Here is a 56363-nt window from a genome sequence, read left to right as displayed (position 1 = left end):
CGCCCACGCCGAGCACGTGGCGCCCGGTGAGCAGACGGTGCACGTAGCCGGCGAGCGTGGTCACGTTCGCGACGGCCGCCACGTGCGGCTCGGCGTCGAGCACCGCCTGGTGCAGATGCGCGATCGACCAGCGGAGCGGGATGTTGACGCCGAGGGCCGCGGAGAGCTCGGCGGCGGCGGGCCCGGTGTTGGTGTTGCGCCAGGTGCGGAACGGCACGAGCAGCTCGCCCGCCGCGTCGAAGGTGAGGTAGCCGTGCATCATCGCCGAGACGCCGACCGCCCCGAACGAGGTCGGGGCCTCGCCGAGCGCGGCGACAAGGTCGGCGTACGCGGCCTGCAGTCCGCTGCGCACCTCGTCGAGCGAGTAGGTCCAGAGCCCGTTCTCGAGCCGGTTCTCCCAGGCGTGCGACCCGGTCGCGACGGTCGCCCCGTCGGCGTCGACGAGGCACGCCTTGATGCGGGTCGACCCGAGCTCGATCCCCAGATACGTCTGCGCGCTCATAGGCGTCGCGGCCTCCTCGCCGGTCGGGGCAGATGCTGGATGTTCACGTTAACGAACTCGGCCATGCTATCTCAACTCCGACCCCGTCTTCAGAAATGCAGGAGACCTCGCCGAGTCACCCCGTCGATCCGGGCCACGCGGCGGCGCCCACCGGATTTCTCCTGCATTTCTGAGGGCGGTCGGGTCAGCGCGGGGCGGCGGTGGAGGCGCGGACCACGAGGCGCGGCGGGATGACGGCGGATGCGGCGGCGGCGGGCGCGGCGGCCGCGGCACCCTCCGGGGCGAGCCGGGCGAGCAGCTCCTCGACCGCCCGGCGGCCCACGAGCTCGAAGTCCTGGTGCACCGTGGTCAGCGCCGGGCGCACGTAGGCGGCCTCGGGAACGTCGTCGAACCCGACCACCGAGACCTCCTCGGGCACGCGGCGCCCCGCATCCGTGAGCGCTGCGATGAGGCCGATCGCCATCTGGTCGTTCGCCGCCACGACCGCCGTCGTGTCGGCCTCGAGAAGTGCGGCCGCCGCGAATCCGGATGCCGCGCTCCAGTCGCCGGCGAGCTCCGCGCCCGGCGTCGCACCCGCGTCCGCCATCGCCCCCGCGAAGCCGTCGCGCCGGGCGCTCGCCTCGAGGTAGCCGTCGGGTCCGGCGAGGTGCTGGATGCGGGTGTGCCCGAGATCCAGCAGGTGCCGGGTCGCGAGCCGCGACCCCTCGGCCTGGTCGACGCCGATCCCGCCGGGACGCTGCGGCGCCTGCAGGGTCACGAGCGGCACCCGGATGTCGAGGTCGCGGATGGCGGCGAGCACCGTCTCGTGCGGGGCGATCACGACGAGCGCCTCGACCGCCTGGTCGAGCAGGAACCCGAGGGCGGCGACGGTGGCGTCGTGCTCGACCGCGGCGGCGGTCACCAGGGGGTGGTAGCCGCGCTCCCGCGCCGCGCGCTCGACGGCGAGCACGCTGGAGGCGGGTCCGTGCTGGGCGACCTCGGGCGAGAGCACGCCGATCGCGCGGGTGCGGCTCGTGACGAGGGCGCGGGCGGCGAGGTTGCGGCGGTAGCCGAGCTCGGCGATGGCCGCGCGCACCCGCTCGCGGGTCTCGGGCCGGATCGAGGGGTAGTCGTTGAGCACACGGGACACCGTGATGTGGCTGACGCCCGCGAGCGCGGCGACGTCGTGCATGCTCGGGTTCCGCGTTCGTTCCGCCACGGAGGTCACAGTAGCGGCGCCGCGGGAGCGAAGCGGCCGCCCCGAAATGTGAAGGCTCACGGGAGCGCTCACACCGACGACCGCCTCCCGACCCAGGAAACGCAACGAATTCAAGGTGCGTTACCGAACCGTTACTGAGTGATGCTTGCGCTGAGAGGAATTGTGAAGGCTAACATTCAGCCGATGCCACCCCGCGGGGCGGGCATCGCGCCAAGAGGCACCACCACCCCAACACCCGGCATCGACGCCGGAATCAGAACGAGGAGGTTCTGTCATGAAGAAGATCCTGGCGGGCGTGGCCCTCGCGGGAGCCGTTGCTCTCGCGATGACCGGATGCGCGTCCGACGGCGGCAGCGGCGGAGGCGGCGGGGGCGACGACCTCATCACCGTCGGCTTCGCGCAGACCGGCTCCGAGTCGGGCTGGCGCTCGGCCAACACCGAGTCGCTCAAGACCGCCCTCTCCGAGGAGAACGGCTTCAAGCTGGTCTTCAACGCGGCCGACAACAAGCAGGAGGCCCAGATCGCGGCCGTCCGCAGCTTCATCAACCAGGGCGTCGACGCGATCGTCATCGCGCCGATCACGGTCGACGGCTGGGACGACGTGCTCACGGAGGCCAAGGACGCCGGCATCCCGGTCATCCTCGAGGACCGCACGGTCTCGGCGAGCGACGACCTGTACGCCAGCTGGGTCGGCCTCGACTTCGAGAAGGAGGGCGAGACCGCCGGCACCTGGGTGAAGGACAACTTCGACGGCCAGGCCCAGAACCTCGTCGTGCTCGAGGGCACCACGGGTTCGTCCGCCGCGCTCGACCGCGCGACCGGTTTCGACAAGGCGATCGAGGGCACCGACATCAACGTGCTCGACTCGCAGACCGGCGACTTCACGCGCGACGGCGGCAAGAAGGTCATGGAGGGCTTCCTGCAGAAGTACGGCAACCAGATCAACATCCTGTTCGCGCACAACGACGACATGGGCCTCGGCGCCCTCGACGCGATCACCGCGGCCGGCCTCGTGCCCGGCCAGGACATCAAGATCGTGACGATCGACGCGGTGCACGACGGCATGCAGGCTCTCGCCGACGGCAAGTTCAACTACATCGTCGAGTGCAACCCGCTGCTGGGCGAGAAGGTCGCCGACCTCGTCAAGAAGGTCGTGGCCGGGGACAGCGTCGAGAAGCGCGAGATCGTGCCCGACCAGTCCTTCGACCAGGACCAGGCGAAGGAAGCGCTGCCGACGCGTCCGTACTGAGCGGATCCGTCCACAGCGACACCACATCCGCCGGGGACCGGGGCGCACCGGTCCCCGGCGGAACTCACGAAACGAAGCGAGGAAGCTCCATGGCCGCGGACACCGAAGCCCGCCCGATCGCCCAGATGCGCGGCATCACGATCGAGTTCCCGGGCGTCAAGGCGCTCGACGGCGTCGACCTGACGCTGCGCGGGGGCGAGGTGCACACCCTGATGGGTGAGAACGGCGCCGGCAAGTCGACCCTCATCAAGGCGCTGACCGGCGTCTACCCGATCGACGCGGGCACCATCGTCGTCGAGGGCACCCCGCGCACCTTCCGCGGCACCTCGGATGCGCAGGCCGCCGGCATCTCGACGGTGTACCAGGAGGTCAACCTCTGCACGAACCTCTCGGTGGGCGAGAACGTCATGCTGGGCCACGAGGTCCGCGGCCCGTTCGGCATCGACTGGAAGTCGACCCACCGCGAGGCGGAGCGTCACCTCGAAGGGCTCGGCGTGCGCATCGACACCCGCTCGCTGCTCGCCGCACACTCCATCGCCGTGCAACAGCTCGTCGCCATCAGTCGCGCGATGGTCACCGACTCCCGCGTGCTCGTGCTCGACGAGCCCACCTCGAGCCTCGACCGCGGCGAGGTCGACCAGCTCTTCGGCGTCATCCGGGGTCTGCGCGACCGCGGCGTCGCCATCCTGTTCGTCACCCACTTCCTCGACCAGGTCTACGAGATCTCCGACCGCCTCACGGTGCTGCGCAACGGTGCGCTCGTCGGCGAGTACCCGGTCGCCGAGCTGCCCCGCGCCGAGCTCATCGCGAAGATGATCGGCCGCGAACTCGACGAGTTCGCCGCGATCTCCCGCAGCGCCGACCGCGAGATCGACCGCGGCGGCGACCCCGTCATCCGCGCCACCGGCATCGGACGCCGCGGCGTGCTCGAACCCGCCGACGTGGAGGTCTACGACGGCGAGGTGGTCGGCATCGCGGGGCTGCTCGGCTCCGGCCGCACCGAGCTCGTGCGGCTGCTGTACGGCGCCGACCGCGCGGATGCCGGACGCGTCGAGGTGCGCGGGCGCCCCGCGCGCATCACCAACCCGCGGCACGCGATCGACCGGCGCATCGCGTTCTCCTCGGAGGACCGCCGGGCCGAGGGCATCGTCGGCGACCTCACCGTCGCCGAGAACATCGTGCTCGGCATCCAGGCCAAGCGCGGCGCGCTGCGCAAGCTCCGCAAGGCGGAGCAGGACGCCATCGTCGAGGAGTACATCCAGGCGCTCGGCGTGCGGCCGGCGAACCCGAACGCCCTCATCCGCAACCTGTCCGGCGGCAACCAGCAGAAGGTGCTGCTCGCGCGCTGGCTCGCGACCGCCCCGCAGCTCATCATCCTCGACGAGCCGACGCGCGGCATCGACGTGGGCGCCAAGGCCGACATCCAGCGCAAGGTCGCGGAGCTCAGCGAGCAGGGGCTCGGCGTCGTCTTCATCTCCTCGGAGCTCGAGGAGGTGGTGCGCATCGCACAACGCATCGTGGTGATGCGGGATCGTCGTAAGATCGGCGAACTCACCTCGCACGACACCGACGTCGACGATCTCGTCGCCTTCATCGCGGAAGAGCACGACACCCAGGAGAGCCCGGAGAGCGTGGCATGAAGAAGATCCTCAGGCACCGGATGTTCTGGCCGGTGATCGCGCTGCTGGCGCTCATCGTGCTGAACACGATCGCACGCCCCAGCTTCATCAGCATCACCGTGCAGAACGGGCAGCTCTACGGGGCGCTCATCGACATCCTGCGCAACAGCGCCCCGCTCATGCTCGTGTCGCTCGGCATGATGATCGTGATCGCGACCCGCGGCATCGACCTCTCGGTCGGCGCGATCATGGCGGTCTCGGGCGCGGTGGCCCTCACGATCATCGCCGACTCCCCCTCCCCCGACGACCTCGGCACCGTGCTCGTCGCGATCCTGGTGGGAGTGCTGGTGAGCCTGCTGCTCGGCATCTGGAACGGCTTCCTGGTGGCGGTCGTCGGCGTGCAGCCGATCATCGCCACCCTGGTGCTCATGCTCGCGGGGCGCGGGGTCGCGCTGCTCATCACGGGCGGCTTCATCACCACCATCAACTCCGCCCCCTACAAGTTCATGGCGCAGGGCTACGTGATCGGACTGCCGTTCGCGTTCTTCGTCTCGATCGCCGCCATCGTGATCGTCGCCCTCATCGAGCGGCGCACGGCCCTCGGCGTGCTGACCGAGGCGGTCGGCATCAACCCCGAGGCGAGCCGGTTGGCGGGTGTGCGGGCGCGCGGCATCATCTGGGGCGCGTACGCGGCGAGCGGCGTGCTCGCCGGGTTCGCCGGCATCCTGTACACCTCGAACATCATGGCGGCGGATGCCAACGCCGCCGGCCTCTACATCGAGCTGTACGCGATCCTCGCGGTCGTGCTCGGGGGCACCTCGCTCGCGGGCGGCAAGTTCACGGTCGCCGGCACCGTGGTCGGCGTCTTCACGATCGAGACGCTGCGCTCGACGATCCTGTTCCTCGGGGTGCCCTCGGCGGTCGCCCCCCTGTTCCTCGCGATCGTCGTCGTGATCGTCGTGCTCGTCCAGTCGCAGCGCCTCCGCGGGGCCGTCGCGAAACTTGCGCAGGCCCTGCGCCCGAAGAAGCCGGAGGTCGCCCGATGACCAGCGTTCCCGTGACGACCGAGAAGGCGCCCACCGGCGTCGTGAGGCGGTTCCTCAGCCGCCGCGCCTCCTGGGTGCCCGTGTTCGCGGCGGTCGTGCTGCTCGTCGTCATCTTCGCGGCCGCGCAGGCGTATTTCGGCAACATCCTGACGCCGCGCGTCATCTCGGCGCTGCTGCTCGACAACGCGTACCTCTTCATCCTCGCGGTCGGCATGACCTTCGTGATCCTCACCGGCGGCATCGACCTCTCCGTCGGGGCGGTGATGGCCTTCACCGGCATGTTCGGGGCGAGCCTCATGCGCGACGGAATGCCGAGCGCCGCGGTCGTGCCGATCATGCTGCTGCTCGGCGCCGCGTTCGGCCTCGCCATCGGCGTGCTCGTGCAGTACTTCGACGTGCAGCCGTTCATCGCCTCGCTCGCCGCGATGTTCGCCGCGCGCGGCCTCGCGTTCATGGTGAGCCTCGACTCGATCAAGGTCGAGGACGGCGCCATCCTCTGGCTGCAGTCCACCCGACTGCAGGCCGGCGTCGGCAGCTGGTACATCACCCCGACCGGCATCATCGCGCTGCTCGTGGTGCTCGTCGGAGCGCTCGTGCTCGCCTTCACGCGATTCGGTCGCACGATCTACGCGATCGGCGGCAGCGAGCAGTCGGCGCGGCTGATGGGTCTGCCTGTCGTGCGCACCAAGCTGCTCGCCTACGTCGTGAGCGGGGTGTGCGCGGGGCTCGCGGGCGTCGTCTTCACCGCGTACACGGGGGCGTCGTATCCGCTCAACGGCATCGGCACCGAGCTCGACACGATCGCGGCGGTCGTCATCGGCGGCACCCTGCTGACGGGCGGCTCGGGCTACGTCGTCGGATCGATGATCGGCGTCTTCGTCTACGGCACCATCAAGACGGTGATCTCGTTCCTCGGCGCCGACCAGTCGTGGACCCGCATCTCGATCGGCGCCCTGCTGCTCATGTTCGTGGTGGTGCAGCGCGTCATCGTCGCCCGATCGAACCGGCGGTAGCGCCCGTGCCGCACCGAGGTGGGCCGCGCATCCCGGCATGATATGACCATGGTCGATCAGGCGCCCGTCGTCGAGGTCGTGGGAGCCACGGTGCGCTTCCCGGCCGAGCTGGCGCTCGACCGCGTCGACTTCCGGATGTTCGCGGGCGAGGTGCACTCGCTCATGGGCGAGAACGGCGCGGGCAAGTCGACCCTCATCAAGGCGCTCACCGGCGCCCTGCCGCTCGACGCCGGCGTGATCCGGCTGCACGGCGAGCAGGTGCGCTTCTCGACCCCCCACGACGCCCTCGCCGCAGGGATCTCGACGGTCTACCAGGAGATCGACCTGCTGCCGAATCTCACGGTCGCCGAGAACATCTGGCTGGGGCGCGAACCGCGGCACCTCGGAGTCATCGACTGGCGGCGGATGCGCACCGCCGCCCGCGGGGTGCTCGTCGACCTGGGACTCGACATCGACCCCGCGTCGCTGCTCGGCACCCACTCGCTCGCGGTGCAGCAGCTCGTCGCGATCGCGCGCGCCATCTCGACCGAGGTGAAGGTGCTCGTGCTCGACGAGCCGACGTCCAGCCTCGACCTCGACGAGGTGGCCGAGCTGTTCCGGGTGATCCGCGAGCTCAAGCAGCGCGGCGTCGCGATCCTGTTCGTGTCGCACTTCCTCGACCAGGTGTACGAGATCTGCGACCGGGTCACCGTGCTGCGCGGGGGGAGGCTGGTCGGCGAGTACCTCACCCGTGAGCTGCTGCGCATCGACCTGGTGCAGAAGATGCTCGGGCGCAGCTCGGGCGAGCTCGTCACCCGCCAGCGCAGCGACCCGCCGACCGCCGAGCTGACCGCGCCGTACCTGAGCGCCCGGGGGATCGAGGCGCCCGGCATCGACGGCGTCGACGTGGACCTCGTCGAGGGCGAGGTGCTCGGGGTCGCCGGGCTGCTCGGATCGGGTCGCAGCGAGCTCGCCCGCGCGATCACGGGCGTCGACGGCATCACCTCGGGCGTCATCCGGATCGCGGGCACGCCCCGGCATCCGCGTCAGCCGCGGCAGGCGATCTCGCTGGGGGTCGTGTACTCGTCCGAGAACCGGCGCACCGACGGCATCATCAGCGAACTCTCGATCCGCGAGAACATCACGCTCGCTCTGCAGGCGCAGCGCGGCATCCTCCACCGCATCCCCGCGTCGCGCGAACGCGAGCTGGCCGCCAGCTGGATCGACGCGCTCGACATCCGCCCGTCCGACCCGGAACGCGCGGCGGGCACGCTGTCGGGGGGCAACCAGCAGAAGCTGCTGCTCGCCCGGTTGCTCGCCCTCGCGCCGCGCGCGCTCGTGCTCGACGAGCCGACGCGCGGCATCGACGTGGGCGCCAAGGTCGAGATCCAGAACCTGGTGACGGAGCTCGCCGACAACGGCCTGTCGGTCATGTTCATCTCCGCCGAGCTCGAGGAGGTGCTGCGCGTCTCCAACCGGGTGCTCGTCATGCGCGGCGGCGAGCTCGTCGGCAGCCACGCCGCCGACTCGCTCACCGTCGACTCGCTGCTCGCGATGGTCGCCCGACCGGACGACGAGGGGTGAGCGGCGCGGTGAGCCAGGACGACAAGGGCGCGCGCGCCGCCAACATCTTCGACGTCGCACGCCTCGCGGGGGTCTCGCACCAGACCGTGTCGCGCGTGCTCAACGATCTTCCGAACGTGCGCCCGGCGACGCGCGCGCGGGTCGAGCAGGCCATCGCCCAGCTGCGGTACAGCCCCTCCCCCGCCGCCCGCGCCCTCGTCACCCGGCGCACCCGCACGATCGGGCTCGTCTCACCGGGCGTCTCCGACTACGGTCCGAGCTCGATCGCGATGCACTTCAACTTCGCCGCCCGCGCCGCCCGCTACAACGTCGAGGCCGTCAGCTCGCTCGACGACGACCCCGGCGCCGTCCGGCAGGTGGTCGAGTCGCTGCTGCGGCAGCGGGTCGACGCCATCGTGCTCATCGTCGTCGACGTGGGTGTGCTCGAGGTGGTGCGCGGGCTCGAGCTGTCGATCCCCGTCGTCGCGGTCGCCGCGTCGCCGCGTCCGAGCCCGCTCATCGTGTCGATCGACCAGTACCGGGGCGCGCGAGCCGCGGTGCGGCACCTCGCCGAGCTCGGGCACACGCGCATCCTGCATCTGGCGGGTCCCGCGGGCAATCCGGATGCGATCGAGCGCGAGCGGGGATGGCGCGACGAGCTCATCGCCCGGCGGCTCGACATCGTGGAGCCCCCGCGCGGCGACTGGTCGGCCGAGAGCGGTCACCGTCTCGGGCCCGACCTCGGCGTCGAACCCGGCGAGGCGGTGTTCGTCGCGAACGACCACATGGCGATCGGCCTGCTCTCCGCCTTCCGCGAGCGCGGCATCCGGGTGCCCGAGGACGTCAGCGTCGTCGGCTTCGACGACGTGCCCGAGGCCGGCTACCTCTATCCCCCGCTCACGACCGTGCGGCAGGACTTCGCGGCGCTTGGCGGTCTCATCATGCAGAAGGTCCTCATCGCGGTGGAGGACCCCGAGACGGTCACCGAGGACACCCCGCTGCCCACCCGGCTCATCCTCCGCGAGTCGACCCGCGCGGTCTGATCAGCCGGCGGCGAGCTTCTCGACGGCCGCGGCCACGCGCCGGGCGCGGGTCTCGGGGGCCTTCGCCGCCTCGATCGAGGTGACGTGCGCCTTGCGGTGGCTCGGCGCGAGCTTCTCCCATGCGGCCGCGGCGGCCGTGTTCGCGGCGAGGGCCTCCGCGAGATCGGGCGTCGGCTCGACGACGCGCGGCGCGCTGTCGACCTCCAGCTCCACGACGATCGCGTCGCCGCCCGCCAGGCCGGTCGCGGCGCGCTTGTCCGAGCTGAACGGGATGAGGAACCGGCCGCCCATCGAGGCGATCGTGGACGGGTAGCGGAAGCCGTTGACCGTGATCAGCACCGCCGGGCGCCTGCCCGCGCCGAGCTGGTCCACCAGCTCGGGCGGCACCTCGATGCCCGTGTTGTTGCCGGTCTGGTGGAGCGTCGTCTCGAACCTCATGCTGCGATCATGCCGCGGCCCGCCCCCGGCGACCAGTCAGGTGAGGGTGGCGCGCTCGGCCACGAGCAGCACCGCGAGCAGCGTGACGAATGCGATCGCGAGCATGTCGACCGCGAGCAGTGCGAGCCGCAGCCGCGACGGCGGCGTCGCGAAGCGCACGATGATCATGCACAGGTAGAGCACCGCGACCACGACCGCGGCGGTCCCGGGCACCGCGAAGGGCGGCATCCGCAGCACCGCCATCGGCACGAGCACGCCGAGGGCGATGAGGGTCAGCAGCCCGCCGAGCACGAGCCACGACAGTCCCCGTGAGCTCGTGAGCGCCGGCTGATCCCGCATCCGGGTGGGATCGAGAGGGGGCTGCGCCATGACTCCCAGCATGCGCCAGCTCGGCTGGACGGATGCCGCGAGTCACCCGTTCAGACGGTCACAACCCATGCGACGCCGAGCCCCAGCGCCAGGATCACGAGCCACGCGAGCGCGCCCGCGGCGATCGCCCGTCCCCCCGATCGCACCAGGCGCTCGAGGCGCAGTCCCGCGCCGATGCCGACGAGGGCCGCAGCGAGCAGCGCGTTGCGCACGACGTCGACCACCTCGACCACCGACTCCGGCACCGGCAGGAACGAGCGCACCAGCACCAGCAGCACGAACCCGACGATGAACAGCGGCACGACCGGCGGCAGCGTCCCCGCGCTATCCCCCGACGCGCGCACGACGCGGCGCGTGTGGAGCGAGGCGATCGCGACCATCGGCGCGAGCATGAGCACCCGGGTGAGCTTCACCACCACGGCGGCGGCGAGCGCGACCGCCCCGGCCGTCTGCGCCGTCGCCACCACCTGCCCGACGTCGTGCACGCTCGCGCCCACCCACGCGCCGAAGAAGCGCTCGCCCATGTGCCATCCGAGCGCGTCGGCCACTGTCGAAAATGCAGGAAGAACGACGATCGCGAGGGTGCCGAACAGGGTCACCAGGGCAGTCGGAGTCGCCGTCTCCTGCATTTCTCGAGTGACGGATGCGGGACGCCGCCGCGCGGCGGCCATCGCCCCGACCGCGGAGACGCCGCAGATCGAGAAGCCGGCGGCGAGCAGGATCGGCTCGTCTCCGGGCAGGCGCAGCGCCCGCGCGATGCCGTAGGTGGCGGCGAAGGCGAGCGCCACGAGCGCGACGATCGCGAGCACCCCCCACACGCCGAGCGCCGCGATGTCGGCGAGCGCGAGGTCGAGCCCCAGCAGCACGATGCCGACGCGCAGCAGCCCGCGCGCCGCGTAGGCGAGCCCCGGCTTGAGCGGCCCGTCGAGGGTCGGGCGCAGCGGGGGCAGGCACGCGAGCACGACGCCGATCACGAAGGCCGCGGTGAGCCAGGGCACCGCGGGGAGCACCAGGTGCACGAGCCATGCGAGGGCGGACCCCGTGAGCGCGAGCCCGACACCGGCGACCAGGGGTCGGATGCGGGTCATGCCACGACCTTGCGGCGCACCGTCCGGGCGACGAGCGTGACCAGCACGATCGCGACGAGCGCGGTCGCCGCGAGCGCGAGGCCGCCGTAGCCGAGCTGCGCCAGCACCAGGCCGGCGGCCGCCCCGCCGAGCGCGCCCGCCGACGACATGAGCAGGTCGGCGCGTCCCTGGATGCGCGCGCGACCGAGCACGTCGACGGACTCGCTGATGAGCGTGGAACCGGCGACGCTCGCCGCGCTCCAGCCGACGCCGATCGTGAACAACCCGACCGCCACCCACAGTTCCGACTCGGACCCGACGGCGAGCAGCAGCAGAGCGCCGAGCAGCAGCACCTGCCCGATCGCGATGGTGGCCTCCCGTCCCAGTCGGTCGGCGAGCACGCCCCACAGGGGCGAGAGCGCGTACATGCCGAGCACGTGGAGGCTGATCGTGAAGCCGACCAGTTCGAGGCTCGCGCCGTGGTGCACGAGGTGCACGGGCGTCATCGCCATGACCGACACCATCGTGGCGTGGCTGAGCGACGTCGCGATCATGCCCGTCGCGATGCCGCCCGTGTCCGCCGTGCGGGGCGCCGCCTCGGGCGACGCCGGTCGCTCCAACCCGATCCGGGTGGCGAGTCGCAGCGGGTCGGGCCGCAGCCCGAGGAGGTACACGGCCGCCGCGATGAGCTGCGCCGTGATCGTGAACAGGTAGGCGCCGGCGAGCGGGGGCAGCCCGATCGCCTGTCCCACCGCGTCCCCGGGGCCGATGAGGTTCGGTCCGAGCACCGCGCCGACGGTCGTCGACCACACCACGATCGACAGGTCGCGCCCGCGCCGCCCCGGCTCGGAGAGGTCGGTCGCCGCGAAGCGCGCCTGGAGGTTGACCGCTGTGCCGACCCCGAGCAGCACGATGCCGACGAGCAGCAGTGGCGTCAGCCCGACGATCGCCGCGACGAGCCCGACGACCGCGCCGAACGCCGCGATCGCGGCACCGGTGGCGAGCGCCGGAGCACGGCCCCGGCGGGTGGCGAGGGCCGCGAGCGGCACGGCGGCCACGGCCGCGCCGATGGTCGCCATCGTGGCGGCCATGCCCGACAGGGTCTCGGATCCGGACACCTGGGTGATGAGGAGGGCTCCGGCGGAGAGCGTCGAGCCCATGCCGATCCCGGCGAGCACCTGACCCGCGATGATGGCCGCCCGGCTGCGCCTGCGCACCCGGGCGATCTCCGACTCGGTGAGCTGCGCCGACGGCTCCGCGGCCGGGGGCTCGGTCACCCCGCCGGCTCGTCGCGGTTCAGCGCGGGGTTGCTGAGGGTGCCGATCCCCTCGATCCGGATGTCGACGGTCTGTCCGTGCACGAAGCCGCCGAGCCCCGACGGCGTGCCGGTCATGATGATGTCGCCGGGCAGCAGGGTCCAGACGTCCGAGATGTAGGCGATCAGCTCGGGGATCTTGTGGATCAGGTCGCGCGTGTTGCCGTGGCGGCGCGGCTCGCCGTCGACCCAGGTGGTGATCTCGAGACCGTCGGGGTCGAGCTCGGTCTCGATCCACGGGCCGATGGGCGCGAAGGTGTCGTAGCCCTTCGCCCGCGCCCACTGACCGTCGGCGAACATCTGGTCGCGTGCCGAGACGTCGTTGCCGATCGTGTAGCCGAACACGTAGTCGGCCCAGCGCTCGGCCGGCACCTGCTTGGCGATCCTGCCGATGACGACCACCAGCTCGCCCTCGTGGGTGATGCGCCCCTCGACGGGCGGGATGCGGATGGGGTCGCCGGGGCCGACCACCGCGGTGTTGGGCTTCAGGAAGATCAGCGGGTTCTCGGGGGCGTCGACGTTCGCCATGTCCTTGCGGTGCTCGGCGTAGTTGAGGCCGACGCAGACCACCTTCGACCGCGGGATGACGGGCGCCAGCAGCCGGGCGTCCGCGAGCGGGATGCGCTCGCCCGTGGTGTCGAAGCCCGCGAACATCGGATCGCCCGCGAGCACCACGAGCTCGTCATCGTCCACGATGCCGTAGCGCGGGTCCCCTCCGGTGCTGAAGCGCGCGACTCTCACCCTCCGAGCCTATCGCCGCCTCCGTGGCTGTCTTGTGCGCACGTGCCGCGATACTGGAGCCCGTGACCGAACTGCTCTGGACCGGCCCCGCCGACTCCGCCCGGCTGCTCGTGCTGGCGCACGGCGCCGGGGCGGCCATGGACTCCGACTGGATGAACCGGATGGCGGCGCTGCTCGGCGACCGCGGCATCCGGGTCGCGCGGTTCGAGTTCGCCTACATGGCGGCCCGCCGCGAGGGGGTGCGCCGCCCGAACCCGCGCGCCGAGGCGGTGCTCGACGAGTACCGCGCCGTGATCGAGCAGCTGCGCGGCGAGACGGATGCCGTGCCGGTGATCGGCGGCAAGTCGTTCGGCGGGCGCGTGGCCAGCATGATCGCCGACGAGCAGTACTCCGCCGGACGCATCGGGGGGCTCGTGTGCCTCGGCTACCCGTTCCACCCGATGGGCAAGCCCGAGCAGCTGCGCACCGCGCACCTCGCGGAGCTCGCGGCCCCGACGCTCATCTGCCAGGGCGAGCGCGACATCATGGGCTCTCGCGACGAGGTCGCGGGCTACACCCTCTCCCCCGCGATCACCGTCGCCTGGTCACCGGACGGCGACCACGACCTGAAGCCCCGCAAGGCTTCCGGCCACGGCTTCGCCGAGAACCTCGCCGCCGCGGCGGACGCGGTGGCGGCTCACGTCTGACCGCTACGCGTCGAGCCGGTACAGCCAGCCGTGGCGGTCCTCGACGCGGCCGTACTGGATGCCGGTGAGCTCGTCGCGCAGCGACATCGACACGCGCTCGGCGACCTCCGGCATCACGATGTCGAAGTCGTCCGCCTTGATCTCCGAGATCGGGGTGATCACGGCGGCGGTTCCGCACGCGAACGCCTCGACGATCTCGCCCGACGCGACGCCCTCGCGCCACTCGGTGATCGACACGGGGCGCTGCTCCACCGTGTAGCCGCGGTCGCGACCGAGCTGCAGCACCGAGTCGAGCGTGATGCCCTCGAGGATCGAGTCCGAGTCCGGGGTGATGAGGCGGTTGTCGCGGGTCACGAGCACGACGTTCATGCCGCCGAGCTCCTCCAGGTACTCGCCCTGCTGCGCGTCGAGGAACAGCACCTGCGCGCAGCCGTGCTCGTACGCCTCCTGCTGGGCGACGAGCGAGGCCGCGTAGTTGCCGCCGGTCTTCGCCTGCCCCATGCCGCCGTGGCCGGCACGCGTGTAGTGGGTGGAGAGCCAGATCGACACGGGCGTCACGCCGCCGTGGAAGTACGCACCCGCCGGCGAGGCGATGAGGTAGTAGTTGACCTTCTTCGCCGGACGCACGCCGAGGAACGCCTCCTTGGCGAACATGAACGGGCGCAGGTACAGGCTCGTCTCGGGAGCGGTCGGCACCCAGTCGCCGTCGACGGCCACGAGCTGCGTGAGCGAGTCGAGGAAGTACTCGGTGGGCAGTTCGGGGAGCGCGAGGCGCTTCGCGGAGCGCTGCATGCGCGCCGCGTTCTGGTCGGGGCGGAACGTCCAGATCGAGCCGTCGGCGTGGCGGTACGCCTTGAGGCCCTCGAAGATCTCCTGCGCGTAGTGCAGCACGGCCGCAGCCGGGTCGAGCTGGATGGGTCCGTAGGGCTGGACGCGGGGACGGTGCCACCCGCCGCGCTCCGACCAGCAGATGTCGACCATGTGATCCGTGAAGGCCTGGCCGAAGCCCGGGTTCTCGAGGATCGCCGCGCGCTCCTCGGCGCTCTTGGCGTTCTCGTTGCGGGTCACCTGGAACTGGAGGTCCTGGGTGGCCATGGGGAGGAGGTTCAGGGTCATGGTCGGCTCTTCCGATAGGTCGTGGACTCTATTGTGCGCCCGCGGGACGCGTTCAGTGCAGGCGGGTGGTGATCGCGGCGCCGACCTCGGCGGTCGTGCGCGGGGTGCTCCCTCTCTCGGCGAGGTCCGCCGCCACCGCAGCCTCGACCCGGCGGGCCGCATCCGGGAGCCCGAGGTGGTCGAGCAGGAGCGCGGTCGACAGGATCGCGGCCGTGGGGTCGGCCTTCTGCTGCCCCGCGATGTCGGGCGCGGATCCGTGAACCGGCTCGAACATGCTGGGGAACGTGCCGTCGGGGTTGATGTTTCCCGAGGCCGCCAGTCCGATGCCGCCGCTGATGGCGCCGGCCAGATCGGTGAGGATGTCGCCGAAGAGATTGTCGGTGACGATGACGTCGAACCTAGCAGGATCGGTCACCAGGAAGATGGTCGCGGCGTCGACGTGCAGGTAATCCCACGCCACGTCCGGATGATTGGCCGCCTCCGCCTGCACGATGCGCGACCAGAGACCCCCGGCGTGGGTCAGCACGTTGGTCTTGTGCACGAGCGTGACCTTCCGTCGGCGCTTCTCGGCCTGCGCGAACGCGAAGCGCACGACCCGCTCGATGCCGTAGGCCGTGTTGACGCTCACCTCGTTGGCGATCTCGTGGGGCGTGCCGGTGCGGATGCTGCCGCCGTTGCCGACGTAGGGCCCCTCGGTGCCCTCCCGCACGACCACGAAGTCCACCTCACCCGGCGCCGCGAGCGGGCTCGGCACCGTCGGGTAGAGCACGGTGGGGCGCAGGTTCACGTAGTGGTCGAAGGCGAAGCGGAGCTTCAGCAGCAGACCGCGCTCGATGATGCCGCCCGCGAGCCGCGGATCCCGCGGGTCGCCGCCGACCGCCCCCAGCAGGATCGCGTCGTGCGCGGCGAGGGCCGCCAGGTCCGCGTCGTCGAGGATCCGCCCCGTCTCGAGGTAGTGCGCGGCGCTGAACGGATACGTGGTGACGGCGAGCTGCGCCTCGTCGGCGGTCGCCGCCTCGAGCACGGTCACCGCCTCGGCGATCACTTCGGGTCCGATGCCGTCCCCCGCGATCACGGCGAGGTCGATGGTGCGCGTCATGCCTCCTAGGCTATCGGCGCCCATAGCGCGTCGGATGCGCGCCGTCAACGGGCTGTCCGCATTCCGTGCGGCTTCCTACTGTCGTATCGGCCCCCCCCACGTGGGGCCCTGACCCAAGGAGGCCACCATGAGCATCGGGCTCGGCATCTTCCTCTTCGTCGTCGGCGCGATCCTCACGTTCGCGCTGAACGTCCAGGCCGACTGGATCGACCTCGACCTCGTCGGCTACCTGCTGATGGGCGCGGGCGTGATCGTCGCGATCATCGGCATCGTGCTGATGGTGCGCAAGCGCCAGTCGGTGACCACCGTGCGCACGAGCGTCGACCCCGAGACGGGGTCGCGCGTCGACCAGCGCGCCACCGAGAGCGACCCGCTGCCCTGAGCGCGGGAACCGGTCTCTATCGGGTGGGACCGGTGCGGCCGCGGCATTCCCCTGGGAAGGATGCCGCGGCCGCTTTTCGTGTCCGGGCCTAGGCCTCGACGATGTCGATCTCGCGCACCTCGTCGGCCTCGATCGCCACGCGGACGCGCTCGAGCACCTCGTCGGGCACCGGCGAGTCGACCGTGATGATCGAGAGCGCCTGGCCGCCGGCGCTGCGCCGCGCGATCTGCATACCGGCGATGTTGATGCCGGCCTCGCCGAACTCCTTGCCGTACACGGCGACGATGCCGGGGCGGTCGGTGTAGAACATCACGATGTGGTGCTCGCCGATCGGCACCTCGATGTCGTAGCCGTTGAGGCCGATGATCTTCTCGGTCATCTTGGTGCCGGCGAGGGTGCCGGCGACCTCGAGGGTCGTGCCGTCCGAGAGCACACCGCGCAAGGTGGTCGTGTTGCGGTAGTCCTTGCTCTCCTCCGACACGTTGAGGCTCGAGGTGATGCCGCGCTGCTCGGCGAGCAGCGGGGCGTTCACGTACGAGACGTTCTCGGTGACCTGGTTCGTGAAGTAGCCCTTGAGCGCCGCGAGCCGGTAGACGCTCACGTCGTAGGCGGCGAGCTCGCCGCGCACGTCGATCTCGAGGTCGGTCAGCGCCCCGTGCCCGGCGACGGCGGCCAGCACCTGGCCGAGCTTCTCGACGAGCGCGATGCCGGGGCGCACGAACGGGTCGATGACGCCTCCGGCGACGTTCACCGCATCCGGCACGAGCTCGCCCTCGAGCGCGAGCCGCACCGACTTCGCGACCGAGACGCCCGCCTTCTCCTGCGCCTCGTCGGTGGAGGCTCCGAGGTGCGGGGTGACGACGACGTTCGGGAGGCCCAGCAGCGCGGTGTCGGTGGGGGGCTCGGACGAGAACACGTCGAGGCCCGCACCCGCGATGGTGCCCGCCGCGAGCGCCTCGGCGAGCGCCTCCTCGTCGATGAGCCCGCCGCGCGCGACGTTCACGATGTACGCGGTGCTCTTCATGCGGGCGAGCTGCGCGGTCGAGATCATGCCCGTGGTCTCGGGCGTCTTGGGCATGTGGATGGTGATGAAGTCCGACTGCTCGAGCAGTTCGTCGAGGGTCACCAGGCGCACCCCCAGCTGCTGGGCGCGGGCCGGCGTCACGTAGGGGTCGTAGGCGATGACCTCGACGCCGAAGGCCTGCAGCCGGGCGGTGATGAGCGCGCCGATGCGACCGAGGCCGATGATGCCGACGGTCTTCTCGAACAGCTCGGTTCCGGTGTACTTCGAGCGCTTCCACTCCCCCGCGGCGAGGCTCGCGTGCGCGGCCGGGATGTGCCGGGCGAGGCTCAGGATGTGCCCGATGGTCAGCTCGGCCGCGCTGATGATGTTCGAGGTGGGCGCGTTGACGACCATGACGCCCGCCTCGGTGGCGGCCTTGATGTCGACGTTGTCGAGCCCGACCCCGGCACGCGCCACGACCTTGAGCGACGGCGCGGCGGCGAGCGCCTCCTCGTCGATCTGGGTCGCGGAGCGGATGAGCACCGCGTTCGCGTCGGCGAGCGCGGACAGCAGCGCGGGGCGGTCGGTGCCGTCGACGGAGCGGACGTCGAAGTCGGGGCCGAGGGCCTCGACGGTGGCGGGCGAGAGTTGTTCGGCGATCAGGACGACCGGCTTGGCCACAGTGGTTCCTTCGTGCGGGGGCTGCGGCTCAGGCCGCGAGAGGATGACGCCACGGCTCGCGCGGGCGCGGCACAGGCAGCCTATCGGACGCCGCATGCCCGTTCCGTCCCGTGACGGGCCGGGACTCAGGCCAGCACGTAGAGGGTGAGCGCCGTCGCGGTGGTCGCCGCGAGTCCCGCGGCGAACACGACCACCCGGCCGCTCAGCATCCTCCCGCGCCCGAGCAGCAGGGCCGCGAGGTAGAGCACAGGCGGCAGCAGCACCCCGAGCACGAGGGTGGTCCAGGGGATGTACTCCGCGTAGCCCTGGGCGGAGTAGAGCGGCGGGAGCGCGATGAGGTTGCTCGCCGCGGAGAACTCGAACCAGCCGAAGAGCGCGGCGAAGAGCACCGCCACGCCGATGCGCCAGGCGAGCGGCGGGCCGATCGGCTCGGCGGGTTCGCGGTCGACGTCGGTCATTGGGTGCTCCCGATCCAGTAGAGCAGTCCCGGCCAGGGGATCAGCACGAGGGCGCCGACGAGCAGCGCGATCATGCGCTTCGCGGCGCGGCGGGAGACCGTGTCCGGGGTGAGCGTGATCGCGGCCGCGAACCAGAGGGCCGCCGCGATCATGGCGAGGAACTCGCCGAACTGCCACATGATCTCGCCGAGCGTGTCGAGCCCCGGATAGCTGAGCAGCTGCGCGGAGAAGATCCAGCCGATCGAGAGGGCGAGGTACACCACCCCGAACGCGCCGGTGCCCACCAGGAACGCCGTCTCGCGGGGCGTGCGCGGGGCCTCGGCCGGCTCGTCGTCCGGCGCGGGCTCCGCGGGGGCGCCCACCGCATCCGCGTCGTCCCGCAGTCGCGGGGCCGACTGGCCGCGCGCCTCGTCGCCGGCCCAGTGCAGCGCCTCGTCGTCCGTCTCGTCGACGGGCTCGGGGTCGCGGGTGCTCACCTCACGATCCAACCCCATCCCGCGGCCCGACGCACATCGGACGGGGCGACACGAGGTGGCGCCTCAGGATTCGAGGCGCAGGCGGAAGACCTCGACGAGCGGCTCGTGCAGCGGATGACCGGGCTCGATCCCGCACAGCTGCGCGGCGAGCGCCGAGGCGTCGGCACCGGAGGCGAGGGCGGCCTGCAGTTCGACCGCCTCCGGGTCGTCGGCGGGGTCGAACCGCAGGGCCGCGCCGACCGCCGTGAGCAGGTTCCAGGCGGGCTCGCCGCGCTCGACCAGCTGCGCAGCGGGGTCGATGAAGCGCTCGTGCCTGCCCAGCTTGCGCAGCGGGGCGCGCCCCACGCGCACGCAGCTGTCGGGCAGTTCGGGGTTGGTGATGCGGGCGAGGGTGGTCTCGACGTAGCCCTGCTGCTCCTCGGCGGTGAAGCCGTGCTTCGCCACCAGCAGGCCGCTCGTCTCGGCGAGCACCGCGCGCACCTCGGCCATCACCTCCGGCACCGCGAGGGCCTCGGCGATCGTGTCGATGCCGCGGTGGTAGCCGAGGTAGGCGGTCGAGGCATGCCCCGTGTTGACGGTGAACAGCTTGCGCTCGATGTACGGCTCCAGGTCGTCGACCCAGTGCACTCCCACGATCTCGGGCTCGTCGCCGCCGAACGGCGTGCGGTCGACCGCCCACTCCCAGAATGCCTCGAGGGTCACGTCGAGGCCGCCGTGCTGCTCGGGCACGATCCGGTCGATGGCGCAGTTCGCCCACACGGCCCGCTCCATCGCCCCGCCGAGCCCGCGCACGGCCTCCGCCAGGATGTCGGTGCCGCCGATCGCGTTCTCGCAGGCGATCACGACGAGCGGCTTCGCATCCGCGGGACGCTGGGCGAGCCCCGCCACGATGAGCGGGGCGACGAACTGCAGGATGCGCGCCCCGACGGCGGTCGTCACCACCTCGGCCGCGGCGATCTCGGCGGCGACGTCGTCCGGATGCTCGCGCGAGTTGATCGCCCGGTACCCGTCGATCACGAGGTCGCGCGCGCCCTCGCCCACCTCGTGCACCCGGTAGCTCGGCTGCGCCTGCAGCGCCCCGATCAGCTCCTCGCTGACGTCCGCGAACACCACCTCGTAGCCGCTCTGCCTGAGGAACGGCGCCACGAAGCCGCGTCCGATGTTGCCCGCCCCGAAGTGCACCGCCGTCGCTGTCACCGTCTCATTCAACTCCGGCGCCCGGCGCGGGGCCAGGGCGGGTTCTTCCGGCGGGGCGGAAGACCCCGAATCACCCCTCGGCGACGATCTCGGCCGCGACCCCCAGGATCGACGCGAGCTCGGTGCGCGAGCGGATGCCGAGCTTGCGGTACACGTTGCCGAGGTGGAACTCGACGGTCTTCACCGTCACGAACTGCGACCGCGCGATCTCCCGGTTGCGCTCCCCGCGCGCCGCCGCCTCCGCGATCCGGTGCTCGCTCGGGCTGAGGAGGGCGAGCCGCTCGTCGGGCGGCAGGATCTCGTCCGGCGAGGTCACCCGGGCCGCCACCGAGCGCGCCTGCACCGCGAGCGGTCGGGCACCCTCGCGCACCGCGTACTGGAAGGTCTCGCGGGCGTGGCGGCGGGCGGCCTCGCGCTGGCCGCGGTCCAGCTGCACCTGGGCGAGCCCGAGATGCGCCTCGGCCCACTGGTAGTGCCGCGCATCCACCAGGTCGAGGGCGAGCCGATAGAGCTGCTCGGCCGACTCCGGGTCGTCGTCGAGCCGCGCCGACGCGACGTACAGCGCCGCGCGACCGTGTGCGGGCAGCGAGGCCGGCGCCATCGAGACGGCCTCCCGCAGCACCTCGCGCGCCCGCGCGAGATCGCCGACACCGGCGTAGGCCTCCGCGAGCGGGGGCCGCCAATCCTCGCCGAACATCGGGATGACGCTCTCGTGGCGCACGATGTTCGCCTCGGCGAACTCGATGGCCTCGCGGTAGGCACCGGATGCGACGAGGTGCAGCAGGCGGGCGGCGAGCCCGATGCCGACGAACATCGCCGGCTGCGGACCCGCGTCGAGGGCGGCCACCTGCTCGGCCAGTTCGATCTCGCCGGTGCGCACGTAGCCCTTCACGAGGTAGTACTGCATCGCCGGGAAGTAGGTGCGCCACCCGAGCTCCGACGTCGTGCGGGCGGCCTCCAGGTCGGCGAGACCTCCGCGCAGCCGCCCGTAGGCGATCCGCAGCGCGCCGCGCGCGTAGCTGGCCGTGCCGAAGCCCTGCACGCTGCCCGAGTCGCGGGCGTCGGCGACGGCGGCCGAGAGCCACTCCTCGGCCTCGTCGACGAAGCCGTAGCAGTTGAGCGCACCGGACACGACGTAGGTGATCGGATCGTCCGCGCCGCCCTCGGCGACGACACCCAACGATCGCCGTGCGTGGCCCTCGCCGCCTCCCGTGCCGGCGAACGAGAGCGCCAGCGCGACGACGGCGAGCACCGCACGATCGGCCTCGGTGTCGGCGGTGGCCGGCCGGCTCTCGATCTGGGCGACCTCGGCCAGCAGCGCCCCCATCGGCTCGCTCGAGAAGGCGAGCTCGTTCGTGGCGACCTTCGCCAGCACCAGCCGGCGCTCGGCGTCGGACACGTCGGCGTTCGCCGAGATCGCGGCGCGCGCGGCGGCATAGGACTCGCCGGCCGTCGCGAAGTCGTTCGTCATGTAGGCGGCGTCACCGAGCTCCAGGAAGCGCTCCGCGCGCACACGGGGATTGTCGACCTCGCGCGCGGCGGCGCGGATGAGGGCGAGGCCCGCCTCCGACTCGCCGGCCATCACACGGGCGCGGCCCTCGTCGAAGACCCACTGCGATGCCGCGAGCTCGGTGAGCGCGCCCTCGGCACGCGCCCGGGCGAAGAGCCGCGCCGCCATGGCGGGGTTCCCCGCCTCGAGCGCCAACCGCGCCGCGTCGGCGAGCGACGCCGCCCGACGCGGCCAACCGCGCCGCGTCGGCGAGCGACGCCGCCCGACGCGCGTCCCCTCCGGGGATCGTCTCGAGGTCGTGCGCGGCGATCGCCGACAGCGGCGCCCCCGCTTCCCGGAGGGCGTCCGCCACCCGCGCGTGCAGCTGCGCCAAGCGGTCGGGGTCGAGGCTCGCGAGCACCCCCTCGACGACGATCGGATGGACGGGTCGCACGACGTCGTCGCGGCGCTCCACGAGCCCCGCCGCATCGAGCTGGGTGATCAGCTCGGCGAGGCGCGCATCCGAGACCCCCGCGGCATCGGCGAGCAGCGCGGGCGCGAGGCCCTCCGGCACGACGACCGCTGTCTGCACCACCGTGCGCGCGTCATCCGGCAGCGCGGCCAGGCGGGCGCGCAGCCCCTCCCGGATGCGTGCGGGGCCCGACTCGAGGCCGTGATCGATGAGCTCGCGCACGTAGAACGGGACGCCGCCGCTCACCGCGAACACCCGCTCGACATCGGCATCCGAGCCCTCGGCGAGCGAGCCCACGGCGGTGATGCTGAGCGGCGGGGGTTCCAGCAGCGAGGTGCGGGCGCCCGCGAGCATGGCGGCGACGGCGGGATCCGCGTCGAGTGCCGGGTCCGGACGCGTGGCGATCAGGATCGCGATCCGCTCGGTGGACAGTCGCGCGACGAGGGTCGTCAGCAGGCGGCGGCTGGCCTCGTCGGCCCACTGCAGGTCGTCCACGAGCAGCAGCAAGGGGCGCTCCTCGTCGAGCGCGGACAGCGCCCACTGGGCCGCATAGGCCAGGGCCACGGGCTCCGCCGTGCGCTCGCCGCGCAGCACATCGCGGAGCATCTCGGCCGGGCCGTCGAATGCGGGCCCCGGTTCCTCGTCGTGGGCATCCGCTCCGAACCACTCCCAGAGGAGGCCGTGCGGTGTCTGCGCACTGAGGACGGTGAAGACCGCGCGACGGACGTCGAAGCCTCGGGCCACGGCCAGCGCGGCACCCTCGGTGAGCAGTGACGACTTGCCGATCCCCGGCTCGCCGACCACGACGACGGTGCGCGTCGAACCGGATTCCGCTCCCGCGAGCGCGCCGTCGATCGCCGCGAGTTCGGCGGCGCGTTCGAGCAGAGGACGATCGGGCACTGTGGTGGTGTGGAGCGGTCGAGGACCCGGCCGAATGACCGGTCGCACCATTGCACCGCCCCGGGGCCGCTCCGCACAAGTCCGGACTTCGCCGAGGGACAGCGGAGACGACTGAGGGACACCCGCGCGCGGGTGTCCCTCAGGTCGCAGACATGTCTCGCGACAGATCAGCGCGATCCAGCGACAGGTCAGCGGGCGGCGCTGCCCTCCGTGTAGTCGGAGTCCTGCTGCTTCCAGGCGAACAGCGAGCGCAGCTCCTTGCCGGTCGTCTCGATCGGGTGCTGCGCCTCCTTCTCGCGCAGGGCCAGGAACTCGGGGGCGCCCGCATCCTGGTCGGCGATGAAGCGCTTCGCGAAGGCACCCGACTGGATGTCGGCGAGCACGCCCTGCATGTTCTCCTTGACGCTCGGGTCGATCACGCGCGGGCCCGACACGTAGTCGCCGTACTCGGCCGTGTCGGAGATCGACCAGCGCTGCTTGGCGATGCCGCCCTCCCACATGAGGTCGACGATGAGCTTCAGCTCGTGCAGCACCTCGAAGTAGGCGATCTCGGGCTGGTAGCCCGCCTCGGTCAGGGTCTCGAAGCCGTACTGCACGAGGTGCGACATGCCGCCGCAGAGCACGGCCTGCTCGCCGAACAGGTCGGTCTCGGTCTCCTCGGTGAAGGTCGTCTTGATGACGCCGGCGCGGGTGCCGCCGATGGCCTTCGCGTACGACTTCGCGGTCTCCCACGCCGAGCCGGAGGCGTCGCGCTCGACCGCGATGATGTCCGGGATGCCGCGGCCCGCGACGTACTCGCGGCGCACCGTGTGGCCCGGGGCCTTCGGCGCGACGAGGATCACGTCGACGCCCTCCGGGGCGTCGATGTAGCCGAAGCGGATGTTGAAGCCGTGCGCGAAGGCGAGCGTCTTGCCGGCGGTCAGCTTGTCCTTGATGCTCTCGGCGTAGATGCCGCGCTGGTGCTGGTCGGGGGCGAGGATCATGATGAGGTCGGCCCACTCGGTGGCGTCGGCGACGCTCTTCACCTCGAAGCCGTCCTCGGTGGCCTTCGCGGTCGACTTCGAGCCGTCCTTGAGGGCGATGACGACCTCGACGCCCGAGTCGCGCAGGTTCTGGGCGTGGGCGTGACCCTGCGAGCCGTAGCCCACGATCGCCACCTTCTTGCCCTGGATGATCGACAGGTCGGCATCCTTGTCGTAGAAGATCTCAGCCAATTTGCTTCCTTCGTTTCTGTTGGGGTTCGTGTTCGTTCTGGGGATCTCGGCACGCGCTGCGCGCTACTCGATCTCCTGATGCCGCCTGCGGCGGTATCAGGACTTGTAGACGCGCTCGGTGATGCTCTTGCCGCCGCGCCCGATCGCGAGCAGGCCCGACTGGGCGATCTCGCGGATGCCGTACGGCTCGAGCACGCGCAGCAGCGCCTGCACCTTGCCCGAGTCGCCCGTCACCTCGATGACGAGCGCATCCGGCGACACGTCGACGACGCGCGCCCGGAACAGGTTCACGGCCTCGAGGATCTGGCTGCGCGTCGTGTTGTCGACGCGCACCTTGATCAGCAGGTGCTCGCGCTGCACCGACTGGCTCGGGTCGAGCTCGACGATCTTGATGACGTTGACGAGCTTGTTGAGCTGCTTGGTGACCTGCTCGAGCGGGAGCTCCTCGACGTCGACCACCACCGTGATGCGGCTGAGGCCCTCGATCTCGGTGGGGCCCACCGCGAGGGAGTTGATGTTGAACCCGCGGCGCGCGAACAGGCCCGCGACGCGGGTCAGCAGACCGGGCTTGTCCTCGACGAGGAGGGAGAGCACGTGATGCGACATGGCCTTACTCCTCTTCCCACGCGGGCGCGTGGTCGCGCGCGTACTGCACCTGCGAGTTGCCGACACCCTGCGGCACCATCGGCCACACCATGGCGTCGCGGCTCACGACGAAGTCGATGACGACCGGGCGGTCGTTCGTCTCGATCGCGAGCTGGATCGCGGCGTCGATCTCCTCCTTCTTCGTGACGCGGATGCCGAGGGCGCCGTACGCCTCGGCGAGCTTCACGAAGTCGGGCACCATCCGGGTGGTGTTCTCGCCGTCCAGGTGGCCGGTGTTCAGGTCGGTGAACGAGTGGCGGCCGTCGTAGAACAGCGTCTGCCACTGGCGCACCATGCCGAGCGAGGAGTTGTTGATGATCGCGACCTTGATCGGGATGTCGTTGATCGTGCAGGTGGCGAGCTCCTGGTTGGTCATCTGGAAGCACCCGTCGCCGTCGATCGCCCACACCAGGCGCCCCGGCTCGGCGACCTTGGCGCCCATGGCCGCGGGCACGGCGTAGCCCATGGTGCCGGCGCCGCCCGAGTTCAGCCACGCGTGCGGGCGCTCGTAGTCGATGAACTGCGCCGCCCACATCTGGTGCTGTCCGACGCCCGCCGCGTAGACCGCCTCGGGGCCCGACAGCTCGCCGATGCGCTGGATGATGTGCTGCGGCGAGAGCAGGCCGTCCTCCGGCTCGCTGTAGCCGAGCGGGTAGTTGACGCGCAGCTGCTCGAGCCGCGTCCACCACTCCGCGATGTCGGGCGTCGCGCCCTGCGCGCGGAACGCGTCGATGAGGTCGACGATCACCTCGCGCGCGTCGCCCACGATCGGGACGTCGGCGTGGCGGATCTTGCCGATCTCGGCCGGGTCGATGTCGACGTGCACGATCTTCGCGTGCGGTGCGAAGTCGGTCACCTTGCCGGTGACCCGGTCGTCGAAGCGGGCGCCGAGCGAGACGATGAGGTCCGACTCCTGCAGGGCGAGCACCGCCGGAACCGAGCCGTGCATGCCGGGCATGCCGAGGTGCTGGGGATGCGAGTCGGGGAACGCTCCGCGAGCCATGAGCGTCGTGACGACGGGTGCGCTGGTGAGCTCGGCCAGCTGAAGCAGCTCGGCCGACGCCTCCGCGCGGATGACGCCGCCGCCCACGTAGAGCACGGGGCGCTTCGCGGCGCCGAGCAGCTCGGCGGCCGAGAGGATCTGCTTGCCGTGCGCCTTGGTGACCGGGCGGTAGCCGGGGAGGTCGACCTTGGGCGGCCAGATGAAGGGCGCCGACTTCTGCTGCGCGTCCTTCGTGATGTCGACGAGCACCGGTCCGGGGCGGCCGGTGGTCGCGATGTGGTGCGCCGCGGCGAGGGTCGCGGGCACCTGCGCCGGGTCGGTCACCAGGAAGCTGTGCTTCGTGATCGGCATCGTGATGCCGGTGATGTCGACCTCCTGGAACGCGTCGGTTCCCATCGAGGTCGAGAACACCTGGCCGGTGATCGCGAGCATCGGCACCGAGTCCATGTAGGCGTCGGCGATGGCGGTGACGAGGTTCGTGGCGCCGGGGCCGGAGGTGGCGATCGCGACCCCCACGCGTCCGGATGCCGCCGCGTACCCCTCGGCCGCATGGCCGGCGCCCTGCTCGTGGCGCACGAGGATGTGGCGGATGGCGGTCGAGGCCATCAGCTCGTCGTAGAACGGCATGATGGCGCCCCCGGGGATGCCGAAGACGTCGGTGACGCCGAGCTTCTCGAGGGTGGCGAGCACCTGGCCGGAGCCGGTGAGGATGGGCGGGGCGTCCTTCTTCGCCGAGGGCGGAGCGGGCGCGGGCGCGTCGGGCGCGGGGATTGCGGGCGCGGTCATGAGAGGTTCCTCGAAGGTGGGAGTCGGTGGGAATCGAGGGGGATGCGCGCGAATGACGTCATCGCCCTGATCAGAATGCCGCCATCCGCTCGTAGTGCGGACAGCGCCCACGCCAGGACTGGTTGTGCCACCCGGGTGTCTATCGTCCTGCCATGCTAGCCGATGTTTCGCGGGCGTTTCGTCACGCGTGCGACCGTCAGCCGGTGACGGCACCCTCCGCGGCGGAGTGGACGAGCTTCGAGTACTTCGCGAGCACGCCGCGCGTGTAGCGCGGGGGCAGCGGCTCCCAGCCCTCGCGGCGGGCCGCGAGCTCGGCCTCGTCGACGAGCAGCTCGATCGAGCGCGCCGCGATGTCGACCCGGATGCGGTCGCCGTCGCGCACGAACGCGATGGGCCCCGCATCCACCGCCTCGGGGGCGATGTGACCGACGCAGAGGCCCGTCGTGCCGCCCGAGAAGCGACCGTCGGTGAGCAGCAGCACGTCCTTGCCGAGCCCGGCGCCCTTGATGGCCGCCGTGATCGCGAGCATCTCGCGCATACCGGGGCCGCCCTTGGGGCCCTCGTAGCGGATGACGACCACGTCGCCGTGCTGGATCTCGCCGTTCGTCAGCGCGTCGAGCGCGGCGCGCTCGCGCTCGAACACGTGCGCCGGCCCCTCGAAGGTGGCGGCGTCGAAGCCCGCGGTCTTCACGACCGCGCCCTCGGGCGCCATCGAGCCCTTGAGGATGGTGAGGCCGCCGGTCTCGTGGATCGGGTTGTCGAGCGTGCGGAGCACGTCCCCGTCGAGCGGCGGGATCGGTCCGATGTCGGCGAGGTTCTCGGCGAGGGTCTTGCCCGTCACGGTGAGCGCGTCACCGTGCATGAGGCCGGCGTCGAGCAGCGCCTTCATGAGGACGGGCAGGCCGCCGCGGCGGTCGACGTCGTTCATGACGTAGCGGCCGAAGGGCTTGAGGTCGCCGATGTGCGGCACCTTCGAGCCGATGCGGTTGAAGTCGTCGAGCGTCAGCTCCACCTCGGCCTCGTGCGCGATCGCCAGCAGGTGCAGCACGATGTTGGTCGAGCCGCCGAGCGCCATGCCGACCGCGATGGCGTTCTCGAACGCCTTCTTGGTGAGGATCTGGCGGGCCGTGATGCCCTTCTCGAGCAGCTTCACGACGGCCTCGCCCGAGCGGTGGGCGTAGTAGTCGCGGCGGCGGTCGTAGCTCGGCGGGGACGCCGAGCCGGGGATCGAGAGGCCGAGCGCCTCGGCGACCGACGCCATCGTGTTGGCCGTGTACATGCCGCCGCAGGCACCCTCGCCGGGCGCGAAGGCGCACTCGATGGCGTGGGCGTCCGCCTCCGACATGATCCCGGCCTTGACGCCGCCGACCGCCTCGAAGGAGTCGATGATCGTGATGTCCTTCTCGGTGCCGTCCGACAGGCGCACCCAGCCGGGCGCGATCGAGCCCGCGTAGAGGAAGACGGATGCGAGGTCCAGGCGCGCCGCCGCCATCAGCATGCCGGGGATCGACTTGTCGCATCCGGCGAGCAGCACGGAGCCGTCGAGGCGCTCGGCCTGCATGACGGTCTCGACCGAGTCGGCGATGACCTCGCGACTGACGAGCGAGAAGTGCATGCCCTCGTGACCCATCGAGATGCCGTCGGAGACCGAGACGGTGCCGAACTGCAGCGGGTAGCCGCCGCCGGCGTGCACGCCCTCCTTCGCCGCCTGCGCGAGGCGGGCGAGGCTCAGGTTGCACGGGGTGATCTCGTTCCACGAGCTCGCGATGCCGATCTGCGACTTGTCCCAGTCGGCGTCGCCCATGCCGACCGCGCGGAGCATGCCGCGGGAGGTGGTGGCCTCGATGCCGTCGGTGACGGTGCGGGAGCGGGGCTTGTGGTCGACGGCGGGCGCAGGGGTGCCCGAGGAGGTGCTGTCCGGCATGCTCACGAGGTTACTCCCGGCGGCATACCGGTGCTGACGTGCACCGGTGGTCATAGACATGTCTGCGCCCTGGTGGACACCCGCGCGCCGGTGTCCAGGAGGTCATAGACATGTCTATGACCATCACTGCTCGTGGACGTCGCCCTCGCGGAAGGTGGCGAGGGCGGCGAGCACGTGCGCGACCTCGTCGGGGCCGGGCACGCGGAAGCCGGCGAGCGTCGGGCCGTCACCCGACTTGAGGCCCACATCGTGCGCCTGCAGCGCGTCGAAGGCGTCCTCGTCGGTGACGTCGTCGCCCGCGTAGAACACGGCATCCGCCGCCAGGTAGCGTCGCAGGTGCTCGATCGCCTCGCCCTTCGTGGTCGAGCGCACCGCGAACTCGAGCACGTTCTTGCCCTCGCGGATGGTGAGGTCGTCGAGCTCGGCCTGCGCCTCGCGCAGCGCCACGAGGTGCGCGAGGCGCGAGTTCTCGTCGGTGGCGAGACGGGTGTGGAGGGCGAAGCCGGCCGGCTTCGACTCGAGCCACACATCGTCGATCGAGTCGGCGACCTGGCTGAGCACCTCCTGCAGCACGTCGACCCGCTCGAGCTCCACGGTGTCGAGCGCGAGCCTGTCGTGCGGGTCGTCGAGCCGCAGCTCGATGCCGTGCGACCCGACGAGCAGCACGTCGTCGGGAAGGTCGGCGACCTCGACGAGGGAGCGCAGGGCGCGCCCGCTCACGAGCGCGACGCGGGTGTTCGGCAGCGCCAGCAGCCGCAGCACGGCGGCGCGGGCCTCCGGCAGCGCGCGCGCCTTCTCGGGCGAGTCGACCTCGGGTGCGAGGGTGCCGTCGAAGTCGAGCGCGACGAGCAGCCGGCGCACCCGGGCGAGTTCGCGGAGCGCCCCGACGAGCGGCTCCGGCAGCGGCGCGTTCACGACTGCGGCGGCCGTTCGACGGTCCACTCCGCCTCGCCGGGCAGCCCCGAGCCGCCCCAGGCGGCGCGCGTGCGGCGGGCCCGGCGCAGGGTCGCGAGGAACGAGTCCGACCAGTGCGAGACGTCGTTCTCGGCGACCTTCTTGCGCAGCGAGTGCATCCGCTTGCGCCGCTCGTGCCGGGGCATGTCGATGGCGCGGAGGATGGTGTCCTTCAGCCCGTCGATGTCGTGCGGGTTCACGAGCAGCGCGGCCCGCAGCTCGTCCGAGGCGCCCGCGAACTCGGAGAGGATGAGCACCCCGTCCTCGTCCGACCGCGCCGCCACGTACTCCTTCGCGACGAGGTTCATCCCGTCGCGCAGCGCCGTGACGAGCATGACGTCGGCCGCGAGGTACAGCGCCGCCATCTCCTCGCGCGGGAAGCCGTGGTGCAGGTAGCTGATGGCCTGGTGGCTGATGGTGCCGTAGTCGCCGTTGATGCGGCCGACCGCGAGCTCGATCTCGTCGCGCAGCTGGCGGTAGCTCTCGACGCGCTCGCGCGAGGGCGTGGCGACCTGCACGAGGGTCACGTCCTCGACCGACAGGGATCCGTCGGCGAGCAGCTCGCCGAAGGCCTTCAGCCGGTGCGTGATGCCCTTCGTGTAGTCGAGCCGGTCGACGCCGAGCATGATCGTCTTCGGGTTGCCGAGGTCCTCGCGGATCTGGCGCGCACGCTCCTGCACCTCCGGCCGCGACGCCAGCTCCTGGAAGCCGGCGACGTCGATCGAGATCGGGAACGGCTTCGCGATCACGCGGCGGGCGGGCGCGTCGTCGACGCCCGGCACCTCGATCACGGGCGACTTGGTGGTGTAACCGCGCAGCCGCCGCACCGCGCGCGAGAAGTTGCCGGCGTCGGCGACCCGCTGGAACCCCACGACATCCGCCCCGAGCAGCCCGTCGATGATCTGCAGGCGCCACGGCAGCTGCGAGTACAGGCCGTAGGCCGGGAACGGGATGTGGTTGAAGAAGCCGATCAGCAGATCGGGGCGGGCTTCCCGCAGCATCGCGGGCACGAGCTGCAGCTGGTAGTCCTGCACCCACACCGTGGCGCCGGGGGCGCTCACGCCCGCGACCGCCTCCGCGAACCGGCGGTTCACCTGCACGTAGCGCTCCCACCACTCGCGGTGGTAGCTCGGCTGCGCGATGACGTCGTGGTACAGCGGCCAGAGGGTGTCGTTGCTGAATCCCTCGTAGTAGAGCTCGAGGTCGGACTCCGACAGCGGCACCGGCACGATGCGGATGCCCGCGTTGTCGAACGGCTCGAGGTCGAGGTCGGCCTGGCCCGCCCAGCCCACCCAGGCGCCGTCGGCGGCGCGCATGACGGGTTCGAGCGCCGTGACGAGGCCTCCCGGCGACTGCTTCCAGCTCGCGTTGCCGGCCTCATCGACCACGCGGTCGACCGGGAGACGGTTGGACACGACGACGAAGCTGTAGCTCTCGTCGGCCATGCGTCCACGGTACACGGGCGCGCCGTGCCCCGTTCGGGGGGCCGAGCTTTGGCGCTTGCTGTGACTTCACGCGCGCGACACATCCGGCGACTAGCGTGGTCGCATGATCTCCGTGGGCATGAGCACGACGTGCGTCTACCCGTTCGCCGTCGAGCACGCTTTCCGGATCGCGCGGATGGCAGGGTTCGACTCGATGGAGATCATGGTCACCAACGACCCGGTCACCCAGGACGCGACGAAGCTGCTCGAGATCAGCGAGCGCTACGGGCTGCCGATCACCGCCATCCACGCGCCGGTGCTGCTGCTGACGACGTTCGTGTGGGGCCGCGACCCGCAGGTGAAGCTCGAGAAGTCGGGCGAGCTCGCCGCCGCGGTCGGCGCGGATGCCGTGGTGGTGCACCCGCCGTTCCGCTGGCAGTCGGGCTACGCGCAGAACTTCGAGCGCATCGTGCGGCAGACCGCGAAGAACTCCGGGGTCGAGGTGGCGGTCGAGAACATGTTCCCGTGGACCGTCAAGGGCCGCAGCATGAAGGCCTACTCCCCCTCCCCCGATCCGCTCGACCTCGACGTCGACCACATGACCCTCGACTTCTCGCACGCCTCGCTGTCGGGGCGCGACAGCCTCGAGATGGCGATGGCGATGGGGCCGAAGCTGCGCCACATCCACCTGTGCGACGGCGCCACCTCGGCCGCCGACGGCGCGATCCTCGATGAGCACCTGCTGCCGGGCGAGGGCACCCAGCCGGTGGCCGAGACCCTGCAGTACCTGGCGAGCATCGGCTGGGACGGCAACATCGTCGCCGAGGTGAACGTGCGCCAGGAGAAGGATGAGCAGTACCGGCTCGAGAAGCTCGTGCAGACCGTCGCCTTCGCGCGGGAGCACCTGAGCCAGGAGCACGCGACGCGCGAGCCCATCGAGGGCGGCCGCGGCGACCTGCCCCTCAAGATCCGGCAGGCCCGGCGTCACGAGAAGAAGTCGGCGAAGCCCGCCCGCTGAGTCCCGAGGGCGGCACCGCCGCCGTCCTCCCTCAGAAATGCAGGAGATCCGGGCCGGGCTCGCCCACTCTCCGCGGATCGTCGGGGGCTGCCCGCAGAATCTCCCGCATTTCTGAGGGAGAAGGGATCAGCGAGCGGCCGCGGCGGCGGCGGGCAGCAGCATCCGCATGACGCTCGCGCGGCGGGCGCGACGGATGACGAGGCGGCTCGCGAGCAGGCTCAGCGCACCGAACGCGGCGAGCGCGAGCGTGCTGCCGATGGCGAGTCCGGCGTCGCCTCCCGCGACGATCTGCTGGAGACCCGTCGTCGCCCAGCCGAGCGGCATCAACTGGCCGAGCCAGGTGAAGGGCCCCGCGAGCGCCTGGGCGGGCACGATCGCACCGACCGCGGCCATCTGCAGCGAGAGCAGCAGCAGCGAGATCACGAGCCCCGCCCGGCCGAGGCCCACCGTGAGCAGCTGGTGGAACGCGGTGAAGGCGAGCGCGGCCACGAGCGAGAGCCCGAGCGTCGCCGGCAGCAGCGACCAGGCGACGCCCGCCACGAGGTGCATGAGCAGCACGAGCAGCAGCGCCTGCACGGCCGCGACGGCGCCCGCACGCACGACCTCCGAGCCGAGCACGCGGCTCGAGCCGGCGGTCGACGCGAGCACGCGACGGCTGAGACGCGGCAGCACGAGGAACGTCGCGAGCGCGCCCACCCAGAGCCCGAGCGGCACGAAGTAGGTGGCGATCACCTGGCCCACCTGGGTCACCGCGTTCGCGGTCGTCACGTCGAGTCCGACGGGGTCGGAGGCGACGGATGCGGCATCCGAGGAGTCGGTATCGGATGCGCCGTTCAGCTGGTCGGCGCCCTGCCGCAGGCCGTCGGCGAGCTGGGTCGCACCGGACGCGAGCTGCGCGTTGCCGTCGGCGAGGCTCTGCGCCCCCGAGTCGAGCGAGCCGCCGTTCGCGGCGAGCTTCGCGGCACCGGAGGCGCTCTGCGAGATGCCCGACTGGATGCCGTCGATGCCGCTCGTCACGCCGGAGGAGAGCTGGGATCCGCCCGCCGCCGTCTGGGCGAGCTGCTGCGAGAGCGCCTGCAGCGTCGCGGTGGCGGTCGCCTTCGCGACCGGGTCGGCCGCCGGGTCGGCGATGATCGCCGTCTGCGCGGCGATGGCGGCAGAGAGCTGCGAGACGCCGCCCGTGTACTGCGCGACCCCCGCCGAGAGCTGGTCGAGCTGCCCGGCGCCCGCGTTCAGCTGGCCGAGGCCCGACGAGAGCGCCGAGACGCCGTCGGTGTACTGGTCGACCCCGTCCGCGAACTGCTGAGCACCGGTCGCCGCCTGCGCCGCGCCGTCCGAGAGCTGCGACGCCCCGTCCGCCGACTGGGTGAACGCCTCGCCGATCGTGCCGAACTGCGTGTACATGCCCGAGATGTACTGCTCGGTCAGCTTCGAGCCGAAGGTGCGCACCATGCCGTCGCCGAGCGACTGAGCGACGGTGCCCGCGAGGTAGGAGTGGGCGTCGTCGGTCTCGAGCGAGAGCTGCGCCTGAACCGGGTCGGTGCTCGAGAGCGACACCACGGATGCCGAGAAGTCGGACGGGATCGTCAGCACCGCGTACACCTCGCCGGAGGCGAGCATGTCGGCGGCCTCGTCGGCGTTCGAGAGCTGCCAGTCCATGCCGGGCGAGTCGGAGCCGGTGAGCTGGGTCACCAGCAGTCGGCCGGCCAGCACCTTGGTCTCGGTGCCGTCGGCGGCGGTCTGGGTGACCATCTCGTCCTCGTTCACGATCGCGGCGGGGATGCGGTCGATCCCGTCACCGGTGTCGCTGAGCGCCGCCATGGTGAGGCCGGCGAAGGCGAGCGGCACGACGGCCGCCGCGACGATCGCGAGCACGCGCACCCAGCGCCGCCGCGGTCGCGGGTCGATGGTCGGGTCGAGGGTGCTCATCGCGAGGCTCCTTCGGAGAGGTCGGCGGGCCGGTAGTGCCCGACGGGACGGGAGAGGAGGGGCGGGGTGACGCGGTGGGCGTCGGCGGCCCCGATGACGACGGTGGTCGCAGGCGGCGCGAGCCGGTCGACGGCCACCAGGAAGGCGGCGCCGTCGTCGGACCCGGGCAGCGGGTCGACCGAGTCGACCACGACGACCGGGGTGCGCTCGCTGAGCGCGATGCCGAGGATCGCGATGGCCCGCTCGACGGGCGGGAGCGCCGCGAGCGAGGTGTTCCAGCCGATCGGAACGGCCGACCCGGAGGCGCCGACCACGTCGTGGATGCGGGCGACCCAGGCGCGGGCGCGGCTGCGGGCCGTGAAGGTGCGATACCAGCGGCCCGTGTAGCGCAGCCGCTCCTCGAGCAGTTCGCCGAGCGGCAGCTCGCCCTCGCGCGCGGTTCCGCCGAACTCGGCGAACGACACCCGGCGCGAGACCTGCGCCGCCTCGCTCGGCAGCGGACGTCCGGCGACCTGCGCGCGACCGCCGACGGCGGGCAGGCGTCCGGAGACCGTGGCGGCCAGCATCCGACGGCGCGGGGCGTCGCCGCCCACGAGCGCGATCGACCCGGCGGGCACCCGCCCGTCGTACGGCCCGACGCGGGTGTCGCCGATGCCGCCGACGAGACCCTGCAGGGTGACGGCGTCGCCGTCGGCGACGCGGCTCTGCGCCCAGGCGAGGTCGTCGAGGTGGGCGCGCAGCCCCTCGCCCTCGACGTCGACGTTCGGCAGGATGCGGTCGAGCCACTTCGGCAGGTACCAGGCGGCGCGGCCGAACAGCGCCATCACCGCGGGCACGAGAGTCATGCGGATGAGGAACGCGTCGATCGCGACGCCCACGGCGAGCCCGAGTGCGATCACCTTGATCATCGACGCACCCTCCGGCACGAAGGCGGCGAAGACGAAGAACATGATGAGGGCGGCCGCTGTCACGACGCGGGCGGCGCCGGCGAAGCCGCGCGAGATCGCCTGCTTCGGGGTCGCCCCGTGCACGTGCGCCTCGCGCATGCCCGAGACGAGGAAGACCTCGTAGTCCATGGCGAGCCCGAACAGGATCGCCATCAGCAGGATCGGCATGAAGCTGAGGATCGGCCCCGGCACGACGTTGAGCGCGTCGGCACCCCAGCCCCACTGGAACACCGCGACGACGATGCCGAACGAGGCGAGCACCGACAGCAGGTAGCCGGCGGCGGCCTTGATCGGCACGACGATCGAGCGGAACACCATCATGAGCAGCACGATCGAGAGCCCGACGACGACGAGTCCGAAGGGCAGCAGCGCGGAGTCGAGCTGCGAGGAGACGTCGATCGCGACGGCGGTCGAGCCGGTCACGGCGATGGCCGTGTCGTACTCCTGCTCGATCGAGGGGGCGAGCTCGCGGATGTGCTGCACGAGGGCCGTGGTCTCGGGGTCGGACGGCCCGGTCGTCGGGATCACCTGGATGATCGCCGTGTCGACGGTCGGGTTCGGGATGGGCGTGCCGACGGAGGCGACGCCCGGCACGTCGGCCAGCTCGGCGGCGATCGCGTCGAGGTCGCCCAGCACCTCGGTGGTCTGCGTGATGTCGACGGTGACGACGAGCGGGCCGTTGCGGCCGGGTCCGAACGCGTCGGCGATGAGGTCGTAGGCGCGGCGCGAGGTCTCCTCCTCCGACAGCGAGCCGCCGTCGGGCAGGGCGAGCGCGAGCTGGGTCGCGGGCACGGCGGCGACGCCGAGCAGCGCGACGACGCCGAGGATGAAGACGACCGGCGCCTTGAGCACGAGGGCGACCCAGCGCTCGCCGAGCGTCTTGCGGCGCGGCTTCGCCGGGGTGGCATCCCCACCCGCATCCGCATCCGGCACCTCGGTCGCGTGCGCCGCCTCGTCGTCGTGGTGGGCGCGACGCGCGGCACGCGAGCCGGGCTTCGGCGCGAGCCGCCCCTTCAGCAGACCCATGATCGCGGGCAGCAGGGTGAGCGCGGCGAGCATCGCCATGAGCACCGCGAAGGCCGCGGTGACGCCCATCATGCCGAGGAACGGGATGCCGACGATGAGCAGCCCCGCGAGCGCGATCATGACGGTCACCCCCGCGAACACCACGGAGCCGCCCGCGGTGGCGACGGCCGTGGCCGCCGACTCCTCGGGATCCACCCCGTGGGCGAGCTGGCTGCGATGCCGCGACAGGATGAACAGCGCGTAGTCGATGCCGACCGCGAGGCCGATCATGAGCGCGAGCATCGGCGTGGTCGTCGAGAGCGTCGTGAAGGCGGCGAGGCCGAGGATGCCGCCCATCGAGACGGCGAGCGCGAGCATCGCCGAGATGAGCGGCAGGCCGGCCGCGAGGAGCGAGCCGAAGGTGACGATGAGCACGACCGCCGCGAACAGCACGCCGATCACCTCGATGATCGAGATGCCCATGTGGAACTTCTGGAACACCTGGCCGCCGTACTCGACCTGAACGGTGTCGGAGGCGAGCTCGTCGCCGATCCGCTGCACGGCGTCGAGGGTGTCGTCGGCGACCTCCTCGCTCGAGTGGGAGAACTGCACCTGCACGACGGCGGTCATGCCGTCGTCGCTGATCGCCTCGGTCGCGTACTCGCTGAACGGCGACACCGCGTTCTCGACCCCGTCGACGTCGCCGAGCTCGTCGACGACCGACTCGATGTCGCCCTGCAGCTGCGCGATCGGAGCGTCCGTCGAGTGGACGACGAGCTGGGCGCTCGCTCCGGCGGTCTGCGGGAACACGGCGGCGAGCCGGTCGATCGCCTGTTGCGACTCGGTGCCCGGGATCTTGAACGAGTCCTGCATCTGACCGCCGAGCGCGAGCCCGCCGACGACGGTGCCTGCGGCGATCAGGATCCAGGCGATGATCACCGGGATCGCCCGCCGGTAGGCGAAACGGCCGATGCGGGAGAGGAGGATGGCCATGGGGCTCCTTAGGCGCGCGTGGCGACGACGGGGGCGAGCAGCTCGCCGAGGATGCGGATGAGCGAGTCACGGAGGACGTCGTCCGCGGGGGCGTCGTCGACCCCGAGGTGCCCGGTCTGGGCGAGCAGGTAGGCGGCGCCGCCGAGGGCGACCGCGAAGCGCACCTGGTCGTCGACGGAGCGCTGGGGGCGCGCGTCGGCGATCTGCTGGATGAGCTCCTGGGCGCGGGCGACGACGGGCACGTCGACGAGGGCGCCGGACTGGGTGATGAAGATCTGCGCGGCGAGCCGGTGCTGCATGAGCAGGTCGACGAAGCCCTCGAGGAACTCCCGCTGCTCGACCGGGGTGCGGGCGAGCATCGCGGTGCCGGGGAGGATCTGCGCGATCGCATCGATCGCGGGGCTCAGCGCGGCGTCGAGCAGGGTCTCCTTGGACGCGTAGTGGTAGAGCACGCTCGCCTTCGAGACGCCGGCACGATCGGCGATCGCCTGGATCGAGGTGCCGGTGTAGCCGGCCGAGGCGAACTCCTCGAGCGCGGCATCCCGGAGTTCGGATGCTGTGGTCACCGTCCGACGGTAACTGACCGATCGGTCAACATCTGACCGATCGGTCAAACTCGGGGTGAACCCTCAGCCAATCCCCATCCTCCCGACACGTATCCGACATCCGCGGGGTAGCGTGGACGGAGGCCGAAGGAGGGTCCCGTGCGCAAGTTCATCTTCAACACGAGCGTTCTCAGCTCCCTCTTCGGGGCCGTCGGCGTGATCCAGTCGACCCGCAAGGGTCCGCGCGACTGGCGTCTCATCCTCATGTGGATCGGCTGGGCGTGCTCGGTCGCCGTCGCCGTCGGCACGGTGATCGAAGACCAGAAGAACAACGAACTGGAGTGGTGATGTACGGATTCGGACACGGTTTCGGGGGCTTCCTGGGCTTCCTCGGCGCGGCAGCCCAGGTCGTCGGCTGGCTCGTGATCGCGGGAGCGCTCGTCGGGGTGCTCGTGCTGCTCGTCCGGTTCCTGCTGGTCGCCACCAAGGCCGCACAGCTGTACGTCGACGCCCACACCCCCGAGGCTCCGGCCGGCGAGACGCGGTCCTACAAGCCCGAGGCGCCGACGCCGGCACCCGCACCCGCCGCCGCCGCCCCGACGACGGCACCCGCCGCCGCTCCGGCCCCGACGCCCGCGACCGCTCCCGCCGCGGCGGAGACCCCCGCCCCGAAGCCCGCCTCCGCCCACGCGAATACAGCGACCACCGCGGTGCTTCCGGATGCGAAGCCTCCGGTGTCGAAGACCTCGGCCGCGAAGTCCGCGCCGAAGCCCGCCGCGAAGCCGCGCACCCCGAAGACCCCGCCCGCGAGCTGACGCGGCGGGCGGTCGCGTACCGCTAGTCTCGGAGAAGCGGTACGCCCCGCACCATCGGTGCCGCGCCTCCACCCGATCGTCTCGTCGGCCCCGGCCGACCTCCCGAAGGACGCCCATGCGCCGCCGCAGCCTGCTCGCCACCACCGCCGTGCTCACCCTCGCCTCGCTCGCCGTGGCCGCGCCCGCGCACGCCGACACGATCACCGAGGTCGACGTCACCGACGCCACCGTGGTGCACGTCACCAGCGCGAACTTCGTCTACGGCACCTACACCCCGTGGGAGCCGGAGGGGCCGGCGGTCTTCCCCTCGGTCGTGGATTGGGGCGTCGTCTCCAGCAGCTACGTGCTCCAGGGCTACGCCCCCGTACTGCCGACGCTGGCGGCGGACTGCACACGCACCGTCGACTCGTTCAGCGTGACGATCCAGGGCGACGACGGCTCGACCGAGGACGGCTTCTACGTGGGCGTTCCCGCGAACGGCGATGCCGAGTCGACGGCGACCTTCGACGGCGACGGCGTCCTCACGATCGACGGCGACGGCACCGACGGCGAGTACTACACGGTCGCCGCCGACGCCGAGGGGCTCTCGGGCACGCTGACCGTGACGATTCCTCCGACCGACGACTCCGAGTCGTTCCTCGGTTGGGTCGGCTTCTACAGCAACGCGAGCGGGTACACCGTCGAGGGCGTCTCGTTCGGCACCACGGTGACCTGCCCGGATCCGGTGGTCGCCGCCGCGCCCCAGCTCGCCGAGACCGGTGTGGACCAGGGCGCCGCGATCGTCGGCGGCGTGATCGGAGGACTCGCCCTCCTGCTCGGGGCCGGCCTCATCGTCACCGCGCGCCTCCGCCGCCGCGCCGAGTAGGGCCGCCCGGCTCAGGCCAGGAAGCCGCGCAGCAGCGCGGCCGATCCCTCGAGGTGCTCGCGCATCGCCTCCTCGGCGCTCGCGGCATCCCCGGCGAGGATCGCCAGCACGATCGCCTCGTGCTGGCGGTTCGAGTGCTCGATGTTGCGGGCGAGCAGCGGGAAGCTGTCGAGCAGCTCGTTGACCCGGGTGCGGTTGTCGGCGATGAGCGCGACGAGCGAGGGGACGCCGGCGAGCTCGGCGATGCCGAGATGCAGGCGCGAGTCGAGGCGGCGGTAGTCGTCGGGACCCGCCGCCTGCACCTCCGCGAGGTGGCTCCAGAGGCCGGCGCGCTGCGGCGCGCCGAGTTCGCGCGCCGCGGCGAGACGGGCCGCGCTGCCCTCGAGCACGTCGCGGATGCCGATCAGGTCGTCGAGCTCGCCTGCGGCCGGAGGCGTGGTGGTGCCGGAGGTCGGCAGCGGGTTCGCGACGAAGGTGCCCCCGTAGCGTCCGCGGCGCGCCGTCAGATACCCCGCATCCGCCAGCTCCCTGATGGCGTCGCGCACCGTGTCGCGGCTGACCGAGAAGCGCACCGCGAGCTCGCGCTCGGACGGCAGCGCGCCGCCGGGGGCGACGACGCCGAGGCGGATCGTCTGCATGAGCCGGGAGACCGTGTCCTCGAGGGAGTTGCCCGACCGCACCGGCCGGAAGACGAGCTCGTGGACGAGCGAGTTCTCCTCCATCACAGCGGCGTCACGTAGGCGGCGCTGATGCCTCCGTCGACGAGGAACGTGGACGCCGTCACGAAGCTCGCGTCGTCGCTCGCGAGGAAGGCGACCGCCGCGGCCAGCTCCTCGGGCTCGGCGAAGCGGCCGACCGGCACGTGCACGAGGCGGCGGGCCGCCCGTTCCGGATCCTTGGCGAACAGCTCCTTCAGCAGCGGCGTGTTGACCGGTCCGGGGCACAGGGCGTTCACGCGGATGCCCTGGCGGGCGAACTGGACGCCCAGCTCGCGGGTCATGGCCAGCACGCCCCCCTTCGAGGCCGTGTAGGAGATCTGCGAGGTGGCGGAGCCGAGCACGGCCACGAACGACGCCGTGTTGATGATCGAGCCGCGACTGGCGGGCACCATGTGACGCAGCGCGGCGCGCGAGCACAGGTAGACGCTCGTGAGGTTGACGAGCTGCACCCGGTCCCAGGCGTCGAGCTCGGTCGTCTCGATCGAGTCGTCGTCGGCGGGCGAGATGCCGGCGTTGTTGAAGGCGATGTCGACCGAGCCGAACTCGGCCGCCGCCGTGTCGAAGAGGGTGTCGACCTGGTCCTTGTCGGCGACGTTCACCGGGACGAAGAGGCCGCCGACCGCCTCCGCCGCGGCCGCGCCGGTGGAGGGGTCGAGGTCGCCGATGACGACCTTCGCGCCCTCGGCGGCGAAGCGCTTGGCGGTGGCGAGCCCGATGCCGCTCGCGCCGCCCGTGATGACGGCGACGCGCCCGGCGAGGCGCTGGGTGAGGTCGATCCTATCGATGGTCATGAGGTGCTCCCAGATGCGAAGAAGACGTTCTTGGTCTCGGTGAAGGCGAGCGCGGCATCCGGTCCGAGCTCGCGGCCGAGCCCGGATGCCTTCATCCCGCCGAAGGGGGTCGTGTACCGCACCGAGGAGTGCGAGTTGACGCTGATCGTGCCCGACTCCACGCCCCGGGCGACGCGGATGCCGCGCCCCAGGTCGTTCGTCCAGATCGAGCCCGAGAGGCCGTAGATCGACGAGTTGGCGAGCGCGATCGCGTCGGCCTCGTCGTCGAAGGGGAGCACGGCGACCACCGGACCGAACACCTCCTCGGTCGCGATGCGGGCGTCTCGGTCTGCGAGCACCACGGTCGGTGCGAACCAGAATCCCGGACCGCCCGGGGCGCTGCCGCGGAACGCGATGTCGACCGTGTCGTCGAGGAACGACGCCACCGCGTCGCGGTGCGCCGACGACACGAGCGGCCCCATCTCGGTGGCCTCGTCGGCGGGCGCGCCCACCCGGAACGACTTCACCGCCGGCTCGAGCAGCTCGAGGAAGCGGTCGAGCACGCGGCGCTCGACGAGCAGGCGGCTGCGGGCGCAGCAGTCCTGCCCCGCGTTGTCGAACACCGAGCCCGGGGCGGTCGCCGCGGCGCGCTCGAGGTCGGCGTCCGCGAAGACGATGTTGGCGCTCTTGCCGCCGAGCTCCAGGGTGGAGGGCTTGAGCCGCTCGGCGCATCCTGCCGCGACCCGCGCTCCGACCTCCGTCGATCCGGTGAACACGACTTTGCCGACGTGCGGGTGCGTGACGAAGCGCTCGCCGACGACCGAGCCGCGGCCCGGCAGCACCTGGAAGAGGTGCTCGGGCAACCCCGACTCGAGCGCCAGCTCGCCGAGGCGGATGGCGGTGAGCGGCGTCCAGTCGGCGGGCTTCAGCAGCACGGCGTTGCCCGCCGCGAGCGCGGGCGCGAAGCCCCACGAGGCGATCGTCATGGGGAAGTTCCACGGCACGATGACGCCGACGACGCCGATCGGCTCGTGGAAGGTCACGTCGATGCCGCCGGCGACCGGGATCTGCGCCCCGATGAGACGCTCCGGCGCCCCGGCGTAGTAGTTGAGCACGTCGCGCACGTGCCCCGCCTCCCAGCGGGCCGACGAGATCGGGTGCCCGGAGTTGCGCACCTCGAGCAGCGCGAGCTCCTCGACGTGCGCGTTCACCACCTCGGCGAAGCGTCGCAGCGCGAGCGCCCGGTCGGCGGGGGCGAGCGCGGCCCACGCGCGCTGCGCGACCCGCGCCTTCTCGACGGCCGCGTCGACCTGCTCGAGGCTCGTGTGCTCGACCTCGCCGATGACCTGCTCGGTCGCGGGGTCGATGAGGGTGGTGCTCATCACAGCTCCTTCGCGGCACGATGCACGCGCGCCGCATCCACGAGCCCGGCGAACAGCCGGGCGTCCTCGGCGGCATCCTCCTCCGGATGCCACTGCACGGCGACGCCGAAGGGGTGCTCGGCCAACTCGACCGCCTGGATGACGCCGTCGTCGCTGCGCGCCGTGACGACGAGCCCGTCGCCGACCTCGTCGATCGCCTGGTGGTGGTAGCTCTTCACCGAGGCCGTCGCGTCCGGCACGAGCTCGGCGAGCTTCGTGCCGCCGTCGATCGCGACCTCGTTCACGGTGAACACCCCTCCCCCCGCGTTGTAGCGGGTGGAGCCGACGACGTCGGGCAGGTGCTGGATGAGGCTGCCGCCGCGCGTCACGTTGAGCACCTGCAATCCGCGGCAGATGCCGAGGAACGGCAGTTCGCGGTCGATCGCGCCGACCAGCAGCGCGTCCTCCCAGGCGTCGCGGTCGAGGCGCGGCGTGTCGGTGGTCGGATGCGGCTGCTGCCCGTAGCGTGCCGGGTCGACGTCCTTGCCCCCCGTGATGATGAGCCCGTCGAGCGGTTCGAGCACGGCGTCGACGACCCCGCCGTCGACCGGCTGCGGCGGCAGCAGCACCGGGATGCCGCCCGCCCGGTAGACGGCCTCGAAGTACACCTTCGGCAGGAAGGCGGCCTGCACATCCCACACCCCGGTCTGCGCCTGCTCGAGGTAGGTGGTGAGACCGATGAGGGGCGCGCTGGAGCTGGGAGCGGAGGTCATTTCTGACCTCCGCCGCGACGCCAGCGCCGACGGCCGTCTCGGCCGTCGGTTGGAGCGAAGTCATCAGAAGCGCTCAAAGTTCCGCACCCGCTCCCAGTCCGTCACCGCCGACTCGAAGGCGGCGAGCTCGACGCGCGCGTTGTTGAGGTAGTGGTCGACGACCTCGTCGCCGAACGCCTCGCGCGCCACCGTCGAGGCGGCGAACAGCTCGGCCGCCTCGCGCAGGGTCGACGGCACGCGCGGCGCATCCGAGCCGTAGGCGTTGCCGGTGAAGACCTCCTCGAGCTCGAGCTCGTTCTCGATGCCGTGGAGCCCGCCCGCGATGATCGCGGCGACGGCGAGGTAGGGGTTCACATCCCCGCCCGGCACCCGGTTCTCGACGCGCAGCGCCGCACCGTGGCCGACGACGCGGAGCGCGCACGTGCGGTTGTCGAGACCCCAGGCCACCGCCGTCGGCGCGAAGCTGCCCTCCGCGTAGCGCTTGTACGAGTTGATGTTCGGCGCCGAGAACAGCGTCAGCTCGCGCATCGTCGCGAGGATGCCGGCGATCCAGTGCCGCATGAGGGGCGAGAAGCCGTGCTCGCCGTCGCCCGCCATCACCGGGGTGCCGTCGGCATCCCGCACCGAGAGGTGGATGTGGCACGAGTTGCCCTCGCGCTCGTTGAACTTCGCCATGAAGGTGAGCGCCTTGCCGTGCTGGTCGGCGATCTCCTTGGCACCGTTCTTGTAGATGGTGTGGTTGTCGCAGGTCGCGAGCGCCTCGGTGTAGCGGAAGGCGATCTCCTGCTGCCCGAGGTTGCACTCGCCCTTCACGCCCTCGCAGTACATGCCGGCCCCCTCCATCCCGAGGCGGATGTCGCGCAGCAGGGGCTCCATCCGGGTGGAGGCGAGCAGGGCGTAGTCGATGTTGTAGTCGGATGCCGGGGTGAGGTCGCGGTAGCCCTTCGCCCACGCCTCGCGGTAGCTGTCGTCGAACACGATGAACTCGAGCTCGGTGCCGACGAAGGCGGTCAGGCCGCGTGCGGCGAGCCGGTCGAGTTGCGCCTGCAGCACCGCACGCGGGCTCTGCACGATGGGGGTGTCGTCGAGGTTGTGCAGCGCGGCCATCACGAGGGCGGTGCCCGGCAGCCACGGGATGAGTCGCAGGGTGTCGAAGTCGGGCTTCAGCACCATGTCGCCGTAGCCGGTCTGCCAGCTCGACAGACGGTAGCCGTCGACGGTGTTCATCTCGACGTCGACGGCGATGAGGTAGTTGCAGGCCTCGGCCCCGTGGGCGGCGACGTCGTCGAGGAACAGCCGCGCCGAGACCCGCTTGCCGACGAGCCGCCCCTGCATGTCGGGGAAGGCGACGATCACCGTGTCGACGTCCTCCGCCGCGATGAGACCCTCGAGCTCGCCGAGCTCGAGGTTTCCGGAGCGCACCGCCATGACTCTCCCCTCGTCGAATCGGCCCTCGACCCGACCATTACAGCCTAGGCGGCGTCGAGTTTCCCTCGCACCGCGTCACGAGATGTTTACATCCAAAGGTAGACACGGAGTACCAATTAGCGCCATCCTCGACCCCAAGCGTGGACGCCGGAGTCCTGGCGTGTCCACTCCCCCACTGTGGAAGGACCGTGATGGCAGACAAGACTGTGGCCGGCGTCAGCTACACCGCCGCCGGCGCGGAGTACTTCGAGAAGCGCAAGCTCAAGCGCACGGCAGGCGTCTGGGGCCTGTGGGGCCTCGGCATCGCCGCGGTCATCTCGGGCGACTTCTCGGGATGGAACTTCGGCATCGGCTCCGCCGGTTGGGGAGGCATGCTGATCGCCACGGTGATCGTGGTGGTCATGTACTTCGGGATGCTGTTCTCGATCGGCGAGATGGCCGCAGCCATGCCGCACACCGGCGGCGCCTACTCCTTCGCACGCAGCGCCATGGGACCGTGGGGCGGGTTCGTGACCGGTCTCGCCGAGACGATCGAGTACGTCGCCACCACCGCCGTCGTCGTGTACTTCTCGGCCGCCTACGCCGACGGGGTCACCTCGGGCCTGTTCGGGGTGAGCCTGCCGCCGTGGGTGTGGTGGGCGATCCTCTACGTCGTCTTCATCGCCCTGAACGCCGCGGGCGCCGCGATCTCGTTCCGCTTCGCCCTCGTGGTGGCGATCGTCTCCATCGCGATCCTGGTGGTCTTCTTCGTCATGGCGCTCGCCTCGGGCACCTTCTCGTTCGACAAGCTGTTCGACATCGCCCCGACCGAGGGCAACACGGAGTTCCTGCCGTTCGGCTTCTTCCCCGCCGTGCTGTTCGCTCTGCCGTTCGCGATGTGGTTCTTCCTCGGCATCGAGGAGCTGCCGCTCGCCGCCGAGGAGTCGCACTCCCCCGCGAAGGACATCCCGCGCGCCGGCATCACCGGCATGATCACGCTCGTCATCCTGGGCGTGCTGGTGCTCGTGATCAACCCGGGCGTCACCGGCTCCGAGGCGATCGGGGGTTCGGGCGAGCCGCTGCTCGACGGCTTCCGCGCGTTCCTTCCGGACAGCGTCGCGGCGCTGCTCGCGGCGTTCGCCCTCATCGGCCTGCTCGCCTCGCTGCAGGGCATCATGTACGCCTACGGGCGCAACATGTACTCGCTGTCGCGGGCCGGCTACTACCCGAAGTTCCTCTCGCTGACCGGCAAGCGGCAGACCCCGTGGGTGGCCCTGCTGATCGGCGCGGTGATCGGCTTCGTCGCTCTCGTCGTGGTCGACGCCACAGGCGGCGCGACCAGCCCGGCGGGCGCGATCGTGCTCAACATCGCGGTCTGGGGTGCGGTGATCTCGTACTTCCTGCAGATGGTGGCGTTCGTGGTGCTGCGCAGGAAGTTCCCGAACGCCGCTCGCCCCTACAAGAGCCCCGTGGGCATCGCGGGCGCGGTCGTCGCCGGGTTGATCGCGGCGCTCATCTTCGTGGGCTTCGCCATCAACCAGGCGTTCTGGCCCGCGATCATCGCGATCCTCATCGTGTTCGTCGTCGGCATCCTGCTGTTCGCGCTGTTCGGACGCACCCGCCTCGTGCTCTCCCCGGAGGAGGAGTACGCCCTGTCGGGCGGCCTGCACGGCGACCCGCAGAAGGAGGGCTACGACGCCATGGAGAGCGAGGTCATCGGCGGGGAGCCGACGGCCTAGTCGTACCCGACGAGAGGGCCCCGTCTCCGCGGTTCGGAGGCGGGGCCCTCTGCGGGTCACATGATGTTGTGGTTGCGCCGCAGCACGTTGTCGGGGTCGTACGCGCGCTTGACGGCGCGCAGTCGCTCGAGCGTGGCCGGGGGGTAGAGCAGCGGCAGCAGCGCCGGGTCGGCGGCCTCCGCGAAGTTGCCGTAGGTGCTCGTGATGCGCGCGCGCACCGGAGCGAACGGCTCCGCAGCCGCAGCCGCGAGCTCGTCGGGCGCGTCAGGCGGCAGCAGCACGACGCGGAACAACATCGCCTCGAGGTCGCGCACCGCGAACGCCGTGGCATCGGCGGGCACGCGGGCGAACGCGCCGCCCAGGTACCGCACGGAGGCGATCGTCGGCGCCGCGAATCCCGTGACGGACGCCGCGAACTGCGCAAGGGTGTCGTCGTCGAGGTCGACCATGCCGTTGCCGCCGACCATGCGCACGGGCGGCGGCGTCATCGCCTCGTCGACGAGGTCGAGGTAGGGGCGGCGGGCGATGTCGTGGTCGGTGACCCCCGGCAGCTCGAGCAGCGGCGCGATGGCGGCGAGCCCCGCCGCTTCGTCGTCGCCCGCGTAGCAGACGATCAGCTGCGCGCTCGGCGCCGCATCCGGACCCATCGCCGGCAGGGCGAGGAAGGTGGCCGACAGCTCGTCGGGGGCGGCGCGCATGACGTCGCGCCACGCGGTGAGCACCGCGGGCAGGTCGTCGAGGGCGAGCTGGATGCGCCCGCCTACGACGGCGTCGAGCGCCGTCGGCCGGAAGGTGAAGTGCGTGACGACGCCGAAGTTGCCGCCGCCGCCGCGGAGCGCCCAGAACAGCTCCGGTTCGGAGTCGGCGGAGGCGGTGAGCTGCCTCCCGTCGACGGTGACGAGCTCGATCTCGTCGATGATGTCGATCGTGAGGCCGACCGCCCGCACGAGCCAGCCCATGCCGCCGCCGAGCGCGAGTCCACCCACCCCGACGTCGCGGGTGTCGCCCGAGGTGATGACGAGTCCGTGCGGCGTGAGCGCCTCCGCCACCGCGCCCCACGTCGCTCCGGCGCCGACGCGCACTGTGCCGTCGGGACGCACCTCGATCGCATCGAACGCCGCCATGTCGATCACGAGGCCGTCGGGGTTGGGGAACACCTTGGCGGCGTGGCCGCCGGAACGTACCGAGACCGCGAGACCGCGCTCGCGTGCGACGCGGAGGGCATCCGCGACCTGCTCGGGTGTCGTCGGCCGCACGATGGCGGCGGGGTCGCCTGCGCCGGCGTAGTGGGGCAGCACGGCGTCGTAGTCGGCGTCGCCGGGTAGCAGGATCGTGGCGCCGAGCGCGCCGCGGAGCGTGGTGGTGTCCGTCATGGTGGTCGCCTTCCGAGGGGAATGTGGACACCGTACACAGCGGGGCCGACATCCGCACCGGCAATCGCGCGACACCCCTAGCGAGGTAGCGAGCCGAGTCGGTCGCGGCGGAGGGAGAGGATGCGCCGGCCCTGCGAAATCACGACGACGCCGATGATCACGATGGCGCCACCGAGGAGCTCGGCGGGAACCGGGAGCTCACCCAGCCATGCCCAGGCGATGAGCACCGCAACGGGTGGAACCAGATACAGCAGCGACGTCGAGATCGCGACTGGCATCCGGCCGACCGCGTACCCCCAGAGCACGAAACCGAGCGCGGACGGCAGCAGCGCGAGATATGCCGCCGCGATCCATCCGGACGCGCTCGCCGATGCCAGCTGATCGGCCTCTAACGGCACGAGCGGCAACGTCATGAGGGTGCCCGCGATCATGGTGTAGCTCGCCACCTCGAGGCCCGAGTACCTCCGCAGCAGCGGACGCTGCAGCGGGTGGTAGATGCCCTGTACGACCATCGCGGCGACCGCGATCCACACGGCAGCCGAGAGCGAGACGCCCGCGCGCGCGAGGCACACGACGACCACCCCGCCCAACGCGATCACGCTGCCCACGATCGTGACGGGCGAGATCGGTTCGGCGAACAGGATGCGGGCGACGACGATCGATACGAGAGGAGCCGCAGCGACGATGATGCTCGCGGTGCCGGCGGGAACGTGCAGTTCGCTCTCGTTGAGCAGCAGCTGATAGGCGGCCATGCCGAAGAAGCCCGCGGCGGCCACCCACCCGAGGTCACGCGCCCGAGGCACCCGGATGCGTGCGAACGCTCCGATCACCAGCAGTGCGATCGCCGCGATCGCCAGGCGCACGAAGGAGAGACCGACGACTCCGAGCTCGGGCGCGGCGACCTGGATGGCGGGGAAGGCACTCGCCCAGAGCATCACGACGACGAGTCCGGCGAGGAGGGCACGATCGAGCTTCATCAGGTCAGATTCGTCGACAACCATCGTTCAACACAAGTGACTTTTATTGACCCCATAAGTAAGCTCACTTTATGTTGGATGTTCGTAAGCTCCGACTCCTCACGGAGCTGGACCGGCTCGGCACCTTGGCGGCCGTCGCTGCAGAGCTCCACCAGACGGCTCCCGGGGTGTCGATGCAGCTGACGGCCTGGGAGCGGGAGTTGGGGATGCAGCTCACCGAGCGACGGGGGCGACGCCTCGCCCTGACCCCCGCCGGGCGCATGCTCGCCGCCCACGGAAGAGACGTGCTCGACCGGCTCTCGCTCGCGGAACTCGAGATCGACGCCGTGCGCAGCGGAGCCAGCGGCGCATTGCGCGTGACCGCCTTCCCCTCGGCGGCGCGCACCTTCGTCGCGGATGCGTGGGCGACGCTGCTCTCGGAACCCTCGGGTATCGCGCTCACGGTGACCACCGCGGAACCCGACGACGCGCTCGCGGCCCTCGCCGCAGGCGACACGGATCTCGCGTTGGTGCATCGCTACTCGAACGTCGCGCGACGCCTTCCCGACTCGCTCTCCGACGAACCGGTGCTCGACGAACCGGTCTGGATCGCCATCCGTTCCGACGACCCTGTCGCCGCCTCGACGATCGCGCTCGCCGATCTCGCCGACCATGCCTGGATCGCGCCCACCCCCGAGCTCAGCTGCTTCGAGATGGTCGACCGTGCCTGCGGGCTGGAGGGCTTCCGGCCGCGGATCGTCGCCGAATCGGTCGACTTCGCTGCACAACTCGCGTTCGTCGCGGCGGGCGCCGGGGTGGCGCTCGTGCCCGAGCTGACCGTCGCGTCCCTCCCGGATGGGGTGACGCTCGCCCGCCCGGCCAGACCGATCCGGAGGACCACCATCGCGGTACGTCGAACCGCGCGGAAGGACGACCCTGCGCTCGACCGGATCACAGCGCTGCTCCGCCGGTTCGCGGCCGGACGACTGCACTGAATGCTCACACCTCGGGAACGGTGGTGTAGCTCCTGCCGAGCGGACTCGTCCACACGAGCGTGCCTGGCCTCGGCTGATCCACCGACCAGCCCCCGGCGTGCTTGAGCGTGTGGTGCCCGCGTGAGAGATGCGCCAGGTTGCCGTGCGAAGTCGTACCGTCGCGTGCCCAGTCGCGCGTGTGGTCGATGTCGCAGTGGGCGGTGCGGATGGAGCAGCCGGGGAAGCGACAGGATCCGTCGCGGATGCGCAACCACCTGCGGAGGCCTTCGGGCACGACGTAGCTCGTGCGCCCGAGCGAGAGGTGCGCACCGGACTCCGGGTGGGTGAGCAGGCGGAAGAGCGAGGGCGCCTCGGCGGTCAGCCGCCGCGCGGTGACCGCGTCGATCGGGCCGATGCCCTCGACCTGCCCCGGCTCGTCGCCCCCGAGCAGCGTGAGCGCGGGGACCGTGACGATGACCGTGGGCGTGATGCCGCGGAAGCGGCCCAGCGCCTCTTCGCGCGCCCGGAGGTACTCCTCCGGATCGGCGTCGATCGCCTCGAGGAAGGTGGCACCGACGCCGAGCGCGGTGTCGCGGTCGAGCAGTGCGTCGGTGAGCGTGTCGGCGCGGAGCTGGCCGACCGTGCGGGGGTCGCCGCTCGCACGACCGGCCCGCGCGGTCTCGGTGAGCCGTTGCCGGATCGCCTCCGCGTCGACGGCGTGCAGGTATGCCGTGAGGTACGCCATGCCGTCGGCGGCGGGTTCGACCGTCACGTCGCGCTCGGCGTACGCGTCGCGGCAGCGGGTCGCCATCGTCTCGGGCCGCCGCGCCTCGCGCAGGCGACGCACCGTGCGCGCGAACCTCGACGCCGTCTGGGTGGCGGCCGACCCGAGCGCCACACGTTCGACCGCGGCGCGGTCGTGCGGCTCGAGACCGGCGAGCTCGTCGACCAGCGCCTGCGCGTGCCGGTAGGAGAAGGCACCTCTGGCGAGGGCGGCGAGAGTCGCCGGCAGCTCCTCGACAAGCAGACGCGCCTCGCCCAACAGGTTCTCGGCGGTGCGCTCCGGCACCCGCAGGGCGGCGGCGAGTTCGGCTCGCCGCGACCGCTCCTGCAACGGGAACGTCTGCACGGGGAACGCCTCGGCGAACGCCGTCGCGAAGGCCCGGATCGCCGTGGTGCGCCGGGCCGACAGGGCGTCGATCTCGGCCTGCATCGCGACGACCTCGTCGAGCGCCGCCTGGGCCTCGGCCCAGGGCTCCCGCTGCTTCCGCTTCATACCCCCACTCGACCGGAGGCCACCGACAATCACCCGCCTGAACGGGGCTTTTCAACAGCCGACGGGCACCGGTTCTGCGGTTCGTTATCGAACCGTGATATTGCGCCTGGGGCGGTCAGAACGCCGTCACGACGAACCCGACGACCCGCGGATTCGAGCCTCGCGCACCCTCCACCTCGGCGATCAGCCGCCACCGATCGAAGGCGGTGCACGGATGCGAGATCCCAAGCAGCACGACGTCGCCGACCGCGAGCGCGACCTCAGCGGGCAGCACGATGCGCGCGTGCTGGTCGTTGAGCGCCACGACGCGCGCGCCCGGCAGGGCCCGCCCATCCGCCGTCTGAAGCACGACCGGCAGGTCGAGATCCATCGGCACGTCGCGCTTGCCGGCATCCAGCAGCACCAGCCCCGGCTCCGGCCGAGCGACCACCCGCGCGAAGACGGTGAGCGCGGGTGTGAACGCGAGCGGTGCGGTCGCCGTGTAGAAGACGTCGTCGTGCGCCTGGAACGCTCCCGAGCGCAGCACCACGCGCGCCCGGCCGACGAGCGGCGCGAGCTCCTCCGCGACGAGGTCGAACCAGGTCGACCCTCCCGCGGTGACGATCGGGTCGGCGAGGTCGTGAGCGTCGAGCAGCCGCTCCGCGAGCGCGGCCAGCCCGGCCAGATAGCCCCGCACCCGCGCGACCGTCTCGGGCCGCCGATCCGCGCCGTAGCTGCCCTCGTATCCGGTGACGCCGCGCAACCGCAGCCGCGGGGCGGCCACCACGGTATCCGTTACCGCGAGCGCCGCCTCGACCCCGCGGGCGCCCGTGCGCCCGCCCTCACCGCCGAGCTCGACGAGCACGTCGATCGGACTCTCACCCCTCGTCGCCGCGAGCACCGCGACCGTCTCCGCGGAGTCGACCCAGCAGGCGAGTTCGAGCTCCGGATGCGCGTCGAGCTCGGCCGCGAGCCACGCAGCCCCGACCGGATCGACGACCTCGTTGGCGAGCAGGATGCGGTCCACCCCCGCCGCGCGCGCCACCTGCGCCTGCCAGGGCGTCGCGACGGTGATGCCCCAGCATCCGGCGTCGAGCAGCCGCCGCCAGAGCTCGGGCGCCATCGTCGTCTTGCCGTGCGGGGCGAGCTCGAGCCCCCGCTCGCTCGCCCACGCGGTGAGCTGCGCGACGTTCGCATCCGACGCGGCCCGGTCGAGCACGAGCAGCGGCGTCGCGAACTCCCCCACCGGATGCCGCTCCCCCGCCACCTCGGACGCTCGCCGCCCCCACAGCGCGGGCGGCACCGACTTGTGGCGCACCCCGAGCACGGGGTCGAGGTCGAGGTCGAGGGATGCTGCGGCGTCGGCGGATGCGGCCATGCGCCTATCGTGGCAGGGTGACCGCCACCACCCGCGCCGCCCGCACCCGCCGCCGGGGACGCATCCGGGCCGCCATCACGATCGTGGCGATCGTCGTGGTCGTCGTGGCGGCCGGGTTCCTCGCCTACGCCGCGTCCGTGATGATGGCGGAGGAGGAGCCGCTCGCCCACGCCGAGGAGGTCGTCGCCGTCACCGAGACGGCCGAGGGCGTGGTGCTCACGCCGCCCGACCCGGGCGACGAGGGGCTCGTGTTCTTCGCGGGCGCGCGCGTCGACCCGGCCGCGTACGCCGACAAGCTGAGCGGCGTCGCGGCATCCGGCATCACCGTGGTGATCGCCCGGCCGACCCTCAACTTCGCCATCTTCGAGACGCGACCCCTGACCACCTGGGAGGGGCTCGCCCCGGGCGTGCAGCGCTGGGCGGTCGGCGGCCACTCGCTCGGCGGCGTGAAGGCGTGCATGTACGCGGCCGACCACGCCGACGAACTCACCGGGCTCGTGCTGTTCGGCTCGTACTGCTCGGTCGACCTGAGCGCCTCGGGGCTCGCCGTGCTCAGCGTCGCCGGTGAGAACGACGGGCTCTCCACCCCCGAGAAGATCGCGGATGCCGCCCCGCTGCTGCCCGCCGACGCGGTGTTCACGACGATCCCCGGCGCGAGCCACGCGCAGTTCGGCGACTACGGCATCCAGCCCGGCGACGGTCCGCAGGAGGCCGACGACACGGACGTGCGCGACGCCATCACCGACGCCGTGACCTCATTCCTCGGCTGAGGGCTCCCGCGCGGCGGCCGCCATCCGATCCTCGCGCTCGCGTTTCGCGAACCACCTGGCGACCGGGGTGTCGGTCGAGGAGTGGGCGATGATGGACAGCGAGATCACCACCACGATCAGGTGGAACAGGTGGTCGGAGTCGTCGGTGCCGCTCTCGAGCACCAGCAGCCCGTAGAGCACGGATGCGAAGCCCTTCGGCCCGAACCACGCCGCCGTCGCGCGTTCCTCCCAGGGCAGGCCGCTGCCGAGCAGCGAGATCTCGACGGCGAGGGGCCTGGCCAGCACGAGCGCCAGGATCGCGAAGATGTAGCCGAACACGTCGACGTCGGCGAGCACGCTCGGCGCGATGAGCGCGCCGAACACGAACAGGGCGAGCAGCTTGACGATCTCGGCGACGAAATCGCCGAACTCGATGAAGGCGTCGCGCATGTCGGGCATCGCGCTCGCGATCGTGACGCCGGCCGCGAACGCGGCGAGGTACAGGTTCGCCCCGGTCAGGGTTCCGATGCCGAAGATGATGCAGGCGATGGCGACGGGGGTGAGCGCCGCGTAGATGGGCGTCACCCGCAGCACCCGCAGCCGGGACAGCGGGGCGATGGCGAGCGGCACCGCCACGCCGAGCACGATGCCGCCGACCAGTTCGAGGGTGAGCTCGCCGAAGTGGGTCTCGCCGCCCCCGACGACCGAGAGCAGCACGAGCACGACCGGCAGCGCGAGGCCGTCGTTGAGGCCCGACTCGACGCTCAGCAGGTGCCGCACCCGCCCCGGGATCTCGTTGCGTCCGGCGATCGCCGAGATGAGCACCGGGTCGGTGGGCGCCAGCACCGCGGCCACGAGCATCGCCTCGGGCCACGACAGCCCGAGCAGCCACACGGCCAGCACGGTGGTGATCGCGAAGGTCAGCGGCATCCCGAGAAGCAGGGCACGGCCGGGCAGCCGCCAGGCCCGGGTGAGGTCGCGCACGGCGATGCGCTGCCCGTCGGTGAACAGCACGACGAACAGCGCGAGCTCGGAGATCGTCGCGACGGCGGGATCCCCCGCCTCGATGTCGACGACGCCGATGACACCGGGGCCGAGCAGGAAGCCCGCCACCAGGAACAGCACGGCGGTGGACAGCACGGTGCGGTTCGCGATCCCGGAGATCAGGATCGCGACGAGCAGCACGGCGCCGAACGCGATGACGATCACGCGCCGACCCTATCGGCGACGGGCGTCCGGATGCCCGGCTGCGGGCGGTGCGCCGCACAGAACCGCGCCGCACAGAACGTCGCGGCACAGAACAAAGCCCCGCACCTGGCGAGAGGTGGCGGGGCTTCGAGTACACCCCCCGGGACTTGAACCCGGAACCCACTGATTAAGAGTCAGTTGCTCTGCCAATTGAGCTAGAGGTGCGCGACCCGAACGAACGGGCCGAGGGACAACGATAGCATGACCGCAGCATGACTTCATCCGCCGCCGCATCCGCCCCGGTCCGCCTCGCCGAGGGCGAGCTCGCCCCCGATTTCACGCTCGTCGATCAGCACGGCGAACCGTTCACGCTCTCGCAGCTGCGGGGCGGCAAGGTGATCCTCTACTTCTACGGCGAGGCGGGAACGCCCGCGTGCACCGGTCAGGCGTGCGACTTCCGCGACCGGCTCGACGCGTTCACCGCCGAGGGCTACCGGGTGGTGGGCGTCTCCCGCGACGAGGTTCCCACGATCGCGCAGATGGCGCGCGAGGAGCAGCTGACCTTCCCGCTGCTCGCCGACCCCGACCGGCACGTGCACGAGCTGTACGGCACCTTCGGCGAGAAGCAGCTCTACGGGCGCACCGTGCAGGGCGTCATCCGCGCCACCTTCGTGCTCGACGAGCAGGGCGTCATCGCGCGCGCCTTCTACAACATCAAGGCAACCGGCCACGTCGCGATGCTGCGCAAGCGGCTGGGCCTGCCGGTCTGAGCTGCGGATGAGCGAGCACGTCGAGACCCGGATCCGCGCGGGGCGCGTACGGGGCCTGCGGCGCGACGACGGCTCGATCGCGTTCCTCGGCATCCCGTTCGCGGAGCCGCCGGTGGGCGAGCTGCGCTTCGCCGCGCCCGTGCCGCACCGCCCCTGGGAGGGGGTGCGCGACGCGCTCGAGCACGGCGCGACGCCCAAGCGCCCGATCCGCGGCGAGGTCACCCTCATCCCCGAGCCGGCGATCCTCGGCGACTCGACCCTCAACGTCGACGTGTTCACCCCCGACGTCGCGGGCTCCGCCCCCGTTCTCGTCTACATCCACGGTGGCGGCTACACCGAGGGCTCCCCCGCGAGCCCGTGGTACGACGGCGCCGCGTTCGCGCGCGACGGCGTCGTCACCGTCAACGTGTCCTATCGGCTCGGCTTCGACGGCTTCGGCTGGATCGCGGATGCGCCGAGCAACCGCGGGTTGCGCGACCTGCTGCTCGCCCTCGAATGGGTGCGCGACGACATCCGCTCCTTCGGCGGCGACCCCGACCGCGTGACGATCGCGGGGCAGTCCGCCGGTGGGAACGCCGTGCTGACCCTCATGGCGACGCCCGCCGCCGCGGGGCTCTTCCGCGGCGCCTGGGCGATGTCGGCACCCGACACCACCGTCGAGCCGGAACGCGCCGAGCGGCTCGGTCGCCGCGTCGCCGAGCTGCTCGACGTCGAGCCGACGCGTGCCGGGCTCTCGACGGTCGACGAGCTCACCGTGCGGCGCACCCAGGCGGTCGCCGCGCGGCCGCACGACGACCCCGCCCAGGTGCTGCGCGAGCTGCTCGCCGACGGCATCGCCTGGGCCCCGCTGCGCGACGGCGACCTGCTGCCCGAGCGGCCCCTCGAGGCGCTCCGCGCGGGTGCCGCCCACGACATCCCGCTCGTGATCGGCGCGACCGACGACGAGTTCTCGATGGCGCTCGACGCCGCGGCGCGCCGGTTGCGCCTCCTGCCGCCGTCGCTGCTGCTCGCCCGTGCCGACGTGCCGCGCCGCGTGCGCCGCGCCTGGCTCGCCGCCAACCGCGAGGTGCGACGCAGCGGCGCCGCACGCACCGTCGGGCGCTTCATCACGGATGCGGTGTTCCGCTCCGTCGTGCTGCGCGCGCTGGCGGCCCGTGGCGACGCCCCCACCTGGGCATACCGCTTCTCGTGGCGGTCGACGAAGTCGGGCATCGCGATCCACTGCCTCGACGTGCCGTTCTTCTTCGACTGCCTGGACGAGCCGCACGTGGCAGGGCTCACCGGGGCGCATCCGCCGCAGGAGCTCGCGGATGCCGTGCACGGCGCCGCGGTGGCGTTCATCCGCGACGGCGACCCCGGCTGGGAGCGCTACCCGTCGTCGGGTGCCGCCCGTCGCTTCGACCTGCCGGCGGGCGTGGACTCCGACCCGTTCGCGGGGGCCCGGCCCCTGCTCTGAGGGCTCAGCCCTCGCGCGAACCGCGTCCCTGCGTCGCGCGCACGACGCTCGGCACGAAGAGCAGCGCGAAGGTGAGCACCGACACGGCGACGATCGGCCATCCCCACGCCGGCTGCGCGAACGACCCCTGCAGCGCCCCCAGGCCGATGGCGAACTGCAGCACCTGCCACACGATCGCGGACGCCCGCACCCACGCCTGCCCGCGCAGAAGTCCGACGATGGTGACCGCCATCCAGGCGACCGCGATGAGCACCAGCACGGTGAGCGCGAGAGCCGTCGCGAGGGAGCTCGGCTCGGCCGCGACGAGGTCGACGAGCAGCACGATCG

General features: G+C 71.7%; 52 protein-coding genes and 1 tRNA gene (2 of these 53 only partly in view). 17 read left to right on the top strand and 36 right to left on the bottom strand.

Annotation, left to right across the window (positions count from 1 at the left end; translation table 11 throughout):
- A protein-coding gene (locus tag NUH29_RS12150) for a xylulokinase (protein ID WP_258799446.1) crosses the window boundary here: on the bottom strand, positions 1 to 502 show its 5' end (the start). Its footprint begins 1076 nt before the window's first position; the window shows 502 of its 1578 coding nt (coding positions 1–502); the start codon lies at positions 500 to 502; the stop codon falls past the left edge of the window.
- 184 nt (positions 503 to 686) lie between these two features.
- Positions 687 to 1700 (bottom strand): LacI family DNA-binding transcriptional regulator, encoded by a 1014-nt coding sequence (locus NUH29_RS12145; protein WP_258799445.1) that lies wholly within the window; start codon positions 1698 to 1700, stop codon positions 687 to 689.
- Positions 1701 to 1974: 274 nt separating this feature from the next.
- On the opposite strand from NUH29_RS12145, the gene NUH29_RS12140 reads away from it, so the two are divergent.
- The 6 genes from NUH29_RS12140 (at position 1975) to NUH29_RS12115 (ending at position 9212) form a co-directional block, all read left to right on the top strand.
- Positions 1975 to 2949: an ABC transporter substrate-binding protein gene (locus NUH29_RS12140; protein ID WP_258799444.1), complete on the top strand. Its 975-nt coding sequence runs from the start codon at positions 1975 to 1977 to the stop codon at positions 2947 to 2949.
- Between the two features lie 89 nt (positions 2950 to 3038).
- Positions 3039 to 4589, top strand: a complete 1551-nt coding sequence (locus NUH29_RS12135) for a sugar ABC transporter ATP-binding protein (RefSeq protein WP_258799443.1) — start codon at positions 3039 to 3041, stop codon at positions 4587 to 4589.
- On the top strand, positions 4586 to 5614 hold the full coding sequence (locus NUH29_RS12130; protein WP_258799442.1) for an ABC transporter permease: 1029 nt from the start codon (positions 4586 to 4588) through the stop codon (positions 5612 to 5614). Before NUH29_RS12135 ends, NUH29_RS12130 begins: the two co-directional genes overlap by 4 nt.
- Positions 5611 to 6627 (top strand): ABC transporter permease subunit, encoded by a 1017-nt coding sequence (locus NUH29_RS12125; protein WP_258799441.1) that lies wholly within the window; start codon positions 5611 to 5613, stop codon positions 6625 to 6627. Before NUH29_RS12130 ends, NUH29_RS12125 begins: the two co-directional genes overlap by 4 nt.
- A gap of 48 nt (positions 6628 to 6675) precedes the next feature.
- Entirely contained in the window at positions 6676 to 8190 is a 1515-nt protein-coding gene (locus NUH29_RS12120) for a sugar ABC transporter ATP-binding protein (RefSeq protein ID WP_258799440.1), read from the top strand.
- Positions 8187 to 9212, top strand: coding sequence for a LacI family DNA-binding transcriptional regulator (locus NUH29_RS12115; RefSeq protein WP_258799439.1), 1026 nt, complete (start codon positions 8187 to 8189; stop codon positions 9210 to 9212). The genes NUH29_RS12120 and NUH29_RS12115 overlap by 4 nt, the downstream gene beginning before the upstream one ends.
- Here the strand turns inward: NUH29_RS12115 and NUH29_RS12110 are convergent, their stop codons facing one another.
- From NUH29_RS12110 to NUH29_RS12090, 5 genes are read right to left on the bottom strand one after another with little or no spacing between them, the layout of a single operon-like run.
- The gene (locus NUH29_RS12110) at positions 9213 to 9650 is read right to left on the bottom strand and encodes a YdeI/OmpD-associated family protein (protein WP_258799438.1); all 438 of its coding nucleotides are present in this window, start codon (positions 9648 to 9650) and stop codon (positions 9213 to 9215) included.
- Positions 9651 to 9686: 36 nt separating this feature from the next.
- Positions 9687 to 10019, bottom strand: coding sequence for a hypothetical protein (locus NUH29_RS12105; protein WP_258799437.1), 333 nt, complete (start codon positions 10017 to 10019; stop codon positions 9687 to 9689).
- 50 nt (positions 10020 to 10069) lie between these two features.
- The gene (locus NUH29_RS12100) at positions 10070 to 11107 is read right to left on the bottom strand and encodes a YeiH family protein (protein ID WP_258799436.1); all 1038 of its coding nucleotides are present in this window, start codon (positions 11105 to 11107) and stop codon (positions 10070 to 10072) included.
- Complete coding sequence (locus NUH29_RS12095) at positions 11104 to 12363, bottom strand: MFS transporter (RefSeq protein WP_258799435.1); 1260 nt, start codon at positions 12361 to 12363, stop codon at positions 11104 to 11106. The genes NUH29_RS12100 and NUH29_RS12095 overlap by 4 nt, the downstream gene beginning before the upstream one ends.
- Positions 12360 to 13142, bottom strand: coding sequence for a fumarylacetoacetate hydrolase family protein (locus NUH29_RS12090; RefSeq protein WP_258799434.1), 783 nt, complete (start codon positions 13140 to 13142; stop codon positions 12360 to 12362). The genes NUH29_RS12095 and NUH29_RS12090 overlap by 4 nt, the downstream gene beginning before the upstream one ends.
- A gap of 62 nt (positions 13143 to 13204) precedes the next feature.
- Between NUH29_RS12090 and NUH29_RS12085 the strand changes: the two genes are divergently transcribed.
- Positions 13205 to 13828 carry an alpha/beta hydrolase family protein gene (locus NUH29_RS12085; RefSeq protein WP_258799433.1) on the top strand — a complete coding sequence of 208 codons (624 nt, stop codon included), beginning with the start codon at positions 13205 to 13207 and terminating at the stop codon, positions 13826 to 13828.
- 3 nt (positions 13829 to 13831) lie between these two features.
- Here NUH29_RS12085 and NUH29_RS12080 read toward each other — a convergent pair whose 3' ends face one another.
- Positions 13832 to 14923 carry a branched-chain amino acid aminotransferase gene (locus NUH29_RS12080; protein ID WP_373317467.1) on the bottom strand — a complete coding sequence of 364 codons (1092 nt, stop codon included), beginning with the start codon at positions 14921 to 14923 and terminating at the stop codon, positions 13832 to 13834.
- Positions 14924 to 14996: 73 nt separating this feature from the next.
- Complete coding sequence (locus NUH29_RS12075; protein WP_258799430.1) at positions 14997 to 16043, bottom strand: 3-isopropylmalate dehydrogenase; 1047 nt, start codon at positions 16041 to 16043, stop codon at positions 14997 to 14999.
- Between the two features lie 127 nt (positions 16044 to 16170).
- On the opposite strand from NUH29_RS12075, the gene NUH29_RS12070 reads away from it, so the two are divergent.
- The gene (locus NUH29_RS12070; protein ID WP_258799429.1) at positions 16171 to 16425 is read left to right on the top strand and encodes a DUF6458 family protein; all 255 of its coding nucleotides are present in this window, start codon (positions 16171 to 16173) and stop codon (positions 16423 to 16425) included.
- Between the two features lie 88 nt (positions 16426 to 16513).
- Here the strand turns inward: NUH29_RS12070 and serA are convergent, their stop codons facing one another.
- The 12 genes from serA to otsA all read right to left on the bottom strand — a co-directional run bounded on the left by serA (position 16514) and on the right by otsA (position 31072).
- Entirely contained in the window at positions 16514 to 18109 is a 1596-nt protein-coding gene (gene serA, locus NUH29_RS12065; protein WP_258799427.1) for a phosphoglycerate dehydrogenase, read from the bottom strand.
- Between the two features lie 125 nt (positions 18110 to 18234).
- Positions 18235 to 18567 (bottom strand): hypothetical protein, encoded by a 333-nt coding sequence (locus NUH29_RS12060; protein ID WP_258799426.1) that lies wholly within the window; start codon positions 18565 to 18567, stop codon positions 18235 to 18237.
- Complete coding sequence (locus NUH29_RS12055; protein ID WP_258799425.1) at positions 18564 to 19043, bottom strand: hypothetical protein; 480 nt, start codon at positions 19041 to 19043, stop codon at positions 18564 to 18566. The genes NUH29_RS12060 and NUH29_RS12055 overlap by 4 nt, the downstream gene beginning before the upstream one ends.
- Before the next feature lie 63 nt (positions 19044 to 19106).
- Positions 19107 to 20240 carry a mannitol-1-phosphate 5-dehydrogenase gene (locus NUH29_RS12050; protein ID WP_258799423.1) on the bottom strand — a complete coding sequence of 378 codons (1134 nt, stop codon included), beginning with the start codon at positions 20238 to 20240 and terminating at the stop codon, positions 19107 to 19109.
- Between the two features lie 70 nt (positions 20241 to 20310).
- A complete protein-coding gene (locus NUH29_RS12045) occupies positions 20311 to 20841 on the bottom strand; it encodes a helix-turn-helix transcriptional regulator (RefSeq protein WP_258799923.1) in 531 nt (176 codons plus the stop codon).
- Positions 20842 to 21721: 880 nt separating this feature from the next.
- Positions 21722 to 23101 (bottom strand): AAA family ATPase, encoded by a 1380-nt coding sequence (locus NUH29_RS12040; RefSeq protein ID WP_258799421.1) that lies wholly within the window; start codon positions 23099 to 23101, stop codon positions 21722 to 21724.
- 188 nt (positions 23102 to 23289) lie between these two features.
- Positions 23290 to 24315, bottom strand: a complete 1026-nt coding sequence (ilvC, locus tag NUH29_RS12035; protein ID WP_258799419.1) for a ketol-acid reductoisomerase — start codon at positions 24313 to 24315, stop codon at positions 23290 to 23292.
- Positions 24316 to 24411: 96 nt separating this feature from the next.
- Positions 24412 to 24921 carry an acetolactate synthase small subunit gene (gene ilvN, locus NUH29_RS12030; RefSeq protein WP_258799418.1) on the bottom strand — a complete coding sequence of 170 codons (510 nt, stop codon included), beginning with the start codon at positions 24919 to 24921 and terminating at the stop codon, positions 24412 to 24414.
- A 4-nt stretch (positions 24922 to 24925) separates the two neighbouring features.
- Entirely contained in the window at positions 24926 to 26749 is a 1824-nt protein-coding gene (locus tag NUH29_RS12025) for an acetolactate synthase large subunit (RefSeq protein ID WP_258799417.1), read from the bottom strand.
- 196 nt (positions 26750 to 26945) lie between these two features.
- Positions 26946 to 28673 (bottom strand): dihydroxy-acid dehydratase, encoded by a 1728-nt coding sequence (ilvD, locus tag NUH29_RS12020; RefSeq protein WP_258799416.1) that lies wholly within the window; start codon positions 28671 to 28673, stop codon positions 26946 to 26948.
- 123 nt (positions 28674 to 28796) lie between these two features.
- Positions 28797 to 29615 (bottom strand): trehalose-phosphatase, encoded by an 819-nt coding sequence (gene otsB / locus NUH29_RS12015; protein WP_258799415.1) that lies wholly within the window; start codon positions 29613 to 29615, stop codon positions 28797 to 28799.
- On the bottom strand, positions 29585 to 31072 hold the full coding sequence (gene otsA, locus NUH29_RS12010) for an alpha,alpha-trehalose-phosphate synthase (UDP-forming) (protein WP_258799414.1): 1488 nt from the start codon (positions 31070 to 31072) through the stop codon (positions 29585 to 29587). The genes otsB and otsA overlap by 31 nt, the downstream gene beginning before the upstream one ends.
- Before the next feature lie 103 nt (positions 31073 to 31175).
- Between otsA and NUH29_RS12005 the strand changes: the two genes are divergently transcribed.
- Positions 31176 to 32069: a sugar phosphate isomerase/epimerase family protein gene (locus NUH29_RS12005; protein WP_258799413.1), complete on the top strand. Its 894-nt coding sequence runs from the start codon at positions 31176 to 31178 to the stop codon at positions 32067 to 32069.
- A gap of 126 nt (positions 32070 to 32195) precedes the next feature.
- Here NUH29_RS12005 and NUH29_RS12000 read toward each other — a convergent pair whose 3' ends face one another.
- Genes NUH29_RS12000 through NUH29_RS11990 form a run of 3 tightly spaced genes read right to left on the bottom strand, consistent with a single transcriptional unit; the run spans position 32196 to position 37509 of the window.
- The gene (locus NUH29_RS12000) at positions 32196 to 33998 is read right to left on the bottom strand and encodes a YhgE/Pip family protein (protein WP_258799412.1); all 1803 of its coding nucleotides are present in this window, start codon (positions 33996 to 33998) and stop codon (positions 32196 to 32198) included.
- Positions 33995 to 36943 carry an MMPL family transporter gene (locus NUH29_RS11995; protein ID WP_258799411.1) on the bottom strand — a complete coding sequence of 983 codons (2949 nt, stop codon included), beginning with the start codon at positions 36941 to 36943 and terminating at the stop codon, positions 33995 to 33997. The genes NUH29_RS12000 and NUH29_RS11995 overlap by 4 nt, the downstream gene beginning before the upstream one ends.
- Positions 36944 to 36951: 8 nt before the next feature.
- Positions 36952 to 37509, bottom strand: a complete 558-nt coding sequence (locus tag NUH29_RS11990; RefSeq protein WP_258799410.1) for a TetR/AcrR family transcriptional regulator — start codon at positions 37507 to 37509, stop codon at positions 36952 to 36954.
- Positions 37510 to 37647: 138 nt separating this feature from the next.
- On the opposite strand from NUH29_RS11990, the gene NUH29_RS11985 reads away from it, so the two are divergent.
- The 3 genes from NUH29_RS11985 to NUH29_RS11975 all read left to right on the top strand — a co-directional run bounded on the left by NUH29_RS11985 (position 37648) and on the right by NUH29_RS11975 (position 39168).
- Positions 37648 to 37836 carry a hypothetical protein gene (locus NUH29_RS11985; protein ID WP_258799409.1) on the top strand — a complete coding sequence of 63 codons (189 nt, stop codon included), beginning with the start codon at positions 37648 to 37650 and terminating at the stop codon, positions 37834 to 37836.
- Positions 37836 to 38303, top strand: coding sequence for a hypothetical protein (locus NUH29_RS11980; protein WP_258799408.1), 468 nt, complete (start codon positions 37836 to 37838; stop codon positions 38301 to 38303). The genes NUH29_RS11985 and NUH29_RS11980 overlap by 1 nt, the downstream gene beginning before the upstream one ends.
- A gap of 115 nt (positions 38304 to 38418) precedes the next feature.
- Entirely contained in the window at positions 38419 to 39168 is a 750-nt protein-coding gene (locus tag NUH29_RS11975; RefSeq protein ID WP_258799407.1) for a hypothetical protein, read from the top strand.
- An 11-nt stretch (positions 39169 to 39179) separates the two neighbouring features.
- Here NUH29_RS11975 and NUH29_RS11970 read toward each other — a convergent pair whose 3' ends face one another.
- The 5 genes from NUH29_RS11970 to NUH29_RS11950 form a co-directional block, all read right to left on the bottom strand.
- Positions 39180 to 39890: a FadR/GntR family transcriptional regulator gene (locus NUH29_RS11970; RefSeq protein WP_258799406.1), complete on the bottom strand. Its 711-nt coding sequence runs from the start codon at positions 39888 to 39890 to the stop codon at positions 39180 to 39182.
- Positions 39890 to 40678, bottom strand: a complete 789-nt coding sequence (locus NUH29_RS11965; protein ID WP_258799405.1) for a 3-oxoacyl-ACP reductase — start codon at positions 40676 to 40678, stop codon at positions 39890 to 39892. Before NUH29_RS11965 ends, NUH29_RS11970 begins: the two co-directional genes overlap by 1 nt.
- Positions 40675 to 42039 (bottom strand): aldehyde dehydrogenase family protein, encoded by a 1365-nt coding sequence (locus tag NUH29_RS11960; RefSeq protein ID WP_258799404.1) that lies wholly within the window; start codon positions 42037 to 42039, stop codon positions 40675 to 40677. The genes NUH29_RS11965 and NUH29_RS11960 overlap by 4 nt, the downstream gene beginning before the upstream one ends.
- Positions 42039 to 42791: a gamma-glutamyl-gamma-aminobutyrate hydrolase family protein gene (locus NUH29_RS11955; RefSeq protein WP_258799402.1), complete on the bottom strand. Its 753-nt coding sequence runs from the start codon at positions 42789 to 42791 to the stop codon at positions 42039 to 42041. Before NUH29_RS11955 ends, NUH29_RS11960 begins: the two co-directional genes overlap by 1 nt.
- A gap of 63 nt (positions 42792 to 42854) precedes the next feature.
- Positions 42855 to 44219: a glutamine synthetase family protein gene (locus tag NUH29_RS11950; RefSeq protein ID WP_258799401.1), complete on the bottom strand. Its 1365-nt coding sequence runs from the start codon at positions 44217 to 44219 to the stop codon at positions 42855 to 42857.
- Positions 44220 to 44410: 191 nt separating this feature from the next.
- Between NUH29_RS11950 and NUH29_RS11945 the strand changes: the two genes are divergently transcribed.
- Entirely contained in the window at positions 44411 to 45937 is a 1527-nt protein-coding gene (locus NUH29_RS11945) for an amino acid permease (protein WP_258799400.1), read from the top strand.
- Positions 45938 to 45993: 56 nt separating this feature from the next.
- Here NUH29_RS11945 and NUH29_RS11940 read toward each other — a convergent pair whose 3' ends face one another.
- Together NUH29_RS11940 and NUH29_RS11935 are read right to left on the bottom strand one after the other, a co-directional pair.
- Positions 45994 to 47310: an FAD-binding oxidoreductase gene (locus NUH29_RS11940; protein WP_258799399.1), complete on the bottom strand. Its 1317-nt coding sequence runs from the start codon at positions 47308 to 47310 to the stop codon at positions 45994 to 45996.
- A 77-nt stretch (positions 47311 to 47387) separates the two neighbouring features.
- Entirely contained in the window at positions 47388 to 48287 is a 900-nt protein-coding gene (locus NUH29_RS11935) for a DMT family transporter (RefSeq protein WP_258799398.1), read from the bottom strand.
- Positions 48288 to 48358: 71 nt separating this feature from the next.
- Between NUH29_RS11935 and NUH29_RS11930 the strand changes: the two genes are divergently transcribed.
- Positions 48359 to 49261, top strand: a complete 903-nt coding sequence (locus tag NUH29_RS11930; protein ID WP_258799397.1) for a LysR family transcriptional regulator — start codon at positions 48359 to 48361, stop codon at positions 49259 to 49261.
- A gap of 4 nt (positions 49262 to 49265) precedes the next feature.
- Here the strand turns inward: NUH29_RS11930 and NUH29_RS11925 are convergent, their stop codons facing one another.
- Positions 49266 to 50516, bottom strand: a complete 1251-nt coding sequence (locus NUH29_RS11925) for an HNH endonuclease signature motif containing protein (protein WP_258799396.1) — start codon at positions 50514 to 50516, stop codon at positions 49266 to 49268.
- A gap of 115 nt (positions 50517 to 50631) precedes the next feature.
- Positions 50632 to 51873: an alanine racemase gene (locus NUH29_RS11920; protein ID WP_258799395.1), complete on the bottom strand. Its 1242-nt coding sequence runs from the start codon at positions 51871 to 51873 to the stop codon at positions 50632 to 50634.
- A gap of 17 nt (positions 51874 to 51890) precedes the next feature.
- On the opposite strand from NUH29_RS11920, the gene NUH29_RS11915 reads away from it, so the two are divergent.
- Positions 51891 to 52643: an alpha/beta hydrolase gene (locus tag NUH29_RS11915; RefSeq protein WP_258799394.1), complete on the top strand. Its 753-nt coding sequence runs from the start codon at positions 51891 to 51893 to the stop codon at positions 52641 to 52643.
- On the opposite strand, the gene NUH29_RS11910 is transcribed toward NUH29_RS11915, so the two are convergent.
- Together NUH29_RS11910 and NUH29_RS11905 are read right to left on the bottom strand one after the other, a co-directional pair.
- On the bottom strand, positions 52629 to 53831 hold the full coding sequence (locus tag NUH29_RS11910; RefSeq protein ID WP_258799393.1) for a cation:proton antiporter: 1203 nt from the start codon (positions 53829 to 53831) through the stop codon (positions 52629 to 52631). The genes NUH29_RS11915 and NUH29_RS11910 overlap by 15 nt on opposite strands.
- A gap of 131 nt (positions 53832 to 53962) precedes the next feature.
- Positions 53963 to 54035, bottom strand: a tRNA-Lys gene (locus NUH29_RS11905).
- 47 nt (positions 54036 to 54082) lie between these two features.
- On the opposite strand from NUH29_RS11905, the gene NUH29_RS11900 reads away from it, so the two are divergent.
- Both NUH29_RS11900 and NUH29_RS11895 read left to right on the top strand, forming a co-directional pair.
- A complete protein-coding gene (locus NUH29_RS11900; RefSeq protein WP_258799391.1) occupies positions 54083 to 54580 on the top strand; it encodes a peroxiredoxin in 498 nt (165 codons plus the stop codon).
- A 7-nt stretch (positions 54581 to 54587) separates the two neighbouring features.
- Positions 54588 to 56036 (top strand): carboxylesterase/lipase family protein, encoded by a 1449-nt coding sequence (locus tag NUH29_RS11895; RefSeq protein WP_258799390.1) that lies wholly within the window; start codon positions 54588 to 54590, stop codon positions 56034 to 56036.
- Between the two features lie 4 nt (positions 56037 to 56040).
- Here NUH29_RS11895 and NUH29_RS11890 read toward each other — a convergent pair whose 3' ends face one another.
- Positions 56041 to 56363, bottom strand: the 3' portion of a protein-coding gene (locus tag NUH29_RS11890; RefSeq protein WP_258799389.1) for a hypothetical protein. 82 nt of this gene lie beyond the right edge of the window; 323 of the gene's 405 nt are visible here — the last part of the coding sequence; the start codon falls outside the window, past its right edge; the stop codon is at positions 56041 to 56043.

Origin of the sequence: Protaetiibacter mangrovi, assembly GCF_024752305.1 — a bacterium.
GTDB lineage: Bacteria > Actinomycetota > Actinomycetes > Actinomycetales > Microbacteriaceae > Homoserinibacter > Homoserinibacter mangrovi.
The sequence above is the reverse complement of the archived record's forward strand: the minus strand, read 5'-3'. Positions and strand labels throughout refer to the sequence as shown.

What these genes read in the sequence shown, in the direction of transcription:
- NUH29_RS12125 (WP_258799441.1), top strand. Translation starts at nt 5,611, where the DNA reads ATGACCAGCGTTCCCGTGACGACCGAGAAGGCGCCCACCGGCGTCGTG.
- NUH29_RS12045 (WP_258799923.1), bottom strand. Translation starts at nt 20,841, where the DNA reads ATGGCGCCGGCCTCGCTGCCCGCACACGGTCGCGCGGCGCTGTACGTC.
- NUH29_RS11940 (WP_258799399.1), bottom strand. Translation starts at nt 47,310, where the DNA reads ATGACGGACACCACCACGCTCCGCGGCGCGCTCGGCGCCACGATCCTG.
- NUH29_RS11965 (WP_258799405.1), bottom strand. Translation starts at nt 40,678, where the DNA reads ATGACCATCGATAGGATCGACCTCACCCAGCGCCTCGCCGGGCGCGTC.
- NUH29_RS11945 (WP_258799400.1), top strand. Translation starts at nt 44,411, where the DNA reads ATGGCAGACAAGACTGTGGCCGGCGTCAGCTACACCGCCGCCGGCGCG.
- NUH29_RS12105 (WP_258799437.1), bottom strand. Translation starts at nt 10,019, where the DNA reads ATGGCGCAGCCCCCTCTCGATCCCACCCGGATGCGGGATCAGCCGGCG.
- otsA (WP_258799414.1), bottom strand. Translation starts at nt 31,072, where the DNA reads ATGGCCGACGAGAGCTACAGCTTCGTCGTCGTGTCCAACCGTCTCCCG.
- NUH29_RS12070 (WP_258799429.1), top strand. Translation starts at nt 16,171, where the DNA reads ATGAGCATCGGGCTCGGCATCTTCCTCTTCGTCGTCGGCGCGATCCTC.
- NUH29_RS11920 (WP_258799395.1), bottom strand. Translation starts at nt 51,873, where the DNA reads ATGGCCGCATCCGCCGACGCCGCAGCATCCCTCGACCTCGACCTCGAC.
- ilvN (WP_258799418.1), bottom strand. Translation starts at nt 24,921, where the DNA reads ATGTCGCATCACGTGCTCTCCCTCCTCGTCGAGGACAAGCCCGGTCTG.
- NUH29_RS11995 (WP_258799411.1), bottom strand. Translation starts at nt 36,943, where the DNA reads ATGGCCATCCTCCTCTCCCGCATCGGCCGTTTCGCCTACCGGCGGGCG.
- NUH29_RS12140 (WP_258799444.1), top strand. Translation starts at nt 1,975, where the DNA reads ATGAAGAAGATCCTGGCGGGCGTGGCCCTCGCGGGAGCCGTTGCTCTC.
- NUH29_RS12100 (WP_258799436.1), bottom strand. Translation starts at nt 11,107, where the DNA reads ATGACCCGCATCCGACCCCTGGTCGCCGGTGTCGGGCTCGCGCTCACG.
- NUH29_RS11935 (WP_258799398.1), bottom strand. Translation starts at nt 48,287, where the DNA reads ATGAAGCTCGATCGTGCCCTCCTCGCCGGACTCGTCGTCGTGATGCTC.
- NUH29_RS12000 (WP_258799412.1), bottom strand. Translation starts at nt 33,998, where the DNA reads ATGAGCACCCTCGACCCGACCATCGACCCGCGACCGCGGCGGCGCTGG.
- NUH29_RS12075 (WP_258799430.1), bottom strand. Translation starts at nt 16,043, where the DNA reads ATGACGCGCACCATCGACCTCGCCGTGATCGCGGGGGACGGCATCGGA.
- NUH29_RS12060 (WP_258799426.1), bottom strand. Translation starts at nt 18,567, where the DNA reads ATGACCGACGTCGACCGCGAACCCGCCGAGCCGATCGGCCCGCCGCTC.
- NUH29_RS12080 (WP_373317467.1), bottom strand. Translation starts at nt 14,923, where the DNA reads ATGGCCACCCAGGACCTCCAGTTCCAGGTGACCCGCAACGAGAACGCC.
- NUH29_RS11980 (WP_258799408.1), top strand. Translation starts at nt 37,836, where the DNA reads ATGTACGGATTCGGACACGGTTTCGGGGGCTTCCTGGGCTTCCTCGGC.
- NUH29_RS12120 (WP_258799440.1), top strand. Translation starts at nt 6,676, where the DNA reads ATGGTCGATCAGGCGCCCGTCGTCGAGGTCGTGGGAGCCACGGTGCGC.
- ilvD (WP_258799416.1), bottom strand. Translation starts at nt 28,673, where the DNA reads ATGCCGGACAGCACCTCCTCGGGCACCCCTGCGCCCGCCGTCGACCAC.
- NUH29_RS11950 (WP_258799401.1), bottom strand. Translation starts at nt 44,219, where the DNA reads ATGGCGGTGCGCTCCGGAAACCTCGAGCTCGGCGAGCTCGAGGGTCTC.
- NUH29_RS11930 (WP_258799397.1), top strand. Translation starts at nt 48,359, where the DNA reads ATGTTGGATGTTCGTAAGCTCCGACTCCTCACGGAGCTGGACCGGCTC.
- NUH29_RS11970 (WP_258799406.1), bottom strand. Translation starts at nt 39,890, where the DNA reads ATGGAGGAGAACTCGCTCGTCCACGAGCTCGTCTTCCGGCCGGTGCGG.
- NUH29_RS11895 (WP_258799390.1), top strand. Translation starts at nt 54,588, where the DNA reads ATGAGCGAGCACGTCGAGACCCGGATCCGCGCGGGGCGCGTACGGGGC.
- NUH29_RS11925 (WP_258799396.1), bottom strand. Translation starts at nt 50,516, where the DNA reads ATGAAGCGGAAGCAGCGGGAGCCCTGGGCCGAGGCCCAGGCGGCGCTC.
- NUH29_RS12005 (WP_258799413.1), top strand. Translation starts at nt 31,176, where the DNA reads ATGATCTCCGTGGGCATGAGCACGACGTGCGTCTACCCGTTCGCCGTC.
- NUH29_RS12130 (WP_258799442.1), top strand. Translation starts at nt 4,586, where the DNA reads ATGAAGAAGATCCTCAGGCACCGGATGTTCTGGCCGGTGATCGCGCTG.
- NUH29_RS11900 (WP_258799391.1), top strand. Translation starts at nt 54,083, where the DNA reads ATGACTTCATCCGCCGCCGCATCCGCCCCGGTCCGCCTCGCCGAGGGC.
- NUH29_RS12110 (WP_258799438.1), bottom strand. Translation starts at nt 9,650, where the DNA reads ATGAGGTTCGAGACGACGCTCCACCAGACCGGCAACAACACGGGCATC.
- NUH29_RS11955 (WP_258799402.1), bottom strand. Translation starts at nt 42,791, where the DNA reads ATGACCTCCGCTCCCAGCTCCAGCGCGCCCCTCATCGGTCTCACCACC.
- NUH29_RS12135 (WP_258799443.1), top strand. Translation starts at nt 3,039, where the DNA reads ATGGCCGCGGACACCGAAGCCCGCCCGATCGCCCAGATGCGCGGCATC.
- NUH29_RS11960 (WP_258799404.1), bottom strand. Translation starts at nt 42,039, where the DNA reads ATGAGCACCACCCTCATCGACCCCGCGACCGAGCAGGTCATCGGCGAG.
- NUH29_RS11975 (WP_258799407.1), top strand. Translation starts at nt 38,419, where the DNA reads ATGCGCCGCCGCAGCCTGCTCGCCACCACCGCCGTGCTCACCCTCGCC.
- NUH29_RS12025 (WP_258799417.1), bottom strand. Translation starts at nt 26,749, where the DNA reads ATGACCGCGCCCGCAATCCCCGCGCCCGACGCGCCCGCGCCCGCTCCG.